Consider the following 57,501-nt stretch of genomic DNA (forward strand, 5'->3'; position numbering starts at 1 on the left):
ACGGCATCAAAGCTTGTATCTAATTGAAAACGCTCCGCATTTCCAATCTCGAAGCGGAGCTGCGGATATTTTCCCCGCGCCTTCTCAATCATTTCTGCTGAGAAGTCCATGCCGGCAACAATCGCTCCCGCTTGTGAAATCGTATTTGCCAAATCGCCCGTCCCGCAGCCCAGATCCAGAATGCTCTCTCCCTTCTGCGGCTTCAGCAGCCCCACTACATCCCTCCCAAATGAAGATACAAACCCAATTTTGCTGTCATATAAATTCGGCTTCCACTCATGCGCCTCGAACATTTCATCATCTCCCTGTTCTTGTTGTCTTTGATCTTACACAATTCGCTTTCATAAGTTAAATATATAGAAGTAATAATATTTATAGTTAATACCTATTATAAACTTCGTATCTGCTCGTATCAGCTACCGTCCTTCAGGATACTGCGGAAACTCGAATTCCCCATAGACATTGCCGTTTTCCTCACTTGCTCGTTCAGCGCCTAATTGCTCATATCTCGATATCTATCCCTGACAACTGCTCTGAAATTGCAATTTATACCAGTGTTTTTCCAGTACATCTGTACTGCACGAAGAGAAGCTTTCAAAGAAAGGCTGTTCAATAACCCGTATATCGTTTATACCCTTGAATGAGCTCAATCGCGAAACGTTCCTGACGGCAATGGGCTATCAGGTGATTTCCTTCGCATATGACGATGTCGAACAAAATCCGGAGATTTGCATGCAGCTTCTTCGGATGGTTATAAGCAGGTTCCAGCCTGAACGATCTCCAACTACACATGCTGACCCTCTTGAGAGAGAAATGATACGTCTTGCTATCCATCTGACTGGATCGATTCGACCGAGGGATGCAGCCTTGCATTTCGACATAGATTATAAAACCGCTATTAAAAGACTGCACGCTCTAAGCACCAAGGGCTGGATCGTTCCTATGCCAAGCGGAAAAAGCGGCAGAATCACAAGCTATCGGATCGCACATGGCGTATTAGACTATTTCTAGGTCTCAATTTTGACAACTTCGCCGGCGAAATATCTGATGAATGTACTGGAAAAACTCCTCTATAATCCCATGAAAACTTATTATTCTACGATTATGCTGGAATAACTCCCGCTTAAATAGCGCTAGAGGCCATAATTGACGAAAAAATAGAAGATAAGCTGGAGAAAATCCTGCTTATCTTTTATTTGAGGCTAGAATCATAGGACATACTGGAGAAATTCCAGTTCAGCAAATTCAGGAGGCTGGCTGGAACGATGAATTATTCCTCCGTTAACTCCAGGAAAAGCTTCACATCCCCGTCCGTCAACGCAACGGCCGCATTCCAGAAATCCGGCTCCTCCAGATTCACATGAAGATGCTTCGCGGCAAGCTGCTCCACCGTCAAACGGCCGGTATCACGCAGCAGGGCGACATAGCTCGCGGCGAAACCCTCCTCGGCGGAACGCGCATACAGCCCGGCGCTGAATAAATAGCCAAAGGTATAAGGGAAATTGTAGAAAGGCACATCCGTCAAATAGAAATGAAGCTTGGAGGCCCAGAACAGCCCATGCTTCCTGCCAAGCATACCGCTGAAAGCCTCGTGCTGAGCGTCTTCCATCAGCCTGTTCAGCGCTTCAACAGAAACCGGTCCCTTCCGTCTGAGCTCGTAGAAGCGGGTCTCGAACAGAAAGCGAGCGTGTATGTTCATGAAGAAAGCGAGGGAACGTTGAATTTTGTCCTCGAGAAGGCCGATTTTCTCCTCCTTGTTCTTCGCTTCCTTCATTGCTCGATCGGATACGATCAGCTCGGCGAAGGTCGACGCGGTCTCCGCCACATTCATCGCATATTCCTGCGCCATGGCGGGCAGATCATTCATGACATGCTGATGATAGGCATGCCCGAGCTCATGCGCCAACGTGGAAATATTCGACGCGCTCCCGGAATAGGTCATGAATATCCGCGTCTCTCCGCTCTTCGGGAACGAGGTGCAGAAGCCGCCGGGGCGCTTGCCCGAACGATCCTCCGCTTCAATCCAGCCCTTCCTGAAGGCTCTCTCCGAGAATTCCGCAAGCTCAGGGTCGAAGGCTCTGAATTGCTCGATAATAAACGAAGCCGCCTCGTCGAAAGGCACCGTCCTGATCGAGGCTCCGATTGGAGCCTCGACATCATGCCAATCCAGCTTTTCCAAGCCAAGCAGCTTCGCTTTGCGTTCCAAATAAGGAATAAGCAGCTTTTTCCCAGCTTCTACTGCTGTCCACATCGCATTCAAAGTCGCTTCGCTCATCCGGTTCATCAGCAGCGGCTCTTGAAGCACGGAATTCCACCCGCGATGTTCATACAGCTTCAAGCGGAAACCTGCAATCCGATTCAGCGTATCCGCGCACAGCTCTGCTTGCTCCGCCCATTCTCGCTCCCATTCCTCGAATGCTTGAATACGCACGTCCCTATTTCCGTCGGACAGCCGATTATGCATCTGTCCCGCCGACAGGACAGACTCCTTGCCATCCGCATCCTTGGCATGAAAGCTCGCGCGGGACACGATGACGTTGTAGAGATCCGCCCAGCCATGATAGCCGTCGATGGACAGATCGCTTACGATCGCTTCAAGCTCCGGAGCCATTTTCAGCTTTGCCAGCTCGCGATGCTCCGTTAAGTTGAAGGCAAGCTCCGACATCCCCTTGAAGCTCAATACGTTATTCCAAGCTGCTTCGTCCAGCGCTCTCAGCGCATGATCAAAGCTGGTCATCGCCGTCATGAATTTCGCGTGAATGGTATTCACCCGATCATTCAGCAGAGAAGCCCTCCTATCCTTCACATCTTGCGCCATCAAACAAGCTGCGAAAGAGGCGGCTTGCCTGACGCCAAGCAGAATATCCTGGGAGAGCGCAGTTGCTGCAGCGATTCGTTCCGGCTCATTCTCCAATCGTTCGTTCAGCATGTCATTCAAATCAGCCGTCGCTTGTTCCAAGCCTGCAAGCTCCGCCTCAAACTCCGTAGACTTCGAACCTCCCGGATAGAAGATATCCAAGTTCCAGTTCATCTCGTATGTGCTTGACAAAAGCCTTTCACCTCGCCTATTCTCAATTCAATGCAACAAGTACTTACGCAACAAAGAATGCCGAGCAGCCTCCGCAAACCATTTGCGCAAACCCACTCAGCAGTGTATAACAATAGTATATCCGAAATTGGAGGTACAACGCCATGTCGCAACCGTTGCAAATATCGCCCGAAACAGCCGTCAAGCTCTCCGAGCAGCTAGGGGTTCCATTAGAACATCTTATGCATATGCCGAAACATATCCTCTTGCAGAAGCTTGCCGAACTCGCCAAGAAGGATGTGGAAACGAATAACGGGAGCAAGGAATAATGCTGCTGCCGTTCGAAAACGCTTGGCCATACGAGAAAATCATGGGCGACATTTATGTTTCGAGCTGTCCCTTTTGCGAAGCGGAGAATGTGCTTTTGCCGCTCAAGCCTTCCGAGCTCTCTGTTATTCATGACGGTAAAAAGAAGCTGCTCGTTTTTCCATGCTGCCATCATAAGACGACCTTAATTGATGCCGATCACGATTATTTGTTGACGGACAGCCCTATTCAAAAGCGGATGCCGTAAGGCACCCGCTTTATCGTTTATCCTCATCATTCAGCCTCAAGCAGCGACAACGAACAAAAGCTAAGCGCTGCTTGCCGGCTGGGCAGCCGAATCCCCGAGATCTCGATCGCTGTCTTCAAGCTCCTCGCGCATAAGCTGCCATTGCTCCCTGCTTGCCCGAATCATCGCGGCGTCCATGATTCTCTTGTCATTAACGACTCTGCTGAACCATTTCACCGCTTCTTTGTAAGATCCGGTTCGTCTATGAAGCTCTCCGATCAGAAACATCAGTCTTGCCTTATTAAGCTCCGAGCCTTCCGTCTCGAAGACTCGAATATAGGCTTCCAAGGCATAGGACAAAAAACGCTGTTCCTCTTTTTCCTGCCGCTCCAAGCGGTACAACCAAGCGATGTGATGCAGAATCCCGGCAAGAATCCGATCCTTCTCGTTGACAGCCTGCGCGGTTAGCAAAGCTAACTTATAAGTCGTCATAGCTTGAAGAGCCGTTCTCTCTCCTCCGAAATCCCGCTTCCTCCAATTCGTTCCTATGCGCTCATAGTAGGCTTTCTTCTGCGCATCGTTCAACCGAACCATGCCATTCTCTGTCGAAGCGAAGCCGCAGCTCGGACAAACGCGAACCACGTAGTAGTCAGGATTGACGCCATTGCTATAATGCCCGCAGAAATCTGAATCAACCACGGAAGCTTTCTTGAAGCTTGGCCGCACCTTGGACGTTGAATAGGATGTCTCACAGCAAATACAATGAATGGTGGTCGTATACAATGGCTCCATGACAATTACCCCTCTTCTGTAGAATTCACGAAATGATGCGCAGGTCCTGATAACCGATCAATCAGCACGGCTTGAAGCTCCTCCTTGATGCCTGCTTTTTGAAGCGCTTCCTTCATGCAGCCCAGCCAAGCCGCGGCTCGCTCGGGCGTAATCGGGAACGGCAGATGCCTGGCCCTCATCATCGGATGACCGTACTGATCGGAATACAGCGACGGGCCTCCAAAAAATTGCGTCAAAAACAAATATTGCTTCTCCATAACAGGATTAATATCTTCAGGGAACAATGGGCCCAGCAACGGATGCGCTTGTACAAGCGGATAGAAACACTCTACTATAGTCCTAAGTTTTTCCGCTCCGCCCAGCGCCTCATAGAGGCTTATATTCCTATTCATCGTCAGGCTCATCTCCAATTTGTAGGTATTTAGTATTATAACACAACCGATACAATCCCGCTCGGTAAAATGTGAAAATGAAAAAAAGTCCGCAGTGGTTAGCTGCGGACGCAATCCATATGATGTAGAGTCTAAGCTTCGTAATCCTCTTCGTTTGGCGCTGTAATCGACTCTTTGATGACGTAGACAAAAGCGCAGACCAATATGCCGGCGATAATACTCATGTTCATCACTCCAACCGTTTGGGGATATCCTTATTGTAACACATAAAACCCGAATTACCAGCCTTTTGCAAACGTTTTCTGAGAATCATGAGAGGTAATTTCAGGATAATGATGGGATGGATTCCCTCCAGCGGTCATACAGTATATAAACGGTTGTCCATACGGACAAAGAAGGAGACGAAAAGCATGATACGAGCCCTGGCCCATCCTCTGTCCATTACGGCATTGATCGCATTCTGCATCGCTTTTCTTATGACCGTGTTTCCGGCAGAAACACTGCAGTCTTCCCTTCGCGGCTTAGCCATCTGGTGGGAGGTTCTCTTCCCCGCTCTGTTTCCGTTCTTCGTGATTTCCGAGCTGCTGCTTGGATTCGGTATCGTCCATTTCTTCGGCAAGCTGCTTGATCCCTTCATGAAGCCGTTGTTCCGCTTGCCTGGCATCGGAGGCTTCATCGTCACCATGGGCTATATATCCGGTTATCCGGTTGGAGCCAGGCTGACGGCCCAGCTTTGGGAGCAGAGGCTCATTACCCGGGTGGAGGGGGAACGATTGGTCGCGTTCACAACAACCTCCGATCCGATCTTTTTGATCGGAGCCGTGTCTGTCGGTTTCTTCCATAATGCAGAAGTCGCCCCCCTTCTCGCAGCGGCGCATTACGGCGGGGCGTTAATCATCGGCTTTCTCATGCGATATCATCTTCCGGCCGAGGACCGGGAAGCCGGACGAACGCATAAGATGGCGCCGCCTTCGGACAAACCCGGCGCCGCCATTCGCAGAAGCCGCTTTAGTCTTGCCGTCAGAGCCATGCATGAAGCGAGGCTTCTCGATGGGAGAAGCCTCGGAAAGCTGATGCAGGACGCAATCCAATCCGCCCTCCGATTAATGATTGTCGTCGGCGGATTGGTTGTTTTCTTCTCGGTCGTCATGGAGCTTCTCACCCATGCCGGAGTGATTCGGCTTCTCTCTGAAGCTATGCGCCTCCTCTTCGGTCTGATCGGCATGCCGCCGACGCTTGCCGATGCCGGCATCTTCGGCGTGTTCGAAGTTACGCTCGGCTCCCGGGCCGCGGGAATAGACGGCTCGGGACTTATCCATCAAGTCGCGATTGCAGCATGGGTGCTCTCCTGGGGCGGTCTGTCCGTCCACGCTCAAGTGGCCAGCCTGCTGAGCCGCACGACGATGAGATACAAGCCGCTGCTGATCGCGAGGTTGGTGCATGGAGCGATCGCCATGGCTCTCGTCTATTTGCTGTGGGGCTGGCTCGGGCCGTAATGCTGTCATTCCTTCCATCTTGTTTCGCGCATTGAATTCATCCGCCGTTTCCTATATCATCTAGGGTGACAGGAATGATTGCCGGAAGGAGCTCTAACCCATTGAAGTACACTATTATTGACAGAGGAGACGCTCTGTCGAAATCGCTGGTGCAGCAATTTCACAGCTTGGCGGCGGAGAGAGGGTTTATTCACAACAATGAACAGCCCGAAATCGTCATCTCCATCGGTGGAGACGGCACGCTGCTGCAAGCCTTTCATAATTATGTAGATTGCATAGCCGATGTGGCTTTCGTCGGCATTCATACCGGCCATCTCGGCTTCTATGCCGACTGGAAGGCGGACGAGCTTGAGGAGCTTGTTCGGCTGATGGCGGAAGAGACGCCGATCATGGTCCGATATCCGTTAGCTCAGATCGAAGTGGAGACCAGCACGGAGACCTTGCATTATTTATCATTAAACGAATTTTCGTTGAAAGGCGTCGATGGGACCCTCGTCGCGCAAATCAATGTAAATGACGAGTTGTTCGAGATGTTCCGGGGAGACGGCATCGTCATCTCCACGCCGACGGGAAGCACGGCCTATAACAAAAGCCTGGGCGGGGCTATCGTGCATCCGTCCATCGAGTCCATCCAGATTGCGGAGATTGCGTCGATCAATAATCGCGTCTTCCGCACGCTAGGTTCCTCCGTGCTGCTTCCGAAGCATCATCATTGCGACATTATCTCCAAGAAGGATCAGCGCATTCAACTCAGCATTGACCATGTCAATATTATGCATAGCGATATTAAGTCGATTCGCTGCTCCGTCGCAAGCCGGAAGGTCAGCTTCCCGCGTTACAGGCCGTTTCCGTTCTGGAATCGGGTCAGAGATGCTTTTCTCGATTATGATGTTCGGGATTAGCCTTGTACGGACTTGCTCAACAAAGAAGACGCCCGCGCTCCATCAAGGAGCGCTTGGCGTCTTCTTCTCAGTCATTGGCTTATTTCTGCTCTCTTTGGTCTCGATGTTCCTTCTTATTCCCTTTTGGAGACTCGGAAGCGGCGGCAGCTTCGTTCGCCGCCAGCTTCATTGGCTTCTTGCTCCGGTGATCGTTGTTCCTCCCGCTTTTGCGGGAGAATGGATCCCTGCGCCTTTTATCATGGCCCGATTGCTGATTTTGATGATGAGAGCGCTGCCCGAAATAATTTCGTTTCTTCCCTTGAGACGAATTTGGGATCCTCGCATCAGCAGCGTCATCGTCGACGACATCATGCTCCGAAGCAGCGGACACGGCTGACTGTGATTCATTCAGCTCTTTGTCCTCTGCTGCAGGAAGAGGAGGCGGCAGATCGTCAAGGTCCAGATCGCCCTCGCCAAATTCCTTCCGGCTGCCTTGCTTTCTTTCCAGAATGAAATAAGCGCATCCGAAGTTGCAATATTCATTAATATAATCCGAGACCGCGGAGAAGGTGCTTTCCTTTGCCGCCTTCTGATGTCCGTCGCGGAAAAAACCTTTCAAGCGAAGCTGATTATAACCCCAATCCCCAATAATATAGTCGTACCTCTCCAGCACTTCGCTGTATCGGTTGCGGAAGGCTTCGGGATTCCAGCCGTTTCTGTTCTCGTGTATAAGCTCGAAGGATTTGCCGCCAATATGAATCAAAGCCATTCCCACACCTCACTTCAGCATAAATTACTTCACATTCGCGCTCGCGCAGGAGCCCGATGACTCGACGGAATAAACGGAAGGATCCGTCATCTCCGTCTCGGCAGCCGCCTGAGCCGAATCCGTCTGTTCATGCGCGTGATAGGAGCTTCGAACAAGCGGTCCGGATTCCACATGGCGGAAGCCTCTTGCCTTGCCCTCCAGCTTCAGCTTCGCGAATTCATCCGGATGCACATAACGCTCGATTCGCATATGCTTCGGCGTCGGCTGCAAATATTGTCCCAGAGTCAGTATATTGACGTCGACAGCCCGAAGATCATCCATTGCTTGCAAGATTTCATCCCATTCCTCGCCGACGCCAAGCATGATGCTTGATTTGGTAGGAATCTTCGGCTTCATTTCCTTAGCCCGCTTCAGCAGCTCCAGCGAACGCTTGTACTTCGCCTTCGCACGGACGCGATCGGAGAGCCTCTCGACCGTCTCGATATTATGATTCAGAATATCCGGATTCGCGTCCATGACCGTCTGCAGCGCATCCCAATTGCCTTGAAAATCAGGAATCAGCACTTCGACGCGACAGAACGGCAGCCGCTTGCGCACCGCTCTGATCGAAGCGGCGAAGATGGAAGCTCCTCCATCGGCCAGGTCGTCTCGCGCCACCGAAGTGATGACGCAATGCTGCAAATCCATTTGTTCGGCGGCTTCCGCCACGCGTTCAGGCTCTCCCAGATCCAGCTCCGTCGGCATTCCGGTATTCACCGCGCAGAAGCGGCATGCTCTCGTGCAGATATCGCCAAGAATCATGAAGGTCGCCGTGCGGTTCGACCAGCATTCATAAATATTCGGGCAACGCGCTTCCTCGCAAACGGTATGTAAGGTTTTGGAGCGCATCATTTCTTTTATCTCGGCGTAATTGCCGCCTGTCGTTAGTTTTATGCGAAGCCAGTCCGGCTTATCCAATTTCGTTCGATTCGTCATCCCTTATTACCTGCTTTCACATTCATTTTGTTGCATTCGCCATCATTATAACATGCTTTATGCAGGAATAGTAAAGATAAGGGGGACGCAATCCCGCGGCAATCTATAGTTTATCGGAATGTTTTCTATCGCGATATGAGATTAGAGCTCCTTCAAGGCTCCTTTTTTTTGGATAAAAACCAGCCATTTGCAAAACCTACAGCTAGAGATTTCATGCTGCTGAAAGGATGAGCGCTTTGAATAGAATGATTCCAGTTACGGCTATAATCACTGCTATCGCATTGTTGACAAGCGGCTTTATGAAGCAAAATGGTCCAGAGCTTGGCAAGCCGGCGTCAGCCCTGGCCTCGACTTCTGTTGCCGGGGAGTCCGGCACAGGGGATTCCTTTGCTGTACGCATGCAGCTATACGACAAGCTGAGCAAGGTAACGAATGTCGAGTGGTATTGGATCGCCGCCGTCGATCAGTACGAGCGCTCGATTTCGAAGGCGAGACCCAAAGCTAGACCCCTGCTCGGTCAGACCGTCGGCGTATTCGTGGAACCGGAGCGCTGGGCGGGAGCGCTCAATCCCTACACGGAGGACAACTCGCCGGTATCGATCAGATGGTTTGGCGGCATCGGGCAGGACGGAGACGGGAATGGCTCCGCGGAGCGAACGAGCGATTTCGACTTGCTCTATTCCCTCATCCGCTTCATGTCCTCTTACGGAATTAACGAGGAGAGATTCCCGATCGGGATTTGGGAATATTACCATAACAGCCGAGCGGCGCAGCGCGTTACGCAGTTCGCCTCCCTCTACAGGCATTACGGCAGATTGGATTTGTTCGAGCATGCCTTCCCGCTTCCTATCGGCAACAGCTATTCCTACCGGGATACCTGGGGCGATCGGCGCGGCTGGGGAGGACGGCGCATTCACGAGGGCACCGATATATTCGCGGGATACGGAACTCCCGTGCGCAGCACCTGCTACGGCGTCATCGAGGTAAAGGGCTGGAACAAATACGGAGGGTGGAGAATCGGCATTCGCGATCTCAATAATCACTATCATTATTACGCCCATCTGTCCGGCTTCGACAAGACGATCGCCATCGGCGACATCGTGAAGCCGGGTCAAGTGGTCGGCCGGGTGGGCAGCTCCGGTTACGGCAAGCCGGGAACCTCGGGGAAATTCCCTCCGCATCTGCACTACGGCGTGTACAGCGACCGCGGCTTGATCGAATGGGCCTTCGATCCCTATCCGATGCTTCGCCGCTGGGAGCAGGCAGAACGCAAACAGCTTCGCTCCAAAGGCTGACGCTCTAGCTGAATGCAAGAAGACCATGCCGCTTTCCCGGTCTCTTCTAGATTCAGACAACCCTAAGGTGAGCTACGGCTGAGCGGCAGCGGCATCATCAATCCCCTCGGCCGACAAGCTGCCCCCCGACTCCTTGCCGCTGCTCGAAACACTCGTCCCCGGCGCCAACGGAACCGATATATTCGGAGCCTCCGGCGCCGATTCTCCGACGGCTTTCCCGGTTCCATCGTAGTAGTACATCGGAACATCTCCGACCACGAGCAAATAAGATATCGGAATTTCCGTTTGAACGATCTCCGGGTCCGTGTCGAACGGAATAATGATGGACATTTCTGTCATAACATCGATATAGACTTCAACAAGCACCATATTGATGCCAGCGTTGCGCTCTCTCGTGCTCAGCTCGACCTTCACCGCGCCTTGCGGCTCGAAGCGAACAGGAACCTTCGGTCCGAACGAGGATATAATTGCGCTGTGCAGCGCATGCCCGAGCGGAATGCGCTCCGGAATTTCCTTCATGTCGTCAAGCGTAGACTGCACGGTATTAATGGTTTGCGAGGTGATGCGCATATGCTCCTTGTAATCCAGCATGAAGCCAGAAATCTTGCCTTCTTTATTCAGCTTCCAATCAATTAAATCCTCCGAGCTTGCATTGCTCGACACCTGCTCCGTAATCGCCTTGTTAATCGCCTCCGTTGCGACCTGCTTCACTCTGATTTTGGCGAGGTCCATCAGCGGCGGCCGCAGCTTGTTCTCGATATAGATGAAAGCGGGAAGAACGGAGAGCAGCATAAGCAGCAAGGCCCACAGCAGCAAGGTCCGCTTCCGGATTCGCTTGCGAGGCTCCCTTGGTTTGACAGAGCCCCAGGAAGCCGACCTGGAGGCACTCACGGCTTGCTTTCCGAAGGACAGCGGCGACGGCTTCGCTCCCCATCTGGCCGCCGGCTTGCCCGAGCCGGCCTGAGGCTTCGGACTGCCCCAGCTCACGGTCTTCGCCCTTCGAATGGAGCCTCCGTGCCACTTGCCTGCGTGAGCGCCTCCGCGCAGCATCTGAAGCCACCAGCTTACGCTTCTTCTTCCCCATCTGGCCACCTTCATCCCTCCCGCCAAATATCCGTTTGCTTTACCCATACTTATGCGATACTTGGACGAAAAAGAAGACAAGTGCCTCAAGAGACACTTGTCGAAGCCGCCTGCCCATTCTCCTGTGAGACATGTCATTCCCAGCTTCGGAAGCGGGTTGTCTGCGCGCCAAGGATGAGATAGACTAGAGCGGAGGATCGAAAACCAAGATTAAGGAGCTCTGAACCATGTCCATTAACCGCAAGCTGCTCACCGATTCCGACTTCGAGGAAGCGCTCGAGAAGCAGACGCGCATCCGCGTTTTTCGCGACAACCAGATCATTGACGCAAGCTCGACCATTGTCCGATTCGACAGCAGCACGGTCGTAACGCAATCCAGCGTCAGCGATCTTATGTACCACGCTCGATCAGAATGCGAATTTTTCGATCTTAGGAAGCGCTGAATTCATTCTTCGCCTTCTTCCACTGCTCCTCCGCAATCCGCTTCAAAAGCAGCGCCTGCTGCCAGCGATCGGATATTTCAACCTCTTGGCCCCCTTCGTTTCTTCTCGTGATGGCATAATTCCCTGGCGGGCCAAGCTCTGTCACGAAAGGCAAAATATCGCCTTCTTGCGCATCTTCCAGCCAATTCGCCATTCCTTTGCGCCACCATCTGGCGAAATGCCGCAGCATGGGATGCTCGCCTTGTTCTCCAATATCGATCTGAACCTGCTCTCCGTTCGACACGCGCGCATGAATGCCCGCCGTTCTTGCGAGCAGTTCATCGAAACAAGCCTCAGCCGCAGCGGATTCCCCATTCAACTCGCCGGCGACCACATAATGCGACAAATCGATCATCAGCGAAAGCCCGGGGATCGCTCTTACATAATTCACCGTGCGAAGAAGATCCTGCGTTACCGTGCCGCGATGAGTCTCGATGAAGAGGGGAATCCCCGCCTTTTCGGCCGTATGCAACAGCTCGTTCAGCAATTGTACGGCTCTGTCGTCTACAACGAAGGAATCCATAACCTGCGCATTGATATATTGAACCTTCCCGAATTCGACCGATTCTCTAATTACCCGCTCCAAATCCTCCGGTTTGGAAGGAAAAGCTATTGCGCTGAAGCTCAAATCATACGCTTCCAATAACTGCAGCCATTCTTCCCTGTTAGCCTCATCGGGAATCCTGGCGCTTATGCCTTTAAAGCCCGCTTCGGCGATCTTTTCGAATTTGCGCCGCTCGCTCCATTCCCTTCCGTTCTCTCCAAGCCCTGTCATCGCCCACCACGATTGCTGCAATTCCAGCACCGGCGCTTGTTTTAATCCGGATTGAATTTGATTCCATCTGTTCATCATCCATCACCTCGTTACAATTATAATCGCAAAGAGGCGCAGAGCCTATAGAGACCTGCGCCCAGCCAATTATTCCACGTTGATTTCGTCAAAATATTTCTCTTGCACCGTCTTCGCCGTTTTCTCAAGTCCGGCCTTCAAATCCGTGCTCTTGTTCGAGAATACTTCCTGGATGATATTGGTCATCTCCGCATAATAATCCTGCGTGTTGTATTGTGCTTCGGGCTTGCCGTCCAGAAGAGCGTCGGACTCTGCGCTGTATTTGTACACATTATCGTATTTGTCGAACACCGCCTGCGCCTTCTGGCCGTATTCCGAGTCGCTGCTGTAATAGTTCATTTGCGGCGGAATATAGTATTTGCCCTCGGTCTTTCGGCTCTGAATGTCCGCTTCCAGGGATTCAAGGCCCTTGTCGGAGAAATAATCGAAGGTAATGTAGCGGAATGCCATCTCCTGCTCATCCTTCGACGCGTTCGGGTTAATGACGAGATAATCGCCGCCCAGCACGCCGGTATGCTTGCCTCCCTTATCCCCTGCCGGCATCGGATAAGTCAGCACATCCTCCGGATGCATGCCGCCTTGGTTCAGCGCTTGCTCCAGCACGCCTTCGGCTCCGGCGATAACCATCGCCGTGCGGCCCTGCGCGAACGCTCCTACCGCATCTCCCCAGCCTAAGGCCCAATCCTGAGGGATTGCGTTCGCCTCCCATCTCAGCTTGTTATAGAAGTCCAGCGCCCGAAGTCCCGCTTCGGATTGGAAGGCTGCTTGCACCTTCCCGCCTTCAATGGTCTGGATGTCTCCGCCCGCCTCGAACAGGAAGTTGGTCCAGTTCCAGCCAGCCTCGTTCCCTTTGCCCATCGGCGCAATGCCGGAAATGCCCTTCGATGGATCCGCGGCTGCCTTCGCCGTCTGATACATATCCTCCCATGTCCAATCATAATCGGGTACGGCAATGGCTTTGTCGTCCAGCATCTTCTTGTTCACAACCGTGGTTACCACGTACCCCTTCTGGGAAACTCCGAACACCTTGCCATCTATATTGAACTGAGATTGAAGCAAGGGATTGATCTGATCCTTGTACTCGTAATTGTTCCAAAGCTCGGTAATATCCGCCGCCCAGCCGCGCTCGACCAGAAACTTCGCTTCCGTCGCCCAGGTGTTGAAGAAGGTAGGCGCTTCATTGGCCGCCATCTTGATTCCGATCTCGCTCGGATTGTAATGCCAATCGCTCTTCACGATTTCAACATTGGGATACACCTCGTTAAACCTGCGAATCTTGTCATCCTCCAGCTTGCGGTTCTCCACTTGATCCGGAAGCGGATAATAAATGCTGATTGTGATCTTCTTGTCCCTGATGTCGACTTCCTTCCCCGCGTCCGTCGCTTTATTCCCGCTGCCGTTTGCCGAACCCGAATCCGTCGGCTCGTTCGTCGCCTCCCCGTTGCCGTTATTTCCGCTGCTGCATGCAGCCAGAATCGAAATCATCAGCGTGATACATAAGAGCGCGATTGCTTTTTTGTTCCCCATCGCCATTCCCCTTCTCCCATAATTTAACTTGCATCCCCATCATAATGGAGTCGCTCTCTTCTAACGAGGTGCGTTCCTATGAGGATCATGTGCGGAATTACGCTCCCCTATCCCTTTACGCCGCCGAGATGAAGCCCCCTCATAATGAATTTCTGGAAGAGCAGGAACACCGCAATCGGCGGAAGCATGACCATGCTGAGAATGGCAAAGCGAATGTTCAGATCAAGCATCTTCGCGCTAATGACATACTTGTAGATGGCTGTAGCGAGCGGATACTTATTATCATGATGCATCACAAGCGAAGGCCAGAACCAATCGTTCCAGGCCGTGGAGAATACGAATATCGCCAGGGTTGCGAAGATAGGGATTGACAAGGGAATAGCGATGCGCGCAAAACAATTCCAATCGGACGCCCCATCGATTCTCGCCGCTTCGATCATCTCGCCATGAATGCCGTCGAAGAAGTTTTTCAGAAGCAGAAGGAAGAAGGCGCTGGCCCCCGCGGGCAGCCAGAAGGCGGCGAAGGTATTAAGCAGACCCAAATCCCGCAAATTAAGAAAGTTCGGAATAATATACGTGCTCGGCGGAATAAACAGCGTGATCATAAAAAAGAAATAGATGCTTTTCCGGTAAGGAACCTTTAGCTTGGACAGACTGAATGCCGCCATGCCGAGCACCGCCACCGTCACAAGCATGTTGCCGCCGAAGATGAACAACGTATTTCTCAGAAACAAAGGCAAATCAATATAAGACCAGCCCTTGCCAAAATTATCGAGATGCCATTCTCGCGGAAGAAGATGCGGCGGGAAGGCGTTAACCTCCGTATTCGCCTTGAAGCCGTTGAACAAAGCGCTTAGTATCGGATAGATCATGGACAAAGCCATGACGGCGACCAGAACGCAAACCAAGCCTATGGGGATCCAGTTACCCCGCTTCTTGTAATCGTAGCTGGAGAGAATGCCTCGGTCCAGACTTTTCATTGCGCGTTCCCCCTTCTATTGCTCAGCTTGAACTGCAATACCGCCATTCCGCCGAGCACGAGAAACATGAGCACGCCCAGTGCGGAGGCGGCGCCGTAATCCTGACGGGTAAAGGCGTATTTGACGATAAGGAGGGAATAGGTCAGCGTCGCTTTGTTCGGCCCTCCATCAAGCAGCGCAAGCTGGGATTGGAAGCCCTGCGAGGTCGCGATCAGCTGAAGCACGAGCAGAAGCAGCATTAAGCCTCGAATCGAAGGCAGCGTAATATGCCATATTCTTTGCAGAATGCCCGCTCCGTCAATCTCCGCCGCTTCATACCAGTCCCGCGGAATGCTAAGAATCGCGGCCAGATAAATAAGCATGCCCGAGCCGAACTGCTGCCAGGTTTCCATGATCACGAGCGAGATCATCGACCATGCCCGGTCGGTCAAGAAGGCGATCCCGTCATGTCCCGATCGGGTAATCAAGCCGTTAATCGGTCCTACGGGATCATAGAACCATCGCCACAGTCCGTAGAGCACGACAACCGGCACCACGTTGGGCAAGTAGGCCGCGACGCGCGCGATACCCTGAAATCGGCGCAGCTCCGCAATCGAGATCGCGAACAGGATGGGAATCCAGAAGCCGATCGCCAGACAGAGCATCATATAATAGAGGGTATTCTTAATTGCGATTCCCACATCGGGATCGTCAAGAATCAGCTTGTAATTGTCCAGCCCGACGAAGCTGTTGCCTTTCACGAAGTCGATTTCATAGAAGCTGTAGATCATTCCTTTCACGATCGGCACCCACAAAAACAGCAGAAATAGAATAAAGGCGGGCAACAGGAACGCATAACCTCCCGCATGCTTCCGCCATTTCGGCCCTCCCGGCCTCCCCTTTGCTTCGAGCGGCTCGCTTCTCCTAGCTTGTAGCTTCATTTCTTCTCCCTCTTTCCTGTTTCTATCGCACTCTTTCATTGTAGAAGGGAGCCCCGCTCAAAGTAATGTGCAGGTTTAAGGCAATGATGGCTATTTCTATTCATTAGTCTAAGACCTCGCTTGCGACTGCTTCAGCTCGCTCGGACTCATCCCGAAATATTTTTTGAAAATTTTGCTGAAATGCTCCGGCGACTCGTACCCCACTCGCTCCGAGATTTCATACCGCCGCAAATCCGTTTGCGTCAGCAGTCGTTTGCTCTCCTCCATTCGAAGCCGGATGACGTATTCCCACATATTATGGCCCGTCTCCTTCTTGAACAGATAGCTGAGATAGTTCGGACTGACATGATTGCGCAGCGCAACCTCATGGAGAGTCAAGCCCTTCTGCGCAAAATGCTCCTCGACAAAGGCTTTGGACTTCTCCACAATCAAGTTATTTTGCGCCGTCAGCTCTTCTTGGGTAGGTTCATTCGCATTCTCATAGCTGCTCCAGTTGAAGTCGCCGTAATAGAACACATAATGATCCGGATGCCGCTTGTTCCACTGAATCGCTTTCTGCGCTTGTCTCGCGGCTACCGGAATGAAGGAAGCTCCTTTCAAAATCTGGCTGATGCCGATAACGGAAGACAGCCGCAAAAACTGACCGATATGATGATGAAAGCTTCTCCCGACCATTTCCAATCGATCGAGCTTCTGGATGCTCTCATCCTGCAAAGCAGCCTCCGTCCAATGGACGATGACAGAGATTGTATGCTCATTCGAATAGAAGACCGCTCCGCCGAGCTCCTTCTCCAGCAATTCATTGACAATATTTAGCGCGGCGTATCTCAGCAGCTCGCCGTCCCTCTGCGACAGCTCTCCGTTCTCCTGCCGCAGTTTGAGTCTGATTTGCAGTACGGCATAATACGGACCTTGCAATGCCGCAGCATACCCTTCTTCCAGTTCGCGAATCAGTCCGGCGCTGCGCTCGCCGTCCTCCAGAAGCAGGGCTTGCAAGAGCCGATCACGCTCAGGCAGAGGCGATTCCATGCGGAAATGCTGCTCGAAGCCGGCAAGCAGCTCATTCTCGGCTGTGCTCGCCTTGCTCATCTTGAGCAGCGCATTGCGCACCGAATCGAGAAACTGCTCCGGATTAAGCGGCTTGATCAAATAATCCTTGGCCCCGAGCCGAATGGCCGACTGCGCGTATTGAAACGTCTCATGCGCGGATATAATGATGGTCTGCACCCATGGTTTAATCAGCTTGGCTTGATGCATAAGTTCGATTCCGTTCATGGAGCCCATCCCAATATCGGTCACCAAGAGATCAGTTTCCTGCATGCGCAAATAATCCAGCGCTTCATATCCGCTGTTCGCCGTTGTGATCGTATCTAACGCAATGTCGGAGGATGACAGCAGCGCGCTCAAGCCCTCGCAGATGAGCGGCTCGTCATCCGCAATTAGAATTTTGTACATTCCCTTCAGCTCCCTTCCTCTTCCCCATCTTCGCGCTGCCATTCCTTCTCATAACGAATGGGAAGCACGATGGAGGCGGCAAGCCCGCCCCCTTCTCTCTTACTGTAACGCAGACCGTATTGCAGACCGAAATGCAGCCGAATGCGCTGATGAATATTTCGAATCCCATAGCCCAGTTGATGGTCGCCTTCCTCTGCGTTTAACAATTTGTCGATCGCGGCAAGATCCACCTCTTTATGTCCGTTATCCTCCACCTTGATCGTTGCCCGCTCTCCTTCCAACTGAACGGAGATGAGAATGAGACCGTCCTCTCCCATTGCTTTCACGCTGTGTACGATGGCGTTTTCGATCAAGGGCTGAAGCGATATTTTGGGAATCAAGAGCTCAAGCGCTGCTTCAGGCACCTGCCACTCGATTACGAATTCATACGCGAAACGCTTGAGCTGGAGCGCCACATAAGCTTTGGCATGCTCCAGCTCCTCCTCGAGCGCAATGAGCTCTCTTCCTTTGCTGAGTCCTATCTTCATGAGCTTCGACAATTCTTTGATCATCTCGGACGATTCCGCGCCGCCCTCCAGCACGCTCTTCCAATAGATGCTCTCAAGGGTATTGTAGAGCAGATGCGGATTGATTTGCTGGTACAACAGTTGGAGCTGCGCCTCCTTCTGCTTGATGTCCATCTGATATTTGTAATGAATGAGTCCGTTCAATCGGCGGGCCATATCGTAGAACGCCGTCATGAGCACGCCCATTTCATCCCGTCTTCTTCTCCCTGGCGTCTCCGGAACCAGCTTGCCCGGCTCATAGCTTCTGACGAACAGCGACAGCTTCTGCAGCGGCGTCATGAGCGAACGCCAGAAGTAGACCAGAATGACGCAGCCAAGCAGCATATATACAATGGAGATTAGCTGGATGACCTGTTTGAGCTCGCTCTGCTGCTTGAGAAGCGAACCCATTGGAATCTGATAGATCAGCTTCTGATCGAGCTGTGAATTCGTATTGACAATATAGATAGAATCAGCCGTAATAAGGCTGTACGTTCCGCTTGCTCCGTCATTCTCCACCTCCTGCAATCCGCTTGGAAACGGATACATTTCTCCTCCGGCTTCTTCCTCCGTCGAGCTTAAAATTCGGTTGGAGCTGTCCGTCAGGAACATCTTCCCCTCGGGCAGCGAAACCGCTCGCAGCGATTCCTCGATCTTGATATCCATCTTTGTGGCGACCAGCACGCCAAGCAGACGATTGCCGCTGCTTACGTCATTAACAGCGCGCATATAAGCAAGCGTGCGAATGGGCGTCAGACCTACATTGGCTTCAATAATGTCCATATAGCCCTTGCCTTTCTTGCTGATTGCGCTGTCAAACCATGTCGGCTTATTCTCTTCCGAGAAGAAATAGACGCCGGTCTGCATGAGCTGCCGCTTCGGCGCGAAGAAATAATAATCCTGCGGATCATAGATATAGAGCGAATAATAGACCGCTTCCCCTCCGTTTAGCGGAATCGAATTGCTTGCAAGAAGAGCATCCAGATCGTTGTATTTCCGAACCCGCTCGATGACGGAATCATCACCGCTCGGCACGAGCCTCTGTGTAACAGGGTTCTGAATAATCGTAGTCGTAATCTTGTTGATTGTATCGATATCGCGATTAATCAACGTATGATTCTGCTTGATAAGCTCGACATAAGCGCTCGTGACATGGTTCTTAAGCAGCTTCTCCGCCTGGGCGTTGCCGTATGAATATAGCAGCAGCATGGGACTAACCATGACGAGAAACAGCAGAACAAGCTGCTGCTTCATATTGAATCTCGTAAGCAGATCGAATAATCTTCGCATTCCTCAGGCACCTCCGGGGTCTACCGATACTATAGCAAAAAAACAGCCTTTCGAGTGATGGCTGTTTCTACGTTTTTTTGGAATTGACGTCTCTATGCCGGAGTAGAAATGCGCATATTTCTTAAGTCACAGTTCGTTATAGAGCCCCCTGCCATAATGCTTAATTTATCGTATCGAGTGGTTGCGCTTTCTACTGGAAATCATGTTATAATTAGAACAAATTATTAGTTCGGAACTTATATTTTTCACAGAAGGTTGGGAATCGGGATGACTACGCAAGCGAAGGAATCGAATGTTTTCGGACCCAGGCTGAAGCAGCTCAGAAAGAAGAGGAAGTTGACGATGCAGGAAGTTGCGGATTATGTCGGCGTTGCGAAAAGCACTTATGCGGGCTACGAGTCCGGCTATCGCCAGCCGACAATCGAATCGATTCAGATGATTTCCCGGAAGCTGCTCACCTCCTCTGACTATTTGCTGGGCATTACGGATAATCCGCAGCCCTCGGAAGACATGAATTATAACGCGAAGGAATATTTGAACGCGGAGAAATTGCATTGGGATGGAATTCCCTTGGAGAAGGACGATCTGGAGCTGATTCGCCATCTGCTTGAACGCGTGCTCCGGGACCGTTCCCTCCCCAAAGATTCTTCCGAACTATAGGTCTTTGCAAGCTACGAGAATATGATTTGCTGCACTCTTAGCTCTGCTTCCTCGCGCAGCTTCTCTCTCATTTCTTTAAACGTCTGTTGCCATTCCTCGATTTGCTCATCGGGAACGCCCTCTTTCTTCGCATTTGCAATGATGGAATTGAAGGTGTTCTCGCACGCCGTTTCCGCGCTTCTAAATTCAATCTCCAATTGTCCGGCAATGGCGCTCATCTTCTCCGTATCCGTGCGATCGACGCCTTTGAAGCTCGTATCCGCTTTTTGAAGCAGCTGCTTCATATCCTGCACGCATCCTGCCTGTGCTTCAACGAGCTGCTGCTCGTATTTCGCAACGATATCAACAGACTCATTCCCATTGGCCGATTCTGCAGGGGCTTCTGGTGCGTCGCTCTCCGAAGGCGCTTCGGTCTCTGTCGGCGTCTTGGTCGGAGCCGGTGTCTGCTCCGGCTCCCGAGATGGATCGGGAGCCGAAGTATGCTGCGGCGTCTTGGTTGGCCCCGCTGTTTCTTGCGGCGGAGATGCCTCGTCGTCCGGCGTATCCGGCTTCTGCGAAGGAGCAAAGGTAGGGAGCTGAGGGAGTTCGGGCAAATCTTCCCGATCTGTTTCATCTCCTGTGCCCGCCCCCGCTTCTTGCTTGTCGCCCGCATCTTGCGATGGAGGAGACAACTGGAAGCCTCCTAAGTTATCAAAGCCGGAGCTTCCGGTATTGACTGCGCCAGGATTGGACTGATTCGCATCCAGATCCAGCATAATAACCGGCTCGTCTTCCTTATCGCTCGCATAGACGGAGCCATCCCCCCTCCCGTCCTGCCAATCAAGCGCCACCCATGCCGCGATAAGCAGCACCAATACGGCTGTTAGCGACAAGTAGACGCCATTGAATCGATTCCCGGGTTTCTTTTGCCTTGAAAAGCTTTGCTTTCTTCGACTCATACTTTCACACCGCCTCTCGTCGGTAATCGCTGCATATCAGTCTTCGCATGAATCAGCTCTGCAGCAAATCTCGAATGATGGCAGTCAACACCGTGTTGACTTTCGTATTAATCTCCATGAAGGCGTCCGCTTGAGCTTCCTTCGAAACGTCGAGCTTGTACAGCTTCTTGTCCGCGTCCAGGCCCGCTTTGACCGCTTTCATCATCAGATTGATTTTCTGAGGAGCATTTTTCGCTTTCTCCAGCTTCTTCATCACGTCGGCGAGATCATCGTCCAAATTTTGCATGATGACGGCAATCTTCTGTTCATCTTCGCTGTCCGATGTCTTCGCAGTCAAGGTTACCTCGGATTGATAGATAACCTTGCTTGGTCCGCCGTAAGGATTAAGCAATGCCGCCTGAATAATGGCTGTGCCTTCGGCGGCGTCTTCCGCAAGCGTCGCTTTGCCGTCCGGGCTAATCTGCACATCCTCGCTGCCGGACACCTTGCTCCAGGTCAGAATGAAGGAAGGCACATCCACATTATAGATATGAAGCTTGAATTCCTTCTCCCTTCCATCTTTGCTTTCTTCTATCTCGGCTTCGGTCGCGGTGCGCATATAAGCAACCGTCAGAGCACGGAAGGCGGGTCCTTCCATCTGCAGCTTGTTTTGAACAGCTTCGACCGTCAGGCCGATATCCTTCGAATTAATGCCGAACTCCTTCAGCATAGCGCTGATTGGATAGCCCTTCTTGTCCGCAAGCAGCTTATCCGCAGCCTTCAGCATAACCGAAGTCATACCGTCTTTATTGCCAAGAAGACCGATAAGCTGAATCGTATTCATCTTGGATAATAGCTCTGTCACTGTTCCTTCAATGCCATCCAGCTTGTTTCCGTCGCCGAATAAGAAGACGAGGAAGTCATCCATCGTCACATCCGTATAGCCGCCGGCAGCCGCGATCGTCTTTAGAGTGGCGCGATATTCCGGATTCGTCCGAATCGCTTCCAGGTCTGTAACCTTGGGATCATACTGAATCGCCTTGGCTTCCTGAATCAAGCGGAACAAGCTGGCTCTTAGAGCGGATTGATCGATATCCTCCGGCAGCTTTGCGCTAATCTTGTTCCAGATCGGAGCAAGGAGCTGGGCGTTCTCTACCGGATCGAGCGACAGCAATTCTGTGCGAAGATTGCGGACATCCTGCACATCCGCAGGATCTCCTGCGAGCAGCGCCTCGTGAAGCTCATTCAAGCGTCCGAGCAGTTCGGCAGACGACAATGCGTCTTCCGCGGCGTTTGCCGTTTGAATCATGCCAAGCGGACCGAGCGGACTCGCGCCTTCCTTGTCAGGAATTCCTGCCAGCGCAGCTGTGCTCAGACATACCGATAGTGTTGCTGCAAGCAGCGGTTTTTTCAGTTTCATTTTTCTCTCACCTCATTTTTAGTATGGTCGGCGCTTTAGAACTGCAGCACCGGCATCTCCTGTCTTACGCCTTGGTTCAGAGAAGGACGGCCAATCGAATAATAGACAAAATCGGTAGAGACCAAATGCTCTTCGCGGAATACATTGCGCCCGTCAATCAGAATCGGCTGCTTCAGCGTTCGCTCCAGTTCGGCCAGATTGATATGGGAGAATTCTTCCCATTCCGTAAGCAGGCACAGAGCGTCTGCTCCGCCGGCTGCCGCCATTGCGTTCGAACACCACTCCACTCCGTCTCTTCCCAGCAGAGTCTGGAAATTATTCATTGCGATCGGATCGTAAGCGCGCACAGAAGCGCCGGCATCCAGAAGGCTGCCCACGATTTCCAGAGCGGGCGTATCGCGAACATCATCGGTGTCCGGCTTGAAGGCGAGTCCCCATATCGCAATCGTCTTGTTCCTTAGCTCTCCTTCGAAAATCGCATCGAGCTTGCGCATGATGCTGAAGCGCTGATCCTGATTGACTTCGACAACGGAGCGAAGCAGCTTGAATTCATAATCTACATGGCCGGCGATTTGAATGAGCGCCTTCGTGTCCTTCGGAAAGCATGAGCCGCCATAGCCGATGCCCGCTTGCAAGAAGGAATGACCGATTCTCTTGTCATAGCCCATCCCTTCCGCTACCCGTGCGACATCCGCTCCCACCTTTTCGCAAATATTCGCAATTTCGTTAATAAACGATATTTTCGTAGCCAGAAACGCATTTGAAGCGTACTTAATCATCTCTGCGCTCCGAATATCCGTAACGATCAAGTTCATGGTAAGACGCTTATGCAGCTCGACCATCTTCTCCGCCGCAGCCTCGGAATCAGCGCCGATCACGATGCGGTCAGGATGCAGCGTATCCTGAATCGCCGAACCTTCACGCAGAAATTCAGGCAGCGAAATGCTTTGAAAGTCATGCTTCGACTCCTGCCGGATTAGCAGGGCAAGACGTTCATTCGTTCCGACGGGAACCGTGCTCTTCACTGCAATAATCTTTGAGCCGTTCATCGCTCTCGCAATCTCTCTGGCGGCGAGATCGATATAGCTTAGATTCGCCTCTCCATTCGAAAGCGGAGGCGTGCCCACCGCCAGAATAATCAGCTCTGATTGCTGCACAGCATAATCAAGCGCGACTGTGAAATCCAGATTGCCCGACGCGGTGACTTCAGCAATCAGTTCCTTCAACCCAGGCTCGTAAATCGGCACTTCGCCCGCCTGCAGCCTATTGATCTTGGCCGAATCTTTATCTACGCAAATGACCTCATGTCCAAGCTTGGCGTAGCAAACGCCGGATACCAATCCGACATAGCCGGTGCCGATGACCGTTATCTTCATCCAAGCAGCTCCCTTCGTTTGTATTAAACCGTGCAGAGCGATACGATTTCATTCCAATCATAAGCCAGCCGCACAATGTCTTCTTCGATGAGCTCCGAGCCGCTCTGCACCTCGATAATGTCCATCTCCGTCTCCGCCCGCAGACTATGTCGGCACTCTCGGCTGATCGTCAGCACATCCCCTGCCTTCACCGCAAACCTCGCGCCGTTCAGAACCATCTCTCCATGACCGGACACGATGGTCCATACCTCGCTTCTCAGCTCATGGTATTGATAGCTTAAATTTTGGCCGGGCGTGACGCAGATACGCTTCGTCAGCACTTCGTTGCCGTCGGGATATTTCATATATTCAAGCACCCTGTACCGGCCCCAGCGACGCTCTTCATACATCGGCCGCTGTTCGGAATGCTTCATGATTTCCTTAATCATGGGACTGGAAGCCTTGTCGGACACCAGAATGCCGTCCGGGCTAGCCGCAACCACCACATTCGGAAGATTCAGGAGCGTTATCGGAATGTCCAGCTCGTTGATTACATGGGTATTGCCTGATTCGCCGGCGATAATGCCTTTGCCGATTAGCGCGTTCTCCATTTGTTCGGTCAATGTGTTCCAGGTTCCGAGATCCTTCCATTCCCCTTCGAAGGGCAGAGCCGCGACGAAGTTCGAGCGCTCCACGATTTCATAATCGAAGCTGATCTTCGGCAAGGAAGAATATTGCTTCAGCATCTCGTCATATTGAATGGGATAATTGTTTGCGATCAGAATGTTGATAAGGAAGTCGAGCTTAAAGGCGAACACACCGCAATTCCATAATGCCGATTGCTCGATCATATCCATCGCTTCCTGCTCGCTCGGCTTTTCCTTGAACGTACGCACCCGCATGCTGTCATGCAGACCGTGACTGCCTGCTTCAGGCACAATATAACCGTATTTCTCGGAAGGATAGGTCGGCTTTACCCCCATAAGCGCAAGATTGGCTCCCGTATCCTCCAACACTCTCTCAAGCTCCTTGCTCCTGTGGAAGAAAGCCGTATCCACATAAGGGTCCACCGGCATGACAACAATCGTTTCATTCAAGGCGGCGCCATGCACGGAATACAAGTAGGCGGCTGCCAGCGCAATGGCCGGGAACGTATCCCTCCGCTCGGGCTCGACAATAAGCTGAGCCTCGTTGCCGAGCTGGCCCTGAAGCATCTCAACATGGGCTTTGCCGGTCGCGATATAGGCGTTTTGCTGCAAGCCCGCTTCCTTCAATTGGCCCCATACCCGCTTTACCATCGATTCCATTTGACCGTCGGCTCCCCGAAGCACCTTCAGGAATTGCTTCGATCTCGATTCATTGGACAGAGGCCACAGCCGCTTGCCCGAGCCTCCCGATAGAAGAACTGTTCTCATTGCCATTCCTCCTTCTTATGCCGATTGGTCGAGCTAATCAATCGCACGTTGTCGATGTCGCTGGTCCATGTGTAGAAATAGCTTGAATTTTTCCCGTAGGAGTTGTCCAGCAGCGTATTCGGCTTGTCCATGAGGCAGGACAGAATATGGCCGTGCAATCTGGAGGTCTGAACAGCCTGATATCGGCTGAATCTGCGAATCGCCTTATCGACCAGATAATCGCTGTATTTGCCCCATACGACTTCCATGGGAATAATGCCCCGCTTGCGGCTCATCATGCTGCCAATAAGCTTGATTGATCTCCGTTCTACCCGGTTGTAGAGGGAAGCCCAGTCCAGGCATTCGCTGTCCCCCGCCTGAACCTCTCCTATTCTCGATTGCTCGGAAGCTTGCTCAATATCCGTCCGCAGAAATTGAAGCAACGCTTTGCCGGCAGCGCCTCGAGCTGGAATCGGCCACAGCTGATGAGCCATGTCGGGCGACAGATAGATGGAACAAGCATGAAACTTGCTCTTGGCTATTTGATAGGAATTCGGGTCCCGCACGAACAAATGCAAATCCATATGACGATTAAGAATAGCGGCCGTTTTGTCGCATTGCTCTTCTTCTTTGTAATAGATCGTTTGAGGGAGAATGACGATACGGTTATTGGGATAGGCTGCGACGACTCGCTCTCTCAGGGTCTGATGAACCTCATACAAATCTCCGAAATTGCCGCCGCCTTGAAGAACAATGATATGATTTCGCGGAATCATCAATGAATCCGGGAAATCAAGCACGCTGTATCTGGCATGAACGGAAATGCGGTTGGCCTTGAAAAAGGCTTCCGTTCCTTTCATAATGAGCAAATCCCCGCCATTGTTATAAACGGGATAATCGATATATTGGACGGTAGAACCCGGCGGTATAACCGTTAATATCTGCTTCAGCCGCTCCTTCAGCTCCGCCATCGGATGCCTGTCGCCCGATCCGTTCCCCTTCAATGTTGCCGCAATAGCTTCTTCCCTTGCATCAAAAGCTTCATTTCGTTCCGTCAGCATGCTCTCTCACTCCTTCGACTCTCGTTTTTCGCTTGATTCTACCGGCCAGAAACTCGAAATCCCGACGATTGTACAGCAGCCCGACCGACTCTTTCCCGTAAGCGACGCGCATGGCGATAAGTGTAACCGCCAATCGAATCCAGGCGCCTATGAGCAGCGCCGCCGCAATGCCGTTTAACCCGAAAGACGGCACGAGCAGGAAAAACAGCCCCACGGTGGCTGCAAGCGCGATCAGTTGTCTGACCAGCACCAGGCCCGGACGTCCCATCGCATTGAAGGCCGCTGCCAGAATCCATGCTCCGCCGCCGATAATGCATTCGAAGGACAGCAGATAGAAAGCCGTGCTCGCCTCCAAAAAATCCTCTCCGAACAACAGCCCCAGCATAAATCGGCCGATAAACAATGCCGGCACGGAAACAAGCAGCATCAGAATCATGGAAAGCCGGAAGGATCTGCCCACCGTCTGAATAATAATCGCCTTGTCCTGTCCCGTAACCTTCGGAAACACAACATTCGTAATCGCCATCTGCACCACATTGAACACTCTCGACAGCGCATAGACGACGGTATACAAGCCAAGATCCCTCGCAGACAGCATCGATAGAATGATCAGCTTATCGAATTGCGCGTAGATGGTGCCGAGCAGCTCCACGCCGAACACTCTGCTGCCATAGCCGAAGAGCGCCTTGCCCACTGCTTTGTTCCAGATGCCTCGAAGCCAATTCATGCGAAGCTCGGACCGCAGCGAGTAGAATGCCCAGACAATAACTGCGCCGCTGGTGATAAGGAATACTACCGCCGCAGACACGAGCGAAATGTCGCCCCCCGCCCATAACACCAGCAGGCCAAGAAAGTTCAAAAGCGGAACATACAGCCTTACGCCGTTGTATACATCGAAGCGCCCCGAACTCTGGGAGAGCGCCTGAAGCAAATTGATCGCAAGCAAGATTGGCAGCATACTGACGGCATACCATCTCGCCGTCTGAATCACAACGTCGGGATATTCGGAGAGCCATGCTCCCATGCCGATCCAGGCAATAGCGCCTGTAACGGCAGCGACTGGAATCTGAAACAGGAAACCGGCTCTGATGAAATCGGCGCCGCTCTTCCGATGCTCCTTCAAGTTGTAGATGAGCGAAGTCGGAAGTCCGAATGATACGATCCCCGCAAGCAGTGTGGGCCAGAATATAATCGCGGAGAACTCGCCTTTGCCTTCAACGCCGAACATCCGGGCTGTCGCAATCGAGGTCAGCGTTACCAGCATCATGACAAGCATATTGGTCGCGCTGGTGCGCAGAATCGTCTGCGCCAGTCCATTTCCTCTCCATAGCTTGCCAATGGCCAATCCCGTCATAAGCATCCTCAACCTTTGCCGCTATAACGCAAGACACCCATAAGAGAGCCGTTGCGATAGCAGATTTTCACAATCTGTCTAATGAATCTTCTGGATTGAAACAGCGCTGGAAGCGAAGCCGCCACCGCTTGCAGCATGCGTACGGAATGCTTGATCATTGCGACTCCAGCCCGATCATTCCTTCTGACCGCGTCACTGACGCCTTGCCAGAAAATTCGCTTCAAGAACCATTTCTTCGTTGTTCGTTCTTTGGCGATCTTATGTTGCACATAGCCGTGTGGCGTATAGAACACCTTGTAGGCTTCTCTCATTCTGCCGATCAGCTCGCTCTCCTCGCTGGAGAGAAGCTTGGTGCCCACTCGGCCCAGATCCTCCCGGAAGGGAGAGATATGCAGGAACACGCTTCTTCGGAAGGCCACGTTCGCGCCGTAAGGAATATTCGGCGTCTCCATCTCGACCACATGATCCGCATAATCCAATATCGTGAAGACGGATCGATGCTCCTCGGGAATCCAATCCGGTTCTCCCGCTTCCCAAATCGGATCGATCCGCCCTCCTACGCAGCCGATAGCTCCATCTCTCTCGAACACATCCACGATTTCTTGCGCCCAGTTCGGCGATGCGAGAGCATCATCGTCCAGGAACAGGATAAAGTCGCCCGTCGCCTCCCGAATGGCCCGATTCCTCGCCGCCGACAGGCCTAATTTTTGCTCAAGAAAATAGTGAACTTTGTCGCCATGGGGATGCTGTTGCTGCAAGGACTCGACAACATGGGCCGTATCGTCCGTAGAGCGATTGTCCACAACGATAATCTCCAGCTCTTCCTTGTCGAAGCTGCCTTCCAGCACGCTTCGCACCGCCTCCGCCGTATCCCTCGAGCGATTATGCGTGCATACAGCCACCGATACCTTCATGCTCATCCCCATCCTTGATAAACTTGTTTGGTCTTCTTCGCGACCGCGCTCCATTCAAGCGGCAGCAGCGCTTCTTCATAATTGGGCGATTTCGCATTTCGCTCCCCCTTCAGATTACGCGCTTGCTTCAGCGCGTTCTCAAGACCGGACGGCTGCGACGGATCATAGCGCACCACCATGTTCTCCAGGAAGTATTCATCAATAAATTCGTTATCCGGCATCACGACCAGCTTCTTGAAGGAGAGGCCGAGAATGGCCGAACCGGAGGTAGTAATTTCCTTGTAGGGCAACACCATAATATCCGCCGCAAGAAGCAAATCCGCCACTTCTTCGTTTGGAATGAACTCCAGCTTCTGAATGATCTGCCGGGAGTCCTCCATGCTTTGCAAGTATTGCCGAAGCTCCGGATCCGCCTTCCCCGCAATAATGAGATACGTGTTTCGCTCTTTCAGCCTATTGAACGCCTGAACCAGCTCCTCGACGCCTTTGTAGGCTTTAATCGCTCCCATGAACAGCAGCACATCGCCATCCTCGCCAATGCCGTACCGCTCCCGAATTGAGATGCCCTGAGGCTTATACACATCCAGATAATGACCGTGCTTCACCACATGCACCTTGCCGGGGGACACATGGAAGGCGTCAATTACTTTTCGTTTGATTGACTGCGAAGCAACGATCAAGCCTCTGCAATACTTGCAAATGATCGTTCTCATCAGGCGCTCCATGCGAGGATATTTCACATGATGCGGATACAAATTGTGGATGGTCCACACAACGCCGACTCGTCTCAGCTTCAAATAGGTTAAGGTCAACAACAATATGCAAGCTTTGACGAGGAAGATCAGAAAGTTTGGATGCTGGTAAGCGTGATGGATCCAGTGCACATGCACGATGTCTCCCGCCTTCGCCCTGCCGACCTTGAGCATCAGCTTGCCATGCTCCAAATCCTGAATATCCAGACCTTCATCGCTCAGCGAGTCGGACAGCAAGTCGTTATACATATTCAGACGGCTCGATTTCGGCCACATCCATACTCTCATCGCATATCACTCCAATTTGTGTACTAATGAAATCTTCGTATCCAATCCTCGGGCACGTCGATTTCCCGGATGACCCGGGCTGGCGCGCCGCCAGCCAGCACGTTCGGCGGAATATCCCTTGTGACGACGCTTCCTGAAGCGACGACCGAATGCGCTCCAACCGTAACGCCGGGCAGGATGACCGCGCCTCTTCCGATCCAGACATTATTCCCGATCTTGATCGGCCTAGGCAAGGCTTGATCGCTTCGATCAACGGGATGGAAGTTGGTGTCGATCAGGTTCACCATTGGTCCGATGATGGTATGGCTGCCGATTTCTATGTCCAGCGTGCAGCCGATATCGAGCCCGTAATTGAAGAAGACATGATCGCCGATCTTCAGCCTGGCTCCCTTCCCCACCGTGATGGAGGACGGGAAGGGCTTCCCATGGAAGGACACATGATGGCCAAGCGTTAACTCGCCTTTGTTCTTGAGTCGAAGCTTGCCCGCTATTCGGCACAGCTTGCCTTGCGATTGCGTCCGCAAAGGCAGCACCGCCGCTCCTTTGAGCACCGCGGCAAGCTTCTCGAAGCTGACCGTTCCGCGATTGTAGGATACGCTCATAGCGTAACCTCACCGCTTCTGCTAGCAACGCTCCCGGGATGGAGAAGCAATTGATAAGCATGCTCGACCTGCCTCGCGATCGTCTTCATGTGGAATTCCCTCATCACATTGCGATACCCGCTGAGCGCCAGCTCGCCGTGATTGACCTTGCGGTCATAGAAGCTTCTTATCGCATCGGCAAGCTCGTCCACATTGCCGTCCGGCACGATCAGGCCGCCGCCAGTATGATGGATAATTTCGGGAGCGCCTCCCGAATCCGATACGATGACCGGTGTTCCCGCCAGCATCGATTCGATAATAACGCGACCGAACGGCTCGTTGAGGGAGAAGTTGATCGTAAGATCGCATTCCTTCATCACCTCGAGCGGCGCAGGCGAATAGCCGTAGAAATCGACTTGATGCTCCAGGCCGTAATCCAGCACCTTATGCATCAAGTCATGATAATAGTGCTGGGAGCCGTCGACCGATGCATCGCCCACGATGAGCAGCCTCCAATTCGTGTATCCCGTATCCGTCAGCTTCTTCATCGCATCGACGACCCTATCGTATCGTTTCCACTCGACGATTCGGCCGAAAGTGCCGATGACGAGCTTTCCGTCCTCCATCAGCTCCCTGCTCTTCGTAGGCAAGGTCAGCTCGGGATCCACCCCGTTGTAGATAACCGTCTTCTTATCCGTCGCGATCGCTCCCGCCACGAAGTGCGAGATGCAAATCACTTGATCGAAGAACCGGGGCAATACTTTGTTGAACATCTTCAAATGGGTATGATCGCGATGGTGCCAGACCAGCTTGCAATTCGTCAGCGCTCTTAGCGGAGCGATATACCAGGGAGCACGCCAGCCGTTGGCATGTATGATCGCAATGCCATGCCGCTTCACAACTGCTCGAATGCGAAGCACTGTCTCCATATAACCGAAGCCGAGACGCTTCTTGATGCTCCCTAGAGCCAACGGAATGTGCACGAATTCTGTGCGTATCTCCTTCAGATAAGCCGTATTGGGCGGACTGATGAAGAAGATGCGGTAACGCGCAGTATCAAGATAATTCATGAGATGAATCAGACTTTGCTCCGCGCCGCCCTTCTTCGCCGCATGCGTTACGAACAGAACAGGAATGAGATTGTCACGCATTTGCCGCACGCCCTTTCAACATCAAGTCGGGATTTAAGGATTGAAAGAAGCTTCTAAGCACTTCTTTATGATTGTAGTGCTCGGCTATGAATTGCTGGGATGCTCTCAGCAGAGCTTCCGAATCCGCCTTTGAATCCAGCAGTTGCTGAATGCTCGAACAGAATTTCTGCGGATCGTCCGCGATCATGATATGCTCCTTATGAAGCAATCCCGTGCCTTCGCTGCCGACCGAAGTGGACACGACCGGAAGACCGTTCTGAATCGCTTCGATTGTCTTCAGCTTAACCCCGGCTCCGTTCTGCATCGGATTCACGAACAAGCAGCCCTGTTCGTAGATTCCATCGAGAGACTCCGGCGAGTCATGCACAACAACGCGCGACAGATTATATCTCTTCAGCCAATCCAGGCTTCCCCCTCGGCTGTTGCCCGCAATGACGAAGCTGTATTCAGGATTCTCGAGCAGCTTCTCATGAACATGGGTGAGATACCATTCAATCCCCTCTCGATTGTTCGGCATGAACAGCGAGCCGATGAATACCACTTGCTTGCTGGCGAAGCTGTTGCTCCTGAAGCTTCCGCTAGTGACCGGCGGCGGCAGAAATCGGCTGCTTGCCGTCTCGTTCCCCATGCGAAATTTCTCGAACTCCTTGTTCGAGATGAAGAGATGCTTGTCGATTCTGCTTCTCAGCTTCCGTTCATGACGAACGAATTTGCCGCTCTCAATCGTGTAGTACAGCTTGTGGAGCGGATGGCTCGAGCTTCTCGCCAAAGCCTTGAAATAAATCGATTCATCATTATGCACCCGCAGAATGGCCATATCGCTGCGAACCTCGGGATTGTCCAGAATCGGATAGACATAGTCGCCTTCGAGCAGCACATAATCATAGGGGCCGTTCAGCTTGACATGCCTCAGCGCGGTACGGGAACGCACCTGCAGAGGATCGGGATGCAGAAGATCAAGAATTCTGCTCCTCCGATCACAGAGCCTGATATCCGCAACATAACGCAGCACCACTTCCTTCTCCTCCGCAGTCGGTGTTGTTTTTCCGCACACGACAAGATCGATTTGCCAGCCAAGCTCAGAGAGCACCTTGATTCTTCCCCAGGTGTCCACTCTGCCGCCATGATCGGCAGGGTACGGGAAGTCGCTGCATGCGATAAGCATTTTCATGAGGTTACCTCCCCTTTCTGAATGGGCCCAATCTCCTTCTTGCCCAGGAACAATGAAATAAAGGCGAACAGCAGCCAAATTTCATACTTGATTTCGAGCGAAACGAGCAGCAGCGAGAATAGGATGAACACGAGCGCCAGGAACAGGATCAAGCTCACTCTCGCTTTAATGATCAAATTTTTCGCTATGAGGAAGAAAAACAATAACGAGAACAAGCCGCCGAACATCACCCACTGGAAGAAGCCCGATTTGACACCGAGATTCTTGGTTGAATCGGAATACTTCATTAATTCGCTCACATTGATTTGGCTGACGCCGAACAGCTTATAATAGAAATTCGACATGAAGGACACCGAGTCGGCCATATACGTATTGAAGTAGACGAGATAAGCGCCCGTTCCCACCCCGAGCGGATGATGAAGCACAGTGAAGACGGCGATCAGAATCGTGCCCATCCTCGTGTAGGAAGATGTGTAATTCTCGATATCATTGTTGAACGACCCCAGCACGACAGCGGAGAAATTCGCAATGAACAAATACAGAAGCAGCAGCATGCCCAGCAAGAGGAAGAAATTCCGCTTCTTGCGGAAATCCAGAAACTTGAACATCGTAACGACCAAGGTCAATAGAATAACGACCATAAAGCCCTTTGATCCCGTTTCAAGCAAGTAAAATATGAAAAAGCCCGCCCCGTACAGGACAACCAGCTTTCTCGCGAAGCTGCCCAGGTATCTCGTCAGATAAATCATAATTGCCGTGTAGACAACAACGATCGAGCCGGTTGTGCTGCTCTCGGAGGTTAACAGCCTTACCCGCCAGTAAGGATCATCGCCCGAATGCAGGAAGGGCAGCGCATGCGGCATGGACATCATTTCAATAATCATAATGCCCATCAGAACCGATACGATGGCTATGAAGCAGGCGCATATGGCGCGATAGCTGCTAATCTTCGTGAAGATCAGCTGCATATGGCGAATATACAGCAGGATCAGAACGAAATAGATGATAACCTTCACCGCTTTGCCAAGCAGTCCCTCTGAGCCGAACCCGTATACGCCGTGCATATATTGAATGAAGATATAGAGCAAGCTGACGAAGCTTAAATAAAGAATGAAGAAGAAAATATAACTCTGCAGCTTGCTTCCGTTCGTAATTTTCTTGTGCTTCGCCAGCAACGCAATCTCGCAGAATACGAAAACGGGAAACAACAGTACGATGGGCGTGCGTCCGATTTCTCCGATCATGTTGGCAAGCGGGAAATCCTGATAGATGGTAAGAAGCAGAACAAAAACGAGATAGACGGACAGGAAGGATTGCTCCAAATGGAATTTTTTCGTCGTAAGATTATACATATTTTCCAATTGCGGGCGAATCTTCGCTGCCGCGCCGTTTCATCGCTTCCTCATAGAGATTCTCGATTTGATCGTTCATTGAATCTGCATGGAAATGCTCCCGAAACAACGCTTCTCCCGCCTCTCCCATCTTTCGCAGCGTGGCTTTGTCCAAACCGCGAATAATTGCCTTCAGCTGCTTCAAATCGTCGAAATCAAACACATAGCCATTGATCCCGTTCCGGACGATCTCCGGCAATGCCCCGCGATTGCTCGCAATGACCGCTTTCCTGCTTCGCATCGCCTCGATAGCGACAATGCCGAAGCCCTCCCAGCGCGAAGGAACGAGCACCGCATCGCAGGCTTCCATGCAAGCGCCGATCAGCGAATGCTCCACCCAGCCGAGCTTTGCCGCAGATTCCGGAATTTCAATAGCCGCTTTATCTCCAAGCACACTGTCTCCAACGAGATACAGCTGAACATTCGGAAACGCCTCTTCCCGGAACACCTGCATAAGCCGATCGAAGCCCTTCTGTCGGTCAAAACGACCTACGAACAGCAAATTGAGCTTGTTCGGATCGACCTCGATCGGTTTCTCTTGCAGCTCGTCAAGATTGGAAATGCCGTTATAGACAATGATCGATTTTTCCTTCGGAATGCCAAGCTTGAGCGCCTTCTCATATTCATTCCTCGAAATATGAATAATGGCATCGGATTTTAGAGCAAGCACGCTTTCAATCAGCGCGTAACATCTCTTCTTCCATGCGGATATATCCATGAGAAAGGACCAGCCGTGCGAACAATAGATAATGACGGGCCGCTCGCGCTTCAAGAAAAGGACGCTTCGCAGGAACAAGCCCGCGAAGGTGCCATGCACGTGAATGATGTCCGGCTGAATCTTCTTCACAACGTTGCGAATGGCTTTCATCGCTCTAAGCATAGGTGCTGGACTTCGCTTATAAGGGTATATAATAAGACGCTCCGGATGGATGCATAAGGTGTCTCTATTGGAATTCTGCTCGGATACCATTAGATAGATATCATGCGTCCGCCGCTGATGCTGAAGCACTTCATTAAGATGCGTCTCGATGCCTCCCTTCGTGAATTCTGACAGATGAAGGATTCTCGCCACCTTCTTCACCCTCCCTCCATGTCTAATGCTTGTTGCTGCATCGCATGCTAGAATGCATTCTGAGGCGCCACGACCTCCTTCACCGTCCTCACCAGAATCTTCATATCAAGAAGGAGGCTTCTCTGTTCGATATAGGCAATGTCGAGCTCGACCATCTCATCGAAGCTGAGCTTGTTCCTTCCGCTCACTTGCCATAATCCGGTGCAGCCCGGCGTTACGCTCAGTCTTTTCTTGTCATGCTCCGTATACTCGGCAACCTCTCTGCCGAGCGGCGGTCTAGGTCCTACGAGCGACATTTCGCCCCTGAGCACATTGAGCAGCTGAGGAAGCTCGTCCAGGCTTGTCTTGCGAATGAATTTGCCGACTCTAGTAATGCGGGGATCATCCTTCATCTTGAACATCGCTCCGTTAATCTCGTTCTTGTGAAGCAGCTCCGCCAGCTTCTCTTCCGCATTCACAACCATGGAGCGCAGCTTGTACATCTGGAACGTCTTGCCGTTCTTGCCGATGCGCGTTTGCTTGAACAGGATCGGTCCTTTGGGGTCCTCAAGCTTGATAAGAATCGCGATCAAGACCAAGAGCGGACTAAGCAGGAACAAGCCGATTGCCGATCCGGCGATATCCATCAAACGCTTCATTGCGCTGTACGCCTTAAGCTCGGGAGCTCTCCGGGCCGTTCTGGCCGATTGATTATAATAGGAGCTGCCGCTTAAGACCGCTTCATCTCTTAATTGTGGAGGCGTCATTCTTATTCACTCCTTCCCATAATGAGCTGATTGCGAATTTCTCGTTCCATAAGCGCTTCGATCTCGGTCATAAGGGGATATCTCAGTTCTTTGTTGCGAAGGGCGAAATCGATCGTTGTCAGAATAAAGCCAAGCTGCTCGCCCACATCATAACGAACGCCTTGGAAATCATAGGCATAGACGCCCTGATCTTCATTCAGAGCCTGGATGGCGTCCGTTAATTGAATTTCTCCACCGGTGCCGATGCGCTGCTCGCCCAAATAATCGAAAATCTCGGGGGTCAGCACATAACGGCCCATAATAGCCAGATTCGAAGGCGCCTTCCCTACCGGCGGCTTCTCGACAAAGCGATTCACCTCATAGAGATGATCGAGACGATTGCCGGGATCTACGATGCCGTAACGCTGCGTTTGGTCGAAATCGACCATTTGTACGCCAATGACCGACTTGCCGGTGCGTTCGTATTGCTCAATCAATTGCTTCGTGCAAGGCGTCTCGGATTCTACGATGTCATCGCCGAGCAATACGGCAAACGGTTCATTGCCGATGAAGTTGCGAGCGCACCATACGGCATGGCCAAGCCCCTTGGCTTCCTTCTGACGGATATAATGAAGATTCACATTGGATGATTTTCTGACTTTCTCGAGAATATCGAGCTTCCCGCGTTCTTGAAGCGTATGCTCCAGCTCGAAGGCGATATCGAAATGATCCTCGATCGCCCGCTTCCCTTTACCGGTTACAACGATAATATCCTCTACGCCGGAATCAATGGCTTCCTCAACAATGTACTGAATGGTCGGCTTGTCCAGGATCGGAAGCATCTCCTTCGGCATAGCCTTGGTTGCAGGGAGGAATCGAGTTCCCAGTCCTGCTGCCGGGATAATGGCTTTTGTCACTTTTTTCATTCGCTCTCACCCTATCCATTTATATTTTTTGCCTCCGGTGATAAAGGTTCAGGAGACATTACCTGCCATCACAGTTGAAGCCTAACCATCTGCTGCGGAATCGTAGTAGTAGGAATAAGAATTAACCTGACTGCGATTCATATTGTTCAGAACCACGCCAAGCAGCTTAGCCTTGACATGCTCCAATGAAGCCTTTGATTTGAGCACAAGCTCCTTCGACACCTGTCCGGAATCAATGACAAGCACGACGCCGTCGCATTTGGTCGCGACAATCTGAGCATCGGTTACCGATAGAATAGGAGGGGTGTCGATAATGACGACATCGTATTTCCTCCGCGCTTCTTCGATCAGCTCGAGCATGGGCTCCGAAGACAACAGCTCTGAAGGATTCGGCGGCGTTGGGCCGGCGTGAATAATGAACAGATTATCCGTGATCGTGTGCTGCACCACATCCTGCAACCCCTTCTGATTGAAGAGCGCTGTCGTTAGACCGTTGCGGTTCGACGTTCCGAACAGATGATGCTGCGAGGGCTTTCGAAGATCGGCGTCTATCAGAAGCACCTTCTTGTTCGTCTGCGCGAACGCGACCGCCATATTCGCGCAGGTGGTGCTTTTGCCTTCGCTTGGCTTGGACGACGTTACCATAATGACCTGAAGCTTCTGCTTGATCGTGGAGAATTCAATATTGGTTCGCAGCATCCGATAGCCCTCCGATATCGGGGATTTCGGATTAAGCTGCGTGATCAGATTCCATTTAGGCGTCATACGTAACATTTTTCTCCCTCCCCGCTTTTGCAGTCATTGGAAGCTTACCCGGCCTTTCCTTCGCGTCGCTTTCCTTGAAGGTCGGTATGGCGCTTAACACCGGCACCTGCAGCAAGGCTTCCACATCCTCCTCCGTCTTCACGGAATCATCGAGATAATCAAGCAAGAATGACAATCCGACGCCGAACATGAGCGACAACAGGAAGGCCGCTGTCAAATTCAGCTTCAAATTCGGCGAAACCGGCGCATGCTTCTCCGTTGGATCCGCTTGATCAAGTATCGATACATTATCAACCTTCATCAAAGCAGGCACTGAATTCTGGAACACGATCGCAACGGCATTCGCGATATTCGCCGCATGCTGATAGGAGACATCCTTCACGGTAATGGACATGACCTGCGTCTCGTTCACCGAGCTTACGCTGACCTTGTTAATAAGCTCGCCGTACGTCATGCCCAGCTCGGGATAATCGGCGGCCACCTTCTTCATCATGCGCGGCGTCCGAATGATCTCCTTGTAGGTCTTGATCAGTCCGATGGTAGAATTAATGGCTCCGACATCAATGCTCGACAAGAGAGAACCGCTCTCCTTGTATTGATTAACAATCAATTTCGACGACGCTTCATATTGCGGTTGAATGTAATAGTTGGTGTAGATGCCTATTCCCGTGCAACAGATCGCTGTCATTAAAGCAATCAATATCAATCTTTTTTTGACAATGAGCCAATATTGTTTTAACTCCAAGCGAATACCTCCTTACCTCTCCTAGTGACGTTTTATTACAGTATTCGATTGCCAGTTGGATTTTTGTTATTCAATTAGAGTTTTTTAATAATTTTATTATTCAAAACGCGAACTTATGGAGAAAAGAGAAAGAACCTTCCGGTTCTTTAATGCTTGTTCCTATGCTCATCGATTTCGAGCCGCCAAGAATCATTCGCTAGAAACTCCTCAATCGTTCCTCCTCTGAGAATGTGCTCCATTAATTGTCCGGCGCAACTCTTCTTTCCCTTCTTGTGCAGAAGTACGGTAAGCAGCTCCGCTATGTCTATCGAATTGCTGCTTGGCCGCCATCCTGACAAGGCGAGCATTTCGGACAAGGAATGCTCTCTGTTCGTCTCAGTGCAGCGCAGTGTCTCATCCTCTGCCAGACGCTCAAGAAACCTCCGCAGCTTCATTCGCTTCTGTTCCTGCACGGCAGTACTCAATTCGATCATCCTCCGATCATCCGCTGAATAAGCTTTTTTTAAATTCCAAGCATGTACAAGTTTCACTCTACATTGCCTTAGAATTCACCGCGAAACGGAATCGCCCTGGAAAAGGACGACGAAGTTGTTTCTGCTTGAGTAAGCTTAGATTGCTATACATCGACAACTAATACAAGCTTAATGAGGAGGTTTTAATTTAATTTTCATCACTCTCATCTATCATTTTCATGTCTGTGTACGATCTGTTTATGGATGTCTCAATCTTGTTCTGTGTCTAAAGTATGCCACAGATTTGATGAAAGAAAGAGGTAAGAAAGGCTTATGTAGGTTAGCTTTCCGCTCCTATTTTCAACTTTTTCCATCTGAGCCGATTTGCCCGTAATCGATCCTTCTACATGACTTTGATATCGTTTTCATAATTATTTTCAAATTTTCTGAATAATGAAAGCGGTTTATGTCGTATATTCTGAAATCGCTCGCACGCATCTTTCGACAAAATGGCTATAAACTGAAACTTCCCTTGTCCATCAAAGGATTTCCTCAATATGGAAGGGCCTTTTTAGACTTTGGAATAGCAAAAAAACCCGATCATTTCTATCCATTTCAAGGACTATCGTACGATTATGGGCCCTAAGAGGGGGCGGTAATCCCCAATTCGGTAACAGCATTTATTTTGAAACCGTTTTACAGCTTGCAAATGATATGGGGATTTCGATTGAAAATCAAAAAAAAACAAGCCTCTTTTCAAAAAAGAGTCTTGTTTTCATAAAATGAAGTCCATGAAGCGCGATATCCTCAAAAGTTAGAAGCTGATGGAACGCGTAATGGACTCATAAGCATAGTCTTGAATAACCACTCCGCCACTTCGTTCCATATTACTTATGGAATATCGAGAATAGATTTCTCCATGATCTTTGAGGCGTTCGTTCATCGGATGGAGGAACGGCAATTGCTTTGTTCTGAAGGAGAAAATCGGCATTTTCTTTCAAGGAGAGCTCGGCATCCTTGCCTACCCGCTGTCCGACTCGCTTATAAGCCTCCTGCAAGAGGAAGCCTCTTCGCTCCACATGATGAGCATCGGAGGATACGAATTGAACGAGCCCCCGTTTCATGAAGCTCCAAGCCGTGCGTTCCACCGCTTTGCCGAAACCTCCCAGCAGGGAATGCGAGGTGACTTGGGCGAGAGCGCCATGCTCCAGCAGAGCCGCCAAGCGATCATGATTGCCGGCAAGCTCCGCATTCCGTTCCGGATGGGCGATGACAGGCACAATTCCCATCACCTTCAATTCGTGAAAGAGCTCCTCCGTATGTTTTGGTACGTTTGCCGAAGGAAATTCGATTAACATATAGGATGAATCGGCAAGCGTGAGAAGCTCCTCTTGATCCCAACTCTCCAGAAGCGAATCATGCATGCGAATTTCCTGACCTGCCAGAATCTGCAACGAAATCGACGCTTCTTGCAGCTTCTGATTGGCTTCCGCAACAAGGAGCCTCACCTCTCGAGCCGGGTTCTTGTAACGTCCGTTAGCATGATGGGGAGTGGCGACGACGATCGTTATGCCGTCTTGAACGGCCGCTCTCGCCATAGCAAGCGTTGCTTCCCAATCGGCTGCGCCGTCATCCACGCCAGGCAAAATATGCGTATGAATATCAATCATCAGATTATTGGTTAAAGGCGCTGGTATGTTTACCATGCCATGTAATGAAATTGCTCACAACGCGATCCAGGAAGCTCGTCGTCGGCTCATGATTGAACTTGCCTTCTTCATCAATCTTCTCGTGCACAACTGGAATGTACACTTCATTGCCCGGTAGAAGAGGCGACGCAAGACCCGGCGAGGCCAGAATTTGACGAAGATGAAGCTGAGCCTTCACCGTTCCCATATTTCCCATCGAAGCGCCAATAATGGAAGATGGCTTGCCAATCATTACCTTCTCTCCCCGGGACAGCCAGTCGATCGCGTTTTTCAGCACGCCTGGTATGGAGCCATTATATTCCGGAGTCACCCACAGCACGGCTTCAGCCGATTTCACTCTCTGTATGAAGGCTTGCGCTTCCGCTGGCGGATCATTCTCGATATCCTGGTTATAGAAAGGAACGTTCTGGAGCGTAATAATGTCCATATCGAGCCGATCTGAATAACGCTCCTTCATAAATTCAGCCAGCTTCAAATTATAAGAGCCGATACGATTGCTGCCTACGATTGCCGCGATTTTCATTCTCTCTATCCCTCCAATTGTTGTACTCTTCCTCCAATATCTCAGACACGAACCCTCTTGTCAATTCGGCGCCTGAGCCAGCGGGCAGCGGCTACCCACAGGAACAGCAACGGAATATAGCCGAACATGAATATGCCCCCGGACCAGGTTAACCAGTTTCTGATCCTATCCACGGTCAGAAATTGCTGCGCGATAAGCATGCATAAAAACAGCAATCCGCAGGTCAACCATAGCGATGGCCGGGCTTTCATTGCCAGTGTTTTCTTGACCACTCGCACAGCGCTCCACAAAGCAACGCAGCAAGGGGGCATGATGACGAAGTACCACTCGAATATGTAGACAAATTCAAAGCGCTCAAGGAAAGAGAAGCGTATAATCTTGGATAGATTAAGCGTCGGCCAGACCGTGTGATTCAATTGTTCAATATTGAAATAGACAAACGAAGCAATCAAAATAATGAAATAAATGAAAGTCGAATGAAATACGGCAATATGGGCCCATTTTTGCGATTTTGTATTATTTTTCACGAAAGGATATAAGAATAATAGAAATTGCAAGCCAACAAACAATGGAATGCTCTGAAAGGCTGAATGCACATATTCAACTCCATGATGATTAAAAACGGGCTGCAAATTCGTCCAATGAGCTTGCTTCACCGTATAGTACAGCGACAATAACAAAAAGGAAGGGAGCACAACGCAAAGCAGGCAAATGCCTGTAATGACCCGCAGTCCACCCGATACAATGTAGATGCAGGGAAGCAGTACAATCAGAAGCAGCATCCACATTGGGCTGCTCAAGAACACCCACACATGCAGAACCTCCGCATAGGCCATCATTTCATTCATCATGAAGAGCAGAATGTAAGCATAGATGATGAAATTCATGATCCACCCCACCCCAACCCCGAAAAGCTGCCTATGCAGCGATATTAGATCGCCTTCCTCAGCATGCTTCAAAATATAAAACATCATCGACGCAATAAGATGACAGCATACGCCGACGAGAAGGAGCGAAAGCCAGGAATCCATCTCGGCGTCATGAATGATCCGATTCTGAAAATTCAATGTGGAGACTCCCGTTTGTGTCCCGTGAATAAGAAACCAGAGCAGATACGGCGACACCGTTAATCCCGCCTTCAATTGTTTTGCCATGCCCGCTCCTCCTGTCACAATTATTCGCCTACGCCCGATTTGTTGATTTTAACCTTCACGTCAACTTCCACCTTCATCTTCCCATATATGCTTTCGTAGAAAGCTTTCTCCTCCCAATTCCGTTCATGCGCGCGCACATAATCGCCAATACCGAGCGGATCGGTTCCTTCCTGCTGGAATTGTTGAAGCAATTCCTTAGCTCTTTGCTGCAGCCGATTCTCCGTTTGCTTCTCCAACTGCTTGTAAATGAAATCCGTATTCATACTCATCCACTCCGGATATTCAAGCATCATTGCGTTTAATTTAAGCTTGAAAAGCAGTTTGACATCCGAGCCCTGCCTGGAATAGACTTTGTCGACATGACCGTTCTCAATTGTAAATACAATAATGCCATGCTTGTCGCCGATTTGAACATGAATTGGAGTGTCACCGCGCATCACATAGCCTTGCAGCAGCTTATAGGTCATCATCTCTTCCTTATTAAGCACGGATTTCAACTGCTCGTCATGAAAGATGCCATAGCCGGAAGCCTCCAGCATCCCATTGGCGTTAAGCCGCACATAAGGAACCGAAATATCGCGACCTTCTCCGTAACAGTCGAACAGCACCGTTGACAAATTAGAGAAAGGCAGACTGCCGATTTTCATATTCTGTTCAAGCATATGATAAGGAAGGCTCTCGCTTTCTTTGCCAATCAGTCGATCTGCGATTTCCGTCATGCTATTCTCTGATACCACAACGAATAAGTAATGGCTGACCAGCGGATTTTTGCTGATTGAACTGATGAATTGTCCGATGCCCTCTTGCGCGATCTCTTTGCTGAACACAATCATTCTCAGCTTTGCCGCTTTAACAGGCTGGGTGGCTTGTCGATTCATTTCATCCAGAATCATTCGAATTTGCTTATCATCGCCTTGAATCTTATTAATCTTGCCGCCTCTGCGCATGAAATCGGAATACAAAGCCGTTCCTATATAGCCATCGGATGCTTGCTTTGCCTTGTCGAAGCCCATTACAGTCAGTATGTGAATATGATCGACGACCCGATTTGTGCTGCAAGCGGTGAGCAGCATGATAACGCCCAGCATGCCTGCGACTATTCCCAATCGCTGCTTATTCATTCTCGAGCCCCTCCTTCTCCGAATTCTTATCCGGCCTGAATCGAATTAGAGAAAGCGGCTTGAGAAATTTCCTTCTATGCGTTGTGTATTGATAAGAGGAACGAATAAAGCTATCCGCGAAATTGCCCTTGCGGAATGGAAATAACGGAACGAGATACGGCGTGCCAAGCGATTTCAAACGCAGCAAATGACCTGCCAGCACGATAAAGCCCATCGCGATGCCAAGTCCGCCCCACATCGCTGCCAGAAGAATGAATGGAAATCGCAGCAGTCGAATCGTATTGGCCATTTTAAAAATCGGCGTCGTAAACGAAGCAAGTGCGGATAACGCGACAATGATCAGCAGAATATTACTCGTTAAAGCAGCCTGTACCGTTGCTTGTCCAATGACAATGCCCCCTACAATGCCCAAAGTCTGCCCAATCTTTGTCGGCAATCTCGCTCCCGCCTCTCTCAAAAGCTCGATCGTGACCTCAAGGAATATCGCCTCCATAACCGGAGGGAACGGCACATGCACGCGAGAGATAATAAGCGGCTCCAGCAAGCTCTCGGGAATCACTTCGAAATGGTAGGTTAAAACAGCCACATAGAGCGGCGCCGCGAAAATCGAAAATAAAACGCTCAGCAGTCGGATAACACGGAAGAAGGAACCAAGAATCCACGGCAAATAATAATCCTCCGGTGAGATAAAGAAATCGAGGAAGGTAGAAGGACCAGTAATGACGTAGGGAGATCCATCTGCTAATACGCCGACCTGCCCAGAGGAAACCGCATAAACAACTCGGTCGATGCGCTCAGTAGACAGGAAGAGGGGAAATGGCGTGTTGGAATTGTCAGAAATAATCTGATCCAGCAACGATGAATCATACACCACGTCGAAATCGATTCCGCCTAATCTCTGTTCGAAGGTTTCAATATGCTTCGGATTGGTGATGCCGTCCAAGTAGACGATCGCGACTCTGGTTCGGGACAAGGAGCCTAGCTTGATTTCTTTGATTACAAGCTCCGGCAGCGACAATTGCTGTCTTAACAAATGAATGTTCATATCCAAATTTTCAACGAAACCTACCTTAGGGCCGACAACGCTGTATTCGTTCTCGGTTTCATTGCTTTGGCGATGACCTTCTCTCGCGTTATTCACGTCTGCGAGCAGACATTGCGAGGGTTGCCCCTTAAACCAAATAAGCGCATTGCCTTCAATCAGCTTCTGAGCTATCTCCTTCGTATCCTCGGTTATATGCACATCATCAAAAGGAAGACGAGCTTGAATGGCGAACAGATCCCATAATTCATTCCCATGCTGCTGAATTTCCTGAATAACGAATCGATGGATACTATCCGAATTCACTAACGACTTATAATAGCTGATTTGAAGATCTCGCTTATCGCCGAGGGGCTTAAAGGTATGGAAATCATCGGATTTACGCGCTTGCGCCAGAATTTCCTCCAGACTAGAGGAAGAGTCTTCGGGGTGCATCATGCTGTCCTCCCTCCACTTGCAGTGGCATCAGATAACAACATTATGCGCCGAATCGCATTTTCCATACGTTTCCTTCCTGCAACCTTTCTCAGCGCATCTTCGTCAGAACATATACAGACAGAAAAGGAGAGATGACAGCAATGAAGAAGAAATGGATTTTGATGAGCGGCGCGATTGCGGCAGCTCTGCTGTTGAATGCATGCAGCTCGAATAACAACAATGTCGAACCTACTGTCTCCCCGACGGAGGAAACGACTCCTGAAGCTACCGCAACGCCAGACCCAAGCCCAAGCGCTTCACCGCCTGCGACTGCGACTGATAAGCCGGCAACGGACGCACCGACAACGGATGCTCCTGCCTCTAACCATTCGGATAATGCCGACGAGGATACCGATGCTATGATTAAAGACATGCTCAAGCTTGCGAAAGAGGGGAAAATCTCCGGCATACCATTCGCTGCGCATACCGGATTAATCGACGATGTGGAGAAAAGCTGGGGCGAGCCGGATCAGAGGGATTCAGCCGATTACGGGTACTATGTGACGTACGAGAAGAAGAATGCCGCATTCGGCATCAACAAGGGCGATCAAATCTATGATGTACGCTCGTTCGATCCCAAGCTGAACAGCATTACGCTGAAGCAGATCGAAGCGGCTCTCGGCAAGCCGGACAAAACAACGGAAAACGGTGACGACAAGATCTACACCTATGACGCCAACGATGATTTTCAGCTGAAGTTTGTTATTCCAGGCAAAACAGGCACGGTAGATCACATTAATGTCTATAATCCGAAGGACGGATTTAACAATATGGCCGGCTAGATCAACTGCTCCTTAAGCCAAGGAAAAGAACGTCTGCCGCTTACTTCATGCTCGCCCGCGAACAAATCGCCGGCGAGCTTTTCCGTTGCTTGCTCGCTGGCGTATATCGTTTGAAGCTCCGCCAACGCTTCGCGAAAGCCTCTCTCCGGGAAGATCGGATCCCGATCGCCCGATTCGAGGAAGAGCGGCCTCGGCGCGATCAAGCCCATCAGCTCGGGAAGCTCGGCGTGATTCAGAATGCCAGGCATGTAATTGCAAATGCAATGCTGCACATGCATAATGCTGCCTTTGAACGTATTCGGGAAGCCGATCAATACAGTTGCTTGAATGCGATCATCAAGCGCAGCTGTCACATACGAGATCAAGGAGCCTCCGGAAAATCCGACAATGCCTATTCTTGATGAGTCAACCTCGCTTCTTGATGCGAAATAATCCAGCACGCCGCGCAATTCCGTCACGCGCAGTCCGGTCAACGTCTTGCCCATCATCAACAATTGCGTCGCAAGCCGGTTGCAGGAGCTTGGCGCATTCGAATCTTGATCAAGATCCGATTGCAGCCTGCGCTCTCCGAATCCGATGATGTCCGGAGCGATGACTACCATGCCTTGCTTGACGAGCTGGACGGCAAAATGATGATGCCCCCAAGGCTCGCCATCATCCTTGCTTCCATCCGCGAGCATGCCCGTGACCTGCCGGCTGCCATAACCATGTCCATGCACAGCTATAACACCTGGCAAAGGATTGCCCCCCGCTTGCGCTTGATCGGGAATAAGAACATACGCAGCAAAGGAAACGCCTTCAACAACAGTGAGCTCGACACGTTGCCTTGTGTAGCCATCGCATTGCACGTCCTCCAGCAGCACGGTCGGCCGTTTCTCTGCATGAGGAAATTCTCCTAAAGAGTCTGCCAGCGTTTTTTTCAGGCTCTGCTTTCGCGTGTCCGAATTTTGCAGTTGAGCTTCTCTGCCGCGCTTTGCAGCCGCCTCTTGATAAAATCTGTCTATTAGTTGATCGCCTTGCCATGTCATAAATCATCGCCTACTCTCCGCAGTGTTCTACTTGACAATCATTCTCAATTAGTATACATTTGTATACGAAACTTGGAAATGGAGTTGATATGGATGTCTATTCTCGAACTTATTCAATCTCGCAGAACGATAAAAAACTTTGATCCCCGTCCCGTGAAGGACGAACTTTTATTGCAATGGCTGGAGGCGGCAAGCTATGCCCCGAATCACCGCATGAATGAACCCTGGGAGATTCTGTTCGTCGGTGAGGATACAAGAGCTCAGCTCAATCACAAGGCCAACTTTGGCGGCGCTCCGCGCGTCATTGCCTTGTTATCCAAGCCCGCTCCCACGCCATTCGAACGCGACGAGAACGTGATGGCGGCAGCCTGCTTCGCACAAAACCTGATGCTGGCGGCGCATGCTGATGGAGCCGGCGCATTCTGGTCCTCGATCGGCGCTTCGGACCGCAGTCGCGGTATTCTTAACGTTCCGGAAGGCTATGATGTCATTGGCGTATTCGGCATCGGCTATCCCGCCGAGGTTCCCGACGTTAAACCAAGAACGGGGATTGCGGACAAAATAACCCTTCTGCCCTGACCTTAAGCCTTGCCCCGCACTCCTGACAACAAGAAAGAAGCGGATCTCAGCATTATCCGCCTCTTTCTCCCTGGCTTAGGGGTATTTCCTCTGTCTCAGCGCCTCGTACATCAGAATCGTCGACGCCATCGCCACATTAAGCGACTCCGCTTCTCCCACAATCGGGATGATAACGGATTCATCCATCAGCGCTTGCACCTCTTGGGACAGTCCGTTCGATTCATTGCCCATCAGCAGCCAGGTCGGCTGCGACCAATTATAGCCGTAGCAGGTGCTCGTGGCCTGAAGCGAAGTTCCGACAATCCTCATCCCTTGCTCTCTGGCCTCGGGAAGCAGCTCCAGCAGATCTCCCTCCACGATTGGCAGATGAAACAGGGAGCCCATTGTCGATCGAACCGTCTTAGCGTTGTAGAGATCCGCGCACCCCTTGCCCAGAATAACCGCATCCGCGCCCGCGGCATCGGCGCTTCGGATAATGGTGCCGATATTGCCCGGATCCCGAACATGATCCAGCGCGATTACGAGCCCATTTTTCTTGAATAGGGCATCCTTCTTCATCTCGAGCGTGGAGACAACCGCAAATGCGGGCGGAGGCGTATCCGTATCCGTGCATCTTGTCATCACTGCCTTTGAAGCTCGTATCCACTCCGCATTCGTAGCTCCTGCCCAATCCTCAAGCTCGGCGGGCAAGCCCTGCTCATCGTCGTAGACAATTATCTGAACAGCCGCGCCGGCTTTTACGGCTTCCATGATCAAGTGCACGCCTTCCACAAGAAACAGCTTCTGCCGATTCCGATACTTCTTCTCAAGCAACGAAGCCCACAGCTTCACACGTTCATTCTGTGCGGAGCTTATCAACATATGATTATGTACCATAAATGATTACCTTGCCTTCTATAGAAAATTTATTTTCCACAGTATAACACAGACTTCTGGATCTGGATGAACAGCGGACAATCCGGGCACATTATAGGGGTGAGAAATCAAACTCTGGCAGGAGGTTATGACGCTTGGAAACCATTGATCTCAGGCAAGCCATTATTAACCGCGTTCAGGATAACAATAAGAAGCAGCTCGCAGAGGTCATCGAGGAATCGATCGGAAATGATGAACGAACACTGCCCGGACTCGGCGTACTCTTCGAAATGATCTGGAAGCAATCGAACAAAACAACGCAAACCAAATTAATCGACAGCTTATATGAGCATTTGCATCAAAACGCCGGCGCAAGCGCAAATCCTTCACCATCATAACCCGTTGCCGTCACAAGCCATCCGTTTCGTCTACATGAGATGCTGGATGGCTTGTTCGATAGGGGAGCTCGCTTCATCTGTTGCTTGATTACCGGGCAGCGTCCTTGAATTCAGCAATAAGATGCGGCGGCTGCTTACCATCCAGCACATTCACCAGATTCTGCGCGGCAAGCATCGCCATGTCATTGCGCGTCTTCGTTGTCGCGGAACCGATATGCGGCAGCAAAAGCGCGTTTGGAAGCCGGAGCAGGGCATTATCCGTCGAAACAGGCTCCTTCTCGAACACATCAAGCCCCGCTCCGCGAATTCCGCCGTTCTGCAAAGCCTCGATAAGAGCCGCTTCATCGATTGTCGCGCCTCTCGACGCGTTAATGAAGAAGGCGTCGCGCTTCATTAGAGCGAATTCACGTTTGCCGATCATACCCTTCGTCTGCTCGCTAAGCGGCGTCAGCATAACCACGAAATCCGAGGTTGCAAGAAGAAGATCCAGATCTCGGTACACCGCGTCATACTTCGCCTCGGCTTCCGGCTTGCGCGAACGATTGTAATATTGAACCTCCATCTCGAAGCCGAACCGTGCACGGCGGGCTACCGCTTCCCCGATTCGTCCCATGCCGATGATGCCAAGCGTCGCGTGATGCACATCCATACCGAACAGATTGGCGCCGTCGCCGCGCTTCCAATTGCCATCCCTGACATAGCGGTCAAGCTCGGCCACCCGTCTTGAGACTCCCAGCATTAACGAAAACACGAGATCTGCGACCGTCTCATCCAGCACGCTTGGCGTATGAGTGCCAATGACGCCATACCGCTTCATCGCCTCAATGTCGAAATGATTGTAGCCTACCGATATCGTGCTGACGACCTTCAGATTCGGCGCCGCCTGCAGCAGCTCTTCGTCTATTCTGCGACCAGCCGTTATGTAGCCTTGCGCATCCGCTAATCTTCTATGCAGCTCATCACGGGGAATCGTATCCTGCTCCTCCCATTTATCAATCAGGCATGATTCGCTCAAGAATTGCTCTACATAAGCAGGCAAGGATCGATCGACGAATATTTTCGGTTTCATGCTGCCAACACTTCTTTCTTATTAGAGTTCCTTTCATCATACCTGATATTCCGGAGAAATTTAAGTGCTGGAAGAGTTGAAACTGCTGTTCCCAAGTTTCTTAAGAAAGAAATCGATGGGTTAATTTGTGCCTTCTATGAAGAAGAGCCGCCCCCATAAATAATGGAGAGGACGGCTCTTCTTATTCATGCTCATGCTTGCATCAGATTTTACGGATACATTAATCGAGGCAGAAAGGCAGCAGATCAAGCGGCAAAGGAGCGGGACGCTCGCAGCTGCTCTTCATCTCGTAATGCTTGCCCTGCTCGGAGGCGTCATGGAAGCCATGCATCGCTTCCAGCACATGATAAGCCAGCTCGCCGCTCGCGCGATGCTTGCGTCCGGTTTGAATCGCCTTCGCCATGTCAGCCGCTCCGACGCCTCGAGCATTCTCGGTATAGCCGTAAGCCAGCGGCAAGCTGCTCCACTCCTTCGAGCCCGCCCGCGACACACGTATCTCTCCGCCAAAATTATTCGGGTCCGGCACGACCATGGTGCCCGCGCTGCCGTAAACCTCGATTCGCGGCAAAGTGGAGCCGCCCTTCGCATCGAAGCTGGTCAGAATCGTGCCGATCGCGCCCGAAGCGAAATCCATTACGCCGGCGATATGCGTAGGCACCTCCACCTGAATTTTTTGACCGTTCTTAGGTTGACTTGTAATCGTCCGCTCCGGATAGGAAATTCTCGCCGAGCCGGTCACGCGGTTGATCGGGCCGAGCATCGCAACCAAGGCGGTCAAATAATAGGGGCCCATGTCGAACATCGGTCCGCCGCCCTTCTGGTAATAAAACTCGGGCGCCGGATGCCAAGACTCATGTCCGCCCCCTACCATGAAAGCCGTGGCTCCAATCGGCGTCCCGATCCAGCCGTCCTCGATCAGCTTGATGGAGGTTTGAAGTCCGCCGCCGAGGAATGTATCGGGGGCGCTGCCCACGTACAGTCCCTTCCGTTTCGCCAGCTCAAGCACCTCCAGCGCTTCCTCGCGCATAACGGCGAACGGCTTCTCCACGTAGACATGCTTGCCCGCTTCCAACGCTCTCAGATTAACCGAGGCATGCGCCTGAGGAATCGTCAGGTTAATAATCATGTCAATCTCAGGATCGGCAAGCAGCTCCTCCACCGAGCATCCGCGAACGCCGTGCTGCTCCCCCTTCGCCTTCGCTCTATCCACATCCAGATCCGCGCATGCCGTCACCTGCAACGCATCGAACTTGCTGCCATTCTCGAAGTATATGCCGCTAATATTGCCGGTTCCGATAATGCCCGCTCTAATCTTCTCCATTATGCTCTTCCCTCATTCATTTAAGTAATGTAGATAATACTAAAAAATCAAATGGTCTACAGCTGATTATCCTGCATGCTTGTATAAGCTTCTCCCGCTCCGCCGGCTGCCTTCATCGCCTCGGCCTTGCCATCCGCGCACCATAGGAACGCTCTGCGCATCAGCTCCTTCACGACGGGAATGGCCATAATATCGGCATGATGCCCAAGCGAATTATAATAGACGCGGCCAAGTCCCCAGCGCTTCGTCCAGATGACCGGCATATCGACGGCCCCATTGGCCGAATGCGGCCCAGGCGCAACAGGGAAACGAGTTGTCGCCAGCACCTCGACTGCCGGATCCACATGCAAGTAATATTGCTCGGAGCACACCTCGAAATCGTCAATTCCCGTCACAAGCGGGCTCGTCGTATTCCGGATATTAACCGAGTAATTCACTCCGTCATTGCCCGGATGGGATACCCAATTGCCTCCGGTCATGAACTGCCAATCCACGTTTTCGCGGAACGCATCGCACATGCCGCCATGACAACCGGCGAGACCTACGCCGCTCTGAACCGCAGCGGACACATTGTTCACGAGTTGCTGATCGATTCTGCCCATCGTCCAATTCGGAATAATAAGATCCAGCGCTTTCAGCTTCTCGACATCCCCGAACGCGTCTTGCGAATCGGACACCTCCACCTCGAAGCCTTCCGCCGCAAGCTGCTCATTGAAAATTTCGGCAACCTCCTTCGGCTCATGACCGCTCCAGCCGCCCCATACAATTAATGCCTTCTTCATCTCTCAAGCACTCCTCTCTATCATTAACCTGACATTAGCAAACGCTCACTCTCAACATTCTAAACCTCGCTAAGCTTCACCCATCTGCGCTCGGCTATCGAGAGATCCACAGCTTCCAGCACCTCTTGACATTTCACGCCGTCTACGAAATTCGGCACAGGCTGGCGATTCTCTCCAATCGCGTTCATGAACTCCAGCATTTCATGCGTGAAGGTATGCTCGTATCCAATAGTGTGCCCAGCCGGCCACCATGCGTCCATATAAGCATGCGCGGGATCGGTGGCAAGCACGCGCCTGAAGCCTTGCACATCCTCCGCATCATCTGTGAAATAAACCTGCAGCTCGTTCATTCGCTCGAAGTCAAATTTGATGCTGCCCTTGCTGCCGTTAATTTCGAAAGCATTCGTGCAGCGATGTCCCGCCGCGAATCTCGTCGCTTCAATGCTGCCTAACGCTCCACTCGCGAATCTCGTCATGAATACCGTCGCGTCATCTACCGTAACCTCGCCCATCTCGGAGCTTCTGCCGCCCTTGGCACTTAGGCCTGTCATGGCTGCGGCAATCGGGCGCTGCTTCACGAAGGTTTCGTTCATGCCGATGACTTCCTCGAATTCGCCGACCAGGAACCGAGCCATATCAATGACATGGGCGCCAAGATCGCCATGCGAGCCCGAGCCGGCAATTTCCTTCTGCAAGCGCCAGACGAGCGGGAACGACGGCTCAAGAATCCAATCCTGAAGGAATACGCCGCGGAAATGATAGATTTGGCCCAATCGCCCTTCGCCGATCAGCTTCTTCGCCAGTTGAACGGCAGGAGCGAACCGGTAATTGAAGCCGACCATATGCTTTACGCCCGCCTTCTCCGCTGCTTGCAGCATTTCGCGGGAATCGGACAGCGTCAGAGCAAGCGGCTTCTCGCAGAAGAGATGCTTGCCAGCTTCGGCGGCGGCAATCGTAATTTCCTTATGCGCATCGCTCGGAGCGTTAATGTCGACCATGTCGATATCGTCGCGCTGCACTAATTCCCGCCAATCCGTAACCGCCGTATCCCATCCGAATTGCGCCTTCGCCTGCTCCACGCCTTGCGGATCGCGACCGCAGATGACCTTCATTTCCGGCAATGCCCGCGCGTTGGGGAAGAACATTGGAAGCGCGCGATACGCCGTGCTGTGCGCCTTGCCCATAAACTTGTAACCTACCATGCCGACTCTTACTTTGCTCATAAATGCTTCGCCTCTCCATCTTTTAAATTCAAAACAGAACAAGCCGTCTTCGCTATGAAGTTTCTCTGATAATAAGCTCCACGGGCAGCAACCGAAGCTGTGCCGGCATGTCATCCTCTTGATTGTCTTTGTGCTGCATGTCTATGACAAGCTCCGCCGCCAGTTTGCCCATCTCATAGAAGGGCACGGCAACGGATGAGAGCCTTGGATGAATAATGCGCGAGCCGTCCGAATCGTCGTACCCGATCAGCTTGTAATGCGCGCCCGCTTCCAGCCCTTGCTCCTTAAGACCTTGCATGACTCCGATCGCCATCCGATCGTTCGCGGCGAACACGGCGTCAGCCTCGCCGTCCCGAATGCGATTGCCGATGCTCTCCGCCAGCTGATAGCCGCTCTTCCTGCTATAATTGCCCTCGAACACCAGATCAGACTCGTAAGCTATGCTGTATTCCGCAAGCGCCGTCAAGTAGCCTTGAAAACGATCCGCGCTATTCGAATAGGGAGCGGGACCGTTGATGAAAGCAATCCTTCTGCAGCCTTCAGAGAGCAGATGACTAACCGCTGTCCGGCTCCCGAGAACATGATCTGCATCAACGGAAAGAAACCTTTCGCCCTCAAACCTCTGATTCACGAGACAGAACGGAAAGCTTTCCTTCTGAAGCTCGCTTAGCGCTTCGCGTTCATCGCCCGCATCCTGCGAGCCAAGAATAATGCAAGCGTCAACCTTCTGCATGCGGAACAGTCTCGCATAATCCTTCTTGTCATCGGGCGTCTGGAAGATCAGTAACAGATCATAGCCCGCCCCCTTCGCCGCTTCTCCGATTCCGCTTAAGATTTCGGAGAAATAATAGGTCGAGAATAGATGCACCTTCGGCACAAAGGGTAGAATAACGCCAATATTACCGCTTCTTTTAAGCGCGAATTGCTGGGCCAGCCGGCTGGGCACGTAGTCAAGCTCGGCCGCTGCTTTCAGCACCCGTTCCCGAGTCTCTTCCTTCATCGGCCCCACATTGTTAAGCACTCTCGACACCGTAGCCTCCGACACGCCCGCAAGCTTCGCTACATCCTTCCTGCTAATTGCGCCAGCCTCCCAAATCAATAGTACAAACGAATATTTCATTTCAAACCGGAAATGCCTTCCTGTTATCCTTAACTTGACAATCACAAAATGTACACGCGTACATTATTTCATGCAACTGCTTTTGTGTCAAGCTGATTCTTGCCTCAGCCCTATGTTCCAGATGCTAAATCTGCTGTGCTTTTGCTATGCAAAAACGGCCCCGCGCATCCGCTCTAAGCGGGCACGGAGCCGTATGAAAAACCCTTTTGCAAAGGCATCATTACTCGTTTGGTGAAGCAACGACCGCATCCGCCGCATCCTTAATCAGCATATACATATCGCCTTTGGTCAAATTCGCCGGGTCGCTGATTAGAGCTAAAGTCTCTTCTGTCACAACGCCTTGCTCCAGCAGCTTATCCAGTGCCGCGTCTCGATTCCCTTCGCCATATAAACCAAGCTCCAGCGTATATGCCGCCGATTCCAGCGTAAGAGCTTCCTTCTCTGGTGCATTCATGCCGGCGATCGCCTTGTCCATAGCTTCAGCGAACGGAACGAGAGACGGATGAACCCTGCCCGCTCCCTTCAAGCTCTGGATGAACGACTTCGGATTGGCGGCGTCGTCAAGATGGAAGTCATTGCTATAGGCTCCCTGAGCGATCCCCATTGAAACCGCCAATTTCAGACCTTCGTACTCTCCATGCGTAATAAAATCATAGGGCTCCAGGTACGCCGGATTAAGATCCATGCCCTGCTCTGTCAATCTGGCTTGCAAAAGGCGGATATAGGCTTCGGAGGAAGACAATTCATGAAGGCTGACTCCCTCTTCAATCGCGATCTTGACTGCGGCGCCTGCCGCTTGGCCCGTGGCCATGCCAAGCGGCACGACGCGCGCGCTTCCGGCCGCCAGGGAATCGAAGCTCGCCGAGCGTCCCACCACGAGCAAGCCATCCAGCCCTTGCGGAATCAGGCAGCGGAACGGCACGCCGTATTGCTTCGGAGCCATTAGCACCGTACCACGATCCGTCTTGGCAGCGGAGGTGCTTTGAATATCGACGGGATAAGAGCCGAAGGCGATATCATCCCAGTGTCGCCCTTGCTCCAGCAGATCCTGCGTGGACAGCCGGTATTCGCCTTGCAGATGGCGGGTTTCACGAATATACAACTCCGGCGCGAGCTCACCAAGCTCCACCGGCTCCAGCACCGGATAGATCTGCTTCATATAATCGAGCATCAACGGCAGCTCTTTGCGGGCGATATCATACGCCTCCGCGATCGACTCGGAATTAAAAGGGTCCACTCCGAAAATTTGAATGGAATTCACCAGCATCGTCTCGTCATTCTGTCTTCCGAGATTCAAGCCTCTCGATCGGATGCGCTCGGGATTGGATGAAGGATAATCCCACATCTTGGCGAAGCCCCATGCGCTCTCGCTGTTCGCTCCGGTGCCGTCGCTGTCATCCGAATTCAAGAAGCTCATAATCGCTTGCCATACCTCAGGCGTGACATTCGTTAATGTGAACACCGGCGTCACGGCCATTAGACGATCTGTATCGCCGATATCCTCTCTTCCATATGTAAAGTCCGCACCTGCAGCCGCCGCAATGTCGCCATCCTGCGTCGCGTCTATAACCGCCTGTGCGTGAACCGCGCTCTTGGCGCCTTCCGCTGTGGTCAGAGTAACTCCCGCGACTCTCTTGCTGCCGCCCGTCTCATCGACAATCGGCTGAATAGCCGCCATGCCCAGCCGCACATCGATATTCGGCTCCACTGAAGCCATCGTATTGAAGGCATTCGCCGCCGTTACAATATCAAAGGAATCTCCTTCGATTCTATCAAACCATTCTTTGAACAAGCCCTTATTATAATAATCATTGCCGTCAGGCGTGCGGTTCATATCCAAACTGTTCAACCAGCCCAGCGTGAACAAGCCGCCAAGCACTTCTCTATTCTTGCCGTCTACCAGCAGCGTCTTCAGCCCGTTGCGCGCCCCCGATATCGCGGCCATAATGCCTTCCGGATCTGTGCCTACCACAACCAGATCATAGCTTTCCTCCAGAATCTCGGCTTGCGGAACCTCTTCAAGCACAGCCGCCGGAGGAAGTGTTTCTCCTGGCTTGCCAGCCGGAGCAAGGCTGTCATCTTTGTTCATATCGCCCACATAATACAAACCTACCATTCCGATTAACAGGATGCCAAAAGCGATAAAAATCGTTAATTTACGGTCTTTCATTCTCTCACTCAAGCCCCTTCTGCATTCACATCCATCTATTATATGCTAGAATCTATCATCTCTCAATGCGGGATGCGAGGCCGAGGTGAATTTCCAATAGATAGTCGGCAAACAATGCAAAAAAATCCCCTGAAGAAAAATCGAGCTTCTCCAGGGGATGCGATTCGTTCTCAGGGCGCCGTCTCCAAAAACTTCGAGGTTGGATTTTTCTCCATCGCCGTTCTCATCGCATATTCGTTCTCGAACAGAACGACATAATTATCCTTCTTATCCTTGACGAGCGTCGTGTTGATTCGGAACTTCGAAGGATCAATCTTATCGTCCACAATCCATCTCGCGAATTGGTAGGTCATGCGATGAAGCTGAATATCGACGCCGTATTCGGCCTTCATCCGATGCTCGAACACCTCGAATTGCAGATGCCCGACCACGCCGAGAATCGTCTCGTCGAAGTTGCCGGTGGAATAGAACACCTGGATCGTGCCCTCCTCCGTCAACTGATCGAGCCCCTTCTGATATTGCTTATGCTTCAGCGCGTTCTTCACCGTTACCTTCGCGAAAATCTCGGGCGAGAAGGTCGGCAATTCATCGAATACCACCTCGCCGCCTTGCGATAAGGAATCGCCAATACGGAATATGCCTGGATCGAACAGACCGATAATATCGCCGGGATATGCCGTCTCCACAATATCACGATCCTGCGCCAGAAACTGCTGCGGCTGCGACAGCTTGATATCCTTGCGGTTGCGCACATGCTTCACGCTCATGCCGCGTTCGAATCGTCCCGAGCAGATGCGCAGGAAGGCAATGCGATCGCGATGCGCCGGGTTCATGTTCGCCTGGATTTTGAACACATAGCCCGTGAACTTCTCGTCGGTCGGATCGACGGGGCCTTCCGTGCTGTTTCTTGGCGCGGGCTTCGGAGCCAGCTCCAGGAAATTCTCCAGGAAGGTCTGCACGCCGAAGTTATTCACCGCGCTGCCGAAGAAGATCGGCGTCAGTTCGCCTGCCTGCACCTTCTCATAGTCGAACGGATCTCCCGCCACATCCAGCAGCTCGACTTCGGAGATGAGCTGATCGGTCAAATAATCACCCGCCATCTCGCGAATGACGGGATCATTGTAATCGCTGACCTTCTTGACCTCGATCTTCGAATGATCATTGCCTTGGAACAGCTCGACCTGCGATTTCATGCGATCATAGACGCCGCAAAGCTCACGGCCCATCCCGATCGGCCAGTTCATCGGAACCGAGCGAATGCCCAGCACCTCTTCCAGTTCTTCCATCAGCTCGAACGGACTTTTCCCTTCCCGATCCAGCTTGTTGATGAACGTGAAGATTGGAATGCCGCGCTTCCGGCATACCTGGAACAGTTTGATCGTCTGCGCCTCGACGCCCTTGGCCACGTCAATCAGCATGACCGCGCTGTCCGCAGCGGTCAGCGTGCGGTACGTATCCTCTGAGAAATCCTGATGGCCCGGCGTATCCAGAATATTGACTCGATGCCCCAGATAGTCGAATTGCATAACGGAGGAAGTGACGGAAATGCCGCGCTGCTTCTCGATTTCCATCCAGTCCGAGGTGGCGTGACGGCTTGCCTTCCGAGCCTTGACCGAGCCCGCAAGACGAATAGCTCCCCCGAATAGGAGGAGCTTCTCGGTCAGGGTTGTCTTCCCCGCATCCGGATGAGAAATAATGGCGAACGTGCGTCTTCTGTCGACTTCCTGTTTGATTTCAGTGC

55 protein-coding genes (2 of these 55 only partly in view) are annotated in these 57,501 nt (G+C 51.6%); 10 read left to right on the forward strand and 45 right to left on the reverse strand.

Features of this window, described 5'->3' with window-relative positions; genetic code table 11:
• Together HFP08_RS13245 and HFP08_RS13250 are read right to left on the reverse strand one after the other, a co-directional pair.
• Positions 1-293, reverse strand: partial view of a class I SAM-dependent methyltransferase gene (locus tag HFP08_RS13245; RefSeq protein ID WP_168121065.1) — the 5' end (the start) only. The gene continues 475 nt to the left of window position 1, outside the view; only the first 293 of its 768 coding nucleotides appear in the window; the start codon lies at positions 291-293; its stop codon lies off the left edge, out of view.
• 977 nt (positions 294-1,270) lie between these two features.
• Positions 1,271-3,049, reverse strand: a complete 1,779-nt coding sequence (locus HFP08_RS13250; RefSeq protein WP_346768734.1) for a M3 family oligoendopeptidase — start codon at positions 3,047-3,049, stop codon at positions 1,271-1,273.
• 143 nt (positions 3,050-3,192) lie between these two features.
• On the opposite strand from HFP08_RS13250, the gene HFP08_RS13255 reads away from it, so the two are divergent.
• Together HFP08_RS13255 and HFP08_RS13260 are read left to right on the forward strand one after the other, a co-directional pair.
• A complete protein-coding gene (locus tag HFP08_RS13255; RefSeq protein ID WP_168121066.1) occupies positions 3,193-3,357 on the forward strand; it encodes a YycC family protein in 165 nt (54 codons plus the stop codon).
• A gap of 2 nt (positions 3,358-3,359) precedes the next feature.
• Positions 3,360-3,602 (forward strand): hypothetical protein, encoded by a 243-nt coding sequence (locus HFP08_RS13260; RefSeq protein ID WP_206109247.1) that lies wholly within the window; start codon positions 3,360-3,362, stop codon positions 3,600-3,602.
• 60 nt (positions 3,603-3,662) lie between these two features.
• On the opposite strand, the gene HFP08_RS13265 is transcribed toward HFP08_RS13260, so the two are convergent.
• On the reverse strand, positions 3,663-4,373 hold the full coding sequence (locus HFP08_RS13265; protein WP_168121068.1) for a DUF2225 domain-containing protein: 711 nt from the start codon (positions 4,371-4,373) through the stop codon (positions 3,663-3,665).
• Positions 4,374-4,378: 5 nt separating this feature from the next.
• Positions 4,379-4,765 carry a globin domain-containing protein gene (locus HFP08_RS13270; RefSeq protein WP_206109242.1) on the reverse strand — a complete coding sequence of 129 codons (387 nt, stop codon included), beginning with the start codon at positions 4,763-4,765 and terminating at the stop codon, positions 4,379-4,381.
• A gap of 410 nt (positions 4,766-5,175) precedes the next feature.
• Here HFP08_RS13270 and ylbJ point away from each other — a divergent pair, with 410 nt between their 5' ends.
• Positions 5,176-6,261 carry a sporulation integral membrane protein YlbJ gene (gene ylbJ / locus HFP08_RS13275; protein ID WP_168121069.1) on the forward strand — a complete coding sequence of 362 codons (1,086 nt, stop codon included), beginning with the start codon at positions 5,176-5,178 and terminating at the stop codon, positions 6,259-6,261.
• Between the two features lie 101 nt (positions 6,262-6,362).
• A complete protein-coding gene (locus HFP08_RS13280) occupies positions 6,363-7,163 on the forward strand; it encodes an NAD kinase (protein WP_168121070.1) in 801 nt (266 codons plus the stop codon).
• A gap of 79 nt (positions 7,164-7,242) precedes the next feature.
• On the opposite strand, the gene HFP08_RS13285 is transcribed toward HFP08_RS13280, so the two are convergent.
• Positions 7,243-7,911, reverse strand: a complete 669-nt coding sequence (locus HFP08_RS13285) for a YutD family protein (RefSeq protein WP_240941364.1) — start codon at positions 7,909-7,911, stop codon at positions 7,243-7,245.
• Positions 7,912-7,935: 24 nt separating this feature from the next.
• Positions 7,936-8,886, reverse strand: a complete 951-nt coding sequence (lipA, locus tag HFP08_RS13290; protein ID WP_168121071.1) for a lipoyl synthase — start codon at positions 8,884-8,886, stop codon at positions 7,936-7,938.
• A 227-nt stretch (positions 8,887-9,113) separates the two neighbouring features.
• Here lipA and HFP08_RS13295 point away from each other — a divergent pair, with 227 nt between their 5' ends.
• The gene (locus tag HFP08_RS13295; RefSeq protein WP_481856571.1) at positions 9,114-10,181 is read left to right on the forward strand and encodes a M23 family metallopeptidase; all 1,068 of its coding nucleotides are present in this window, start codon (positions 9,114-9,116) and stop codon (positions 10,179-10,181) included.
• 72 nt (positions 10,182-10,253) lie between these two features.
• Here the strand turns inward: HFP08_RS13295 and yunB are convergent, their stop codons facing one another.
• On the reverse strand, positions 10,254-11,273 hold the full coding sequence (gene yunB, locus HFP08_RS13300; protein WP_240941366.1) for a sporulation protein YunB: 1,020 nt from the start codon (positions 11,271-11,273) through the stop codon (positions 10,254-10,256).
• 218 nt (positions 11,274-11,491) lie between these two features.
• Here yunB and HFP08_RS13305 point away from each other — a divergent pair, with 218 nt between their 5' ends.
• A complete protein-coding gene (locus HFP08_RS13305) occupies positions 11,492-11,707 on the forward strand; it encodes a hypothetical protein (protein ID WP_168121072.1) in 216 nt (71 codons plus the stop codon).
• Here the strand turns inward: HFP08_RS13305 and HFP08_RS13310 are convergent.
• The 6 genes from HFP08_RS13310 to HFP08_RS13335 form a co-directional block, all read right to left on the reverse strand.
• Complete coding sequence (locus HFP08_RS13310; protein ID WP_168121073.1) at positions 11,694-12,599, reverse strand: sugar phosphate isomerase/epimerase family protein; 906 nt, start codon at positions 12,597-12,599, stop codon at positions 11,694-11,696. The genes HFP08_RS13305 and HFP08_RS13310 overlap by 14 nt on opposite strands.
• Positions 12,600-12,665: 66 nt before the next feature.
• A complete protein-coding gene (locus HFP08_RS13315) occupies positions 12,666-14,129 on the reverse strand; it encodes an ABC transporter substrate-binding protein (RefSeq protein ID WP_481856572.1) in 1,464 nt (487 codons plus the stop codon).
• A gap of 101 nt (positions 14,130-14,230) precedes the next feature.
• Positions 14,231-15,103, reverse strand: coding sequence for a carbohydrate ABC transporter permease (locus HFP08_RS13320; RefSeq protein ID WP_168121075.1), 873 nt, complete (start codon positions 15,101-15,103; stop codon positions 14,231-14,233).
• On the reverse strand, positions 15,100-16,023 hold the full coding sequence (locus HFP08_RS13325) for a carbohydrate ABC transporter permease (RefSeq protein WP_168121076.1): 924 nt from the start codon (positions 16,021-16,023) through the stop codon (positions 15,100-15,102). Before HFP08_RS13325 ends, HFP08_RS13320 begins: the two co-directional genes overlap by 4 nt.
• 108 nt (positions 16,024-16,131) lie before the next feature.
• Positions 16,132-17,478 carry a response regulator gene (locus HFP08_RS13330; RefSeq protein WP_168121077.1) on the reverse strand — a complete coding sequence of 449 codons (1,347 nt, stop codon included), beginning with the start codon at positions 17,476-17,478 and terminating at the stop codon, positions 16,132-16,134.
• A 5-nt stretch (positions 17,479-17,483) separates the two neighbouring features.
• On the reverse strand, positions 17,484-19,313 hold the full coding sequence (locus HFP08_RS13335) for a cache domain-containing sensor histidine kinase (protein WP_168121078.1): 1,830 nt from the start codon (positions 19,311-19,313) through the stop codon (positions 17,484-17,486).
• Positions 19,314-19,580: 267 nt separating this feature from the next.
• Between HFP08_RS13335 and HFP08_RS13340 the strand changes: the two genes are divergently transcribed.
• Positions 19,581-19,973, forward strand: a complete 393-nt coding sequence (locus HFP08_RS13340) for a helix-turn-helix domain-containing protein (RefSeq protein WP_168121079.1) — start codon at positions 19,581-19,583, stop codon at positions 19,971-19,973.
• A gap of 11 nt (positions 19,974-19,984) precedes the next feature.
• On the opposite strand, the gene HFP08_RS13345 is transcribed toward HFP08_RS13340, so the two are convergent.
• The 23 genes from HFP08_RS13345 to HFP08_RS13455 all read right to left on the reverse strand — a co-directional run bounded on the left by HFP08_RS13345 (position 19,985) and on the right by HFP08_RS13455 (position 44,394).
• Positions 19,985-20,911 carry a hypothetical protein gene (locus tag HFP08_RS13345; protein WP_168121080.1) on the reverse strand — a complete coding sequence of 309 codons (927 nt, stop codon included), beginning with the start codon at positions 20,909-20,911 and terminating at the stop codon, positions 19,985-19,987.
• Between the two features lie 52 nt (positions 20,912-20,963).
• Complete coding sequence (locus HFP08_RS13350) at positions 20,964-22,310, reverse strand: hypothetical protein (protein ID WP_168121081.1); 1,347 nt, start codon at positions 22,308-22,310, stop codon at positions 20,964-20,966.
• Positions 22,311-22,345: 35 nt separating this feature from the next.
• A complete protein-coding gene (locus HFP08_RS13355; RefSeq protein ID WP_168121082.1) occupies positions 22,346-23,686 on the reverse strand; it encodes a UDP-glucose dehydrogenase family protein in 1,341 nt (446 codons plus the stop codon).
• A gap of 23 nt (positions 23,687-23,709) precedes the next feature.
• Positions 23,710-25,080, reverse strand: a complete 1,371-nt coding sequence (locus tag HFP08_RS13360) for a sugar phosphate nucleotidyltransferase (protein WP_168121083.1) — start codon at positions 25,078-25,080, stop codon at positions 23,710-23,712.
• A complete protein-coding gene (locus HFP08_RS13365) occupies positions 25,077-26,030 on the reverse strand; it encodes a polysaccharide pyruvyl transferase family protein (RefSeq protein ID WP_168121156.1) in 954 nt (317 codons plus the stop codon). The genes HFP08_RS13360 and HFP08_RS13365 overlap by 4 nt, the downstream gene beginning before the upstream one ends.
• A 70-nt stretch (positions 26,031-26,100) precedes the next feature.
• Entirely contained in the window at positions 26,101-27,474 is a 1,374-nt protein-coding gene (locus tag HFP08_RS13370) for an oligosaccharide flippase family protein (RefSeq protein ID WP_168121084.1), read from the reverse strand.
• Positions 27,475-27,482: 8 nt separating this feature from the next.
• Positions 27,483-28,388 (reverse strand): glycosyltransferase, encoded by a 906-nt coding sequence (locus HFP08_RS13375; RefSeq protein ID WP_168121085.1) that lies wholly within the window; start codon positions 28,386-28,388, stop codon positions 27,483-27,485.
• A gap of 2 nt (positions 28,389-28,390) precedes the next feature.
• On the reverse strand, positions 28,391-29,428 hold the full coding sequence (locus tag HFP08_RS13380) for a glycosyltransferase family 4 protein (protein ID WP_168121086.1): 1,038 nt from the start codon (positions 29,426-29,428) through the stop codon (positions 28,391-28,393).
• Between the two features lie 23 nt (positions 29,429-29,451).
• Entirely contained in the window at positions 29,452-30,030 is a 579-nt protein-coding gene (locus HFP08_RS29515; RefSeq protein WP_168121087.1) for an acyltransferase, read from the reverse strand.
• Positions 30,027-31,160: a glycosyltransferase gene (locus tag HFP08_RS13390; protein WP_168121088.1), complete on the reverse strand. Its 1,134-nt coding sequence runs from the start codon at positions 31,158-31,160 to the stop codon at positions 30,027-30,029. Before HFP08_RS13390 ends, HFP08_RS29515 begins: the two co-directional genes overlap by 4 nt.
• Positions 31,153-32,331 carry a glycosyltransferase family 4 protein gene (locus HFP08_RS13395; RefSeq protein ID WP_168121089.1) on the reverse strand — a complete coding sequence of 393 codons (1,179 nt, stop codon included), beginning with the start codon at positions 32,329-32,331 and terminating at the stop codon, positions 31,153-31,155. Before HFP08_RS13395 ends, HFP08_RS13390 begins: the two co-directional genes overlap by 8 nt.
• The gene (locus HFP08_RS13400) at positions 32,328-33,692 is read right to left on the reverse strand and encodes a hypothetical protein (protein WP_168121090.1); all 1,365 of its coding nucleotides are present in this window, start codon (positions 33,690-33,692) and stop codon (positions 32,328-32,330) included. The genes HFP08_RS13395 and HFP08_RS13400 overlap by 4 nt, the downstream gene beginning before the upstream one ends.
• On the reverse strand, positions 33,676-34,794 hold the full coding sequence (locus HFP08_RS13405) for a glycosyltransferase (RefSeq protein WP_168121091.1): 1,119 nt from the start codon (positions 34,792-34,794) through the stop codon (positions 33,676-33,678). The genes HFP08_RS13400 and HFP08_RS13405 overlap by 17 nt, the downstream gene beginning before the upstream one ends.
• 47 nt (positions 34,795-34,841) lie before the next feature.
• The gene (locus tag HFP08_RS13410; RefSeq protein ID WP_168121092.1) at positions 34,842-35,540 is read right to left on the reverse strand and encodes a sugar transferase; all 699 of its coding nucleotides are present in this window, start codon (positions 35,538-35,540) and stop codon (positions 34,842-34,844) included.
• A 2-nt stretch (positions 35,541-35,542) separates the two neighbouring features.
• Entirely contained in the window at positions 35,543-36,445 is a 903-nt protein-coding gene (gene galU, locus HFP08_RS13415; RefSeq protein ID WP_168121093.1) for a UTP--glucose-1-phosphate uridylyltransferase GalU, read from the reverse strand.
• Between the two features lie 81 nt (positions 36,446-36,526).
• A complete protein-coding gene (locus HFP08_RS13420) occupies positions 36,527-37,219 on the reverse strand; it encodes a CpsD/CapB family tyrosine-protein kinase (protein ID WP_168121094.1) in 693 nt (230 codons plus the stop codon).
• Positions 37,200-37,955, reverse strand: a complete 756-nt coding sequence (locus HFP08_RS13425) for a YveK family protein (RefSeq protein ID WP_168121095.1) — start codon at positions 37,953-37,955, stop codon at positions 37,200-37,202. The genes HFP08_RS13420 and HFP08_RS13425 overlap by 20 nt, the downstream gene beginning before the upstream one ends.
• A gap of 146 nt (positions 37,956-38,101) precedes the next feature.
• The gene (locus HFP08_RS13430) at positions 38,102-38,428 is read right to left on the reverse strand and encodes a hypothetical protein (RefSeq protein WP_168121096.1); all 327 of its coding nucleotides are present in this window, start codon (positions 38,426-38,428) and stop codon (positions 38,102-38,104) included.
• An 866-nt stretch (positions 38,429-39,294) separates the two neighbouring features.
• Complete coding sequence (locus tag HFP08_RS13435) at positions 39,295-40,113, reverse strand: tyrosine-protein phosphatase (RefSeq protein WP_168121097.1); 819 nt, start codon at positions 40,111-40,113, stop codon at positions 39,295-39,297.
• Entirely contained in the window at positions 40,082-40,639 is a 558-nt protein-coding gene (locus HFP08_RS13440) for an NADPH-dependent FMN reductase (protein ID WP_168121098.1), read from the reverse strand. The genes HFP08_RS13435 and HFP08_RS13440 overlap by 32 nt, the downstream gene beginning before the upstream one ends.
• A 41-nt stretch (positions 40,640-40,680) precedes the next feature.
• The gene (locus HFP08_RS13445; RefSeq protein ID WP_168121099.1) at positions 40,681-41,793 is read right to left on the reverse strand and encodes a GerAB/ArcD/ProY family transporter; all 1,113 of its coding nucleotides are present in this window, start codon (positions 41,791-41,793) and stop codon (positions 40,681-40,683) included.
• Positions 41,794-41,813: 20 nt separating this feature from the next.
• A complete protein-coding gene (locus tag HFP08_RS13450) occupies positions 41,814-42,914 on the reverse strand; it encodes a Ger(x)C family spore germination protein (RefSeq protein ID WP_168121100.1) in 1,101 nt (366 codons plus the stop codon).
• Entirely contained in the window at positions 42,907-44,394 is a 1,488-nt protein-coding gene (locus HFP08_RS13455) for a spore germination protein (protein WP_168121101.1), read from the reverse strand. The genes HFP08_RS13450 and HFP08_RS13455 overlap by 8 nt, the downstream gene beginning before the upstream one ends.
• Before the next feature lie 140 nt (positions 44,395-44,534).
• On the opposite strand from HFP08_RS13455, the gene HFP08_RS13460 reads away from it, so the two are divergent.
• Positions 44,535-45,215: a YjgB family protein gene (locus tag HFP08_RS13460; RefSeq protein WP_168121102.1), complete on the forward strand. Its 681-nt coding sequence runs from the start codon at positions 44,535-44,537 to the stop codon at positions 45,213-45,215.
• Here HFP08_RS13460 and HFP08_RS13465 read toward each other — a convergent pair.
• Positions 45,212-46,243, reverse strand: coding sequence for a dienelactone hydrolase family protein (locus HFP08_RS13465; RefSeq protein ID WP_168121103.1), 1,032 nt, complete (start codon positions 46,241-46,243; stop codon positions 45,212-45,214). The genes HFP08_RS13460 and HFP08_RS13465 overlap by 4 nt on opposite strands.
• A gap of 93 nt (positions 46,244-46,336) precedes the next feature.
• Here HFP08_RS13465 and HFP08_RS13470 point away from each other — a divergent pair, with 93 nt between their 5' ends.
• On the forward strand, positions 46,337-46,822 hold the full coding sequence (locus HFP08_RS13470; RefSeq protein WP_168121104.1) for a nitroreductase family protein: 486 nt from the start codon (positions 46,337-46,339) through the stop codon (positions 46,820-46,822).
• Positions 46,823-46,897: 75 nt separating this feature from the next.
• Here HFP08_RS13470 and HFP08_RS13475 read toward each other — a convergent pair whose 3' ends face one another.
• Positions 46,898-47,698 (reverse strand): TrmH family RNA methyltransferase, encoded by an 801-nt coding sequence (locus HFP08_RS13475; protein ID WP_168121105.1) that lies wholly within the window; start codon positions 47,696-47,698, stop codon positions 46,898-46,900.
• A gap of 134 nt (positions 47,699-47,832) precedes the next feature.
• Here HFP08_RS13475 and sspI point away from each other — a divergent pair, with 134 nt between their 5' ends.
• Positions 47,833-48,075 carry a small acid-soluble spore protein SspI gene (sspI, locus tag HFP08_RS13480; RefSeq protein ID WP_168121106.1) on the forward strand — a complete coding sequence of 81 codons (243 nt, stop codon included), beginning with the start codon at positions 47,833-47,835 and terminating at the stop codon, positions 48,073-48,075.
• 88 nt (positions 48,076-48,163) lie between these two features.
• Here the strand turns inward: sspI and HFP08_RS13485 are convergent, their stop codons facing one another.
• The 7 genes from HFP08_RS13485 to HFP08_RS13515 form a co-directional block, all read right to left on the reverse strand.
• Entirely contained in the window at positions 48,164-49,144 is a 981-nt protein-coding gene (locus HFP08_RS13485; RefSeq protein WP_168121107.1) for a 2-hydroxyacid dehydrogenase, read from the reverse strand.
• A 220-nt stretch (positions 49,145-49,364) separates the two neighbouring features.
• A complete protein-coding gene (locus HFP08_RS13490; protein WP_206109243.1) occupies positions 49,365-50,465 on the reverse strand; it encodes a Gfo/Idh/MocA family protein in 1,101 nt (366 codons plus the stop codon).
• Between the two features lie 56 nt (positions 50,466-50,521).
• The gene (locus tag HFP08_RS13495) at positions 50,522-51,247 is read right to left on the reverse strand and encodes a ThuA domain-containing protein (RefSeq protein ID WP_168121108.1); all 726 of its coding nucleotides are present in this window, start codon (positions 51,245-51,247) and stop codon (positions 50,522-50,524) included.
• A gap of 59 nt (positions 51,248-51,306) precedes the next feature.
• Entirely contained in the window at positions 51,307-52,470 is a 1,164-nt protein-coding gene (locus tag HFP08_RS13500) for a Gfo/Idh/MocA family protein (protein WP_168121109.1), read from the reverse strand.
• A gap of 52 nt (positions 52,471-52,522) precedes the next feature.
• Complete coding sequence (locus tag HFP08_RS13505) at positions 52,523-53,590, reverse strand: LacI family DNA-binding transcriptional regulator (RefSeq protein ID WP_168121110.1); 1,068 nt, start codon at positions 53,588-53,590, stop codon at positions 52,523-52,525.
• A 220-nt stretch (positions 53,591-53,810) separates the two neighbouring features.
• The gene (locus tag HFP08_RS13510) at positions 53,811-55,760 is read right to left on the reverse strand and encodes an FAD-dependent oxidoreductase (RefSeq protein ID WP_168121111.1); all 1,950 of its coding nucleotides are present in this window, start codon (positions 55,758-55,760) and stop codon (positions 53,811-53,813) included.
• 170 nt (positions 55,761-55,930) lie between these two features.
• Positions 55,931-57,501, reverse strand: partial view of a peptide chain release factor 3 gene (locus HFP08_RS13515; RefSeq protein WP_168121112.1) — the 3' portion only. 16 nt of this gene lie beyond the right edge of the window; the window shows 1,571 of its 1,587 coding nt (coding positions 17-1,587); its start codon lies beyond the right edge, outside the window; the stop codon is at positions 55,931-55,933.

The organism is Paenibacillus sp. HB172176 (genome assembly GCF_011947265.1).
Classification (GTDB): Bacteria; Bacillota; Bacilli; order Paenibacillales; family Paenibacillaceae; genus Pristimantibacillus.

Excerpts from the sequence above, each read along its gene's own strand:
- HFP08_RS13255 (WP_168121066.1), top strand. The coding sequence starts at position 3,193 with ATGTCGCAACCGTTGCAAATATCGCCCGAAACAGCCGTCAAGCTCTCC.
- HFP08_RS13265 (WP_168121068.1), bottom strand. The coding sequence starts at position 4,373 with ATGGAGCCATTGTATACGACCACCATTCATTGTATTTGCTGTGAGACA.
- HFP08_RS13270 (WP_206109242.1), bottom strand. The coding sequence starts at position 4,765 with ATGAATAGGAATATAAGCCTCTATGAGGCGCTGGGCGGAGCGGAAAAA.
- ylbJ (WP_168121069.1), top strand. The coding sequence starts at position 5,176 with ATGATACGAGCCCTGGCCCATCCTCTGTCCATTACGGCATTGATCGCA.
- HFP08_RS13285 (WP_240941364.1), bottom strand. The coding sequence starts at position 7,911 with ATGGCTTTGATTCATATTGGCGGCAAATCCTTCGAGCTTATACACGAG.
- lipA (WP_168121071.1), bottom strand. The coding sequence starts at position 8,886 with ATGACGAATCGAACGAAATTGGATAAGCCGGACTGGCTTCGCATAAAA.
- HFP08_RS13295 (WP_481856571.1), top strand. The coding sequence starts at position 9,114 with ATGAGCGCTTTGAATAGAATGATTCCAGTTACGGCTATAATCACTGCT.
- HFP08_RS13305 (WP_168121072.1), top strand. The coding sequence starts at position 11,492 with ATGTCCATTAACCGCAAGCTGCTCACCGATTCCGACTTCGAGGAAGCG.
- HFP08_RS13310 (WP_168121073.1), bottom strand. The coding sequence starts at position 12,599 with ATGATGAACAGATGGAATCAAATTCAATCCGGATTAAAACAAGCGCCG.
- HFP08_RS13315 (WP_481856572.1), bottom strand. The coding sequence starts at position 14,129 with ATGGCGATGGGGAACAAAAAAGCAATCGCGCTCTTATGTATCACGCTG.
- HFP08_RS13320 (WP_168121075.1), bottom strand. The coding sequence starts at position 15,103 with ATGAAAAGTCTGGACCGAGGCATTCTCTCCAGCTACGATTACAAGAAG.
- HFP08_RS13325 (WP_168121076.1), bottom strand. The coding sequence starts at position 16,023 with ATGAAGCTACAAGCTAGGAGAAGCGAGCCGCTCGAAGCAAAGGGGAGG.
- HFP08_RS13330 (WP_168121077.1), bottom strand. The coding sequence starts at position 17,478 with ATGTACAAAATTCTAATTGCGGATGACGAGCCGCTCATCTGCGAGGGC.
- HFP08_RS13335 (WP_168121078.1), bottom strand. The coding sequence starts at position 19,313 with ATGCGAAGATTATTCGATCTGCTTACGAGATTCAATATGAAGCAGCAG.
- HFP08_RS13340 (WP_168121079.1), top strand. The coding sequence starts at position 19,581 with ATGACTACGCAAGCGAAGGAATCGAATGTTTTCGGACCCAGGCTGAAG.
- HFP08_RS13345 (WP_168121080.1), bottom strand. The coding sequence starts at position 20,911 with ATGAGTCGAAGAAAGCAAAGCTTTTCAAGGCAAAAGAAACCCGGGAAT.
- HFP08_RS13350 (WP_168121081.1), bottom strand. The coding sequence starts at position 22,310 with ATGAAACTGAAAAAACCGCTGCTTGCAGCAACACTATCGGTATGTCTG.
- HFP08_RS13355 (WP_168121082.1), bottom strand. The coding sequence starts at position 23,686 with ATGAAGATAACGGTCATCGGCACCGGCTATGTCGGATTGGTATCCGGC.
- HFP08_RS13360 (WP_168121083.1), bottom strand. The coding sequence starts at position 25,080 with ATGAGAACAGTTCTTCTATCGGGAGGCTCGGGCAAGCGGCTGTGGCCT.
- HFP08_RS13365 (WP_168121156.1), bottom strand. The coding sequence starts at position 26,030 with ATGGCGGAGCTGAAGGAGCGGCTGAAGCAGATATTAACGGTTATACCG.
- HFP08_RS13370 (WP_168121084.1), bottom strand. The coding sequence starts at position 27,474 with ATGACGGGATTGGCCATTGGCAAGCTATGGAGAGGAAATGGACTGGCG.
- HFP08_RS13375 (WP_168121085.1), bottom strand. The coding sequence starts at position 28,388 with ATGAAGGTATCGGTGGCTGTATGCACGCATAATCGCTCGAGGGATACG.
- HFP08_RS13380 (WP_168121086.1), bottom strand. The coding sequence starts at position 29,428 with ATGAGAGTATGGATGTGGCCGAAATCGAGCCGTCTGAATATGTATAAC.
- HFP08_RS29515 (WP_168121087.1), bottom strand. The coding sequence starts at position 30,030 with ATGAGCGTATCCTACAATCGCGGAACGGTCAGCTTCGAGAAGCTTGCC.
- HFP08_RS13390 (WP_168121088.1), bottom strand. The coding sequence starts at position 31,160 with ATGCGTGACAATCTCATTCCTGTTCTGTTCGTAACGCATGCGGCGAAG.
- HFP08_RS13395 (WP_168121089.1), bottom strand. The coding sequence starts at position 32,331 with ATGAAAATGCTTATCGCATGCAGCGACTTCCCGTACCCTGCCGATCAT.
- HFP08_RS13410 (WP_168121092.1), bottom strand. The coding sequence starts at position 35,540 with ATGACGCCTCCACAATTAAGAGATGAAGCGGTCTTAAGCGGCAGCTCC.
- galU (WP_168121093.1), bottom strand. The coding sequence starts at position 36,445 with ATGAAAAAAGTGACAAAAGCCATTATCCCGGCAGCAGGACTGGGAACT.
- HFP08_RS13420 (WP_168121094.1), bottom strand. The coding sequence starts at position 37,219 with ATGTTACGTATGACGCCTAAATGGAATCTGATCACGCAGCTTAATCCG.
- HFP08_RS13430 (WP_168121096.1), bottom strand. The coding sequence starts at position 38,428 with ATGATCGAATTGAGTACTGCCGTGCAGGAACAGAAGCGAATGAAGCTG.
- HFP08_RS13435 (WP_168121097.1), bottom strand. The coding sequence starts at position 40,113 with ATGGTAAACATACCAGCGCCTTTAACCAATAATCTGATGATTGATATT.
- HFP08_RS13440 (WP_168121098.1), bottom strand. The coding sequence starts at position 40,639 with ATGAAAATCGCGGCAATCGTAGGCAGCAATCGTATCGGCTCTTATAAT.
- HFP08_RS13445 (WP_168121099.1), bottom strand. The coding sequence starts at position 41,793 with ATGGCAAAACAATTGAAGGCGGGATTAACGGTGTCGCCGTATCTGCTC.
- HFP08_RS13450 (WP_168121100.1), bottom strand. The coding sequence starts at position 42,914 with ATGAATAAGCAGCGATTGGGAATAGTCGCAGGCATGCTGGGCGTTATC.
- HFP08_RS13455 (WP_168121101.1), bottom strand. The coding sequence starts at position 44,394 with ATGATGCACCCCGAAGACTCTTCCTCTAGTCTGGAGGAAATTCTGGCG.
- HFP08_RS13460 (WP_168121102.1), top strand. The coding sequence starts at position 44,535 with ATGAAGAAGAAATGGATTTTGATGAGCGGCGCGATTGCGGCAGCTCTG.
- HFP08_RS13465 (WP_168121103.1), bottom strand. The coding sequence starts at position 46,243 with ATGACATGGCAAGGCGATCAACTAATAGACAGATTTTATCAAGAGGCG.
- HFP08_RS13470 (WP_168121104.1), top strand. The coding sequence starts at position 46,337 with ATGTCTATTCTCGAACTTATTCAATCTCGCAGAACGATAAAAAACTTT.
- HFP08_RS13475 (WP_168121105.1), bottom strand. The coding sequence starts at position 47,698 with ATGGTACATAATCATATGTTGATAAGCTCCGCACAGAATGAACGTGTG.
- HFP08_RS13485 (WP_168121107.1), bottom strand. The coding sequence starts at position 49,144 with ATGAAACCGAAAATATTCGTCGATCGATCCTTGCCTGCTTATGTAGAG.
- HFP08_RS13490 (WP_206109243.1), bottom strand. The coding sequence starts at position 50,465 with ATGGAGAAGATTAGAGCGGGCATTATCGGAACCGGCAATATTAGCGGC.
- HFP08_RS13495 (WP_168121108.1), bottom strand. The coding sequence starts at position 51,247 with ATGAAGAAGGCATTAATTGTATGGGGCGGCTGGAGCGGTCATGAGCCG.
- HFP08_RS13500 (WP_168121109.1), bottom strand. The coding sequence starts at position 52,470 with ATGAGCAAAGTAAGAGTCGGCATGGTAGGTTACAAGTTTATGGGCAAG.
- HFP08_RS13505 (WP_168121110.1), bottom strand. The coding sequence starts at position 53,590 with ATGAAATATTCGTTTGTACTATTGATTTGGGAGGCTGGCGCAATTAGC.
- HFP08_RS13510 (WP_168121111.1), bottom strand. The coding sequence starts at position 55,760 with ATGAAAGACCGTAAATTAACGATTTTTATCGCTTTTGGCATCCTGTTA.